Below are 55277 nucleotides of genomic sequence, written 5' to 3'. Positions count from 1 at the left end.
CGCTGCCGCTCGGCTCGGCGCTCCTGGTGGTCCGCCGCGGCCCGAACTCGGGCAGCCGCTTCCTGCTGGACGGGGACCTGACCACGGCCGGCCGTCATCCGCAGAGCGACATCTTCCTGGACGACGTGACGGTCTCGCGTCGTCACGTGGAGTTCAGGCGCTCTCCCGACGGCTCGTTCGCGGTGGCCGACGTGGGCAGCCTGAACGGCACCTACGTCAACCGTGAGCGAATCGACCAGGTCGCTCTGTCGAACGGCGACGAGGTGCAGATCGGCAAGTACCGGCTGGTCTTCTACGCGAGCCGGCACGGCATCTGACCAGCCCCCCGGACGCCGTCCGGGGGGACTCCAGGGAAGGTCCATGCTTCAAACACCGCGCGGCGGTGCCGGGCACGGTACTGCCGCCAGTGACAGCGGGCTGATGAGCATCGGCGCTGTGCTGAACATGCTGCGCGAGGAGTTCCCCGAGGTCACCGTCTCCAAAATCCGGTTCCTGGAGTCGGAGGGCCTCGTCGAGCCGCAGCGTACCCCCTCGGGGTACCGCAAGTTCAGCGCCGGAGACGTCGAGCGACTGGGCCACGTCCTGCGGATGCAGCGGGATCACTATCTGCCGCTCAAGGTGATTCGGGAGCACCTCGACGCCGTGGAACGGGGCGAGGCGGTACCGCTGCCGGTCATGGGGCGGCAGCGGGACGACGAGGACGCCCTGGAACCCGTCGAGGGGCGCACGGCGGCCCGGATCGGGCGGGCGGAGCTGCTCGCGGCCGCCGAGATCGACGAGAGCGACCTCCAGGAGTGGGAGTCGTACGGGCTTCTCGCGCCCGTGGAGGACGGGGTGTACGAGGCGGAGGCGGTGACCGTGGCTTCCCTTGTGGCCGAGTTGGGGCGGTTCGGGATCGAACCGCGCCATCTTCGGGTGATGAAGGCCGCCGCCGACCGCGAGGCGGGCCTCGTCGACCAGGTGGTGGCACCGCTCAGGCGTCACCGGAACCCGCAGACCAGGGCCCATGCGGAGGCCCGGGCGAAGGAACTGGCGGCGCTCACCGTGAGGCTGCATGCGGCGCTGGTGAAGACCGCGCTGGGCGTGCGGCCGCCGTGAGCGGCGCCGGTGCTCCGTCGGCCGGATCGCGCACCCGTTCCCTGCCCGACTACCCAAACGTCCCGGGCACGGCCTAGGGTTGCTGTGTGAACGAGCTCGATGTCGTAGGTGTCCGGGTCGAGATGCCCTCCAACCAACCGATCGTGCTCCTGCGTGAAGTGGGCGGCGACCGGTACCTCCCCATCTGGATCGGGCCGGGGGAGGCGACCGCGATCGCCTTCGCCCAGCAGGGGATGGCTCCCGCACGACCGCTGACCCACGACCTGTTCAAGGACGTGCTGGAAGCCGTCGGCCAGGAGCTCACCGAAGTACGCATCACGGATCTGCGTGAGGGCGTCTTCTACGCGGAGCTGGTGTTCGCCAGCGGGGTCGAGGTCAGCGCCCGTCCGTCCGATGCCATAGCGCTGGCACTGCGCACCGGCACGCCGATCTACGGCAGTGACACGGTGCTCGACGACGCCGGCATCGCCATTCCGGACGAGCAGGAGGACGAGGTGGAGAAGTTCCGCGAGTTCCTCGACCAGATCTCGCCCGAGGACTTCGGCACCAGCAGCCAGTGAGTCCGGCGGCCCGGCCTGGTGGACCGAGGGTCCGCGCCGGGCTGGTACTGGTGGACGGCCCCGTGAGGGGGCCTGGGCCGGGCAAATGCCGGCGGCCTTTGAGAGCGTCCTGCGGCTCCCCGCGAGCGCATTCGGCTAGCCTTTCCCCGCGGTGGGGCACGGGAAACCACTCTTAGGGTGATTATCACTCGGCGTGGCGAGTGTGGCGATCGTTGACGCACTCCTGGTGACTGCCTACCGTCGTGGAGGCAGGTCAAGGACGGAGGTCGGCGTGAGAAGCAGCGGCGACGGTACGGCTGGGGGTGCCCCCGGACGCGGTTTCGGGGAGAGCGGTCCGTACCCTTCCTCAAGCGCTCGGCTCCGCCCCAGCGGGGGGTATCCCCATTCCGGCAGCGGCGCGGCCGAGCACGCCTCGCAACGGCCCACGGCCGTACCCGGCGGCGGAGGGGCGGTGTCCATGACGTCCGAGCAGATCGGTTACCGGGGGCCTACGGCCTGCGCGGCGGCCGGCATCACCTATCGGCAACTGGACTACTGGGCCCGCACGGGCCTGGTCGAGCCCAGTGTGCGGCCCGCCTACGGGTCGGGGACGCAGCGGCTGTACAGCTTCCGGGACGTCGTCATCCTCAAGATCGTCAAGCGGTTCCTTGACACCGGCGTGTCGCTGCAGAACATCCGGAGCGCCGTCCAGCACCTGAGGGAACGCGGTTTCCGCGACCTGGAGCGCATGACGCTGATGAGCGACGGCGCCACGGTATACGAGTGCACCTCGCCCGACGAGGTCCACGCGCTGCTCCAGGGCGGGCAGGGCATCTTCGGCATCGCCGTGGGAGTGGTCTGGCGGGACGTGGAAAGCGCCCTCTCCCAGTTGCACGGTGAGCGCATCGACACCGGGGAGACGCTGGTCGGTCACAACCCCGCGGACGAGCTGGCACGACGGCGCAACCGGGCGGTCTGAGCGACGCGTCTGGGTCCCTGTCGGCTGAGCGGCGCGTCTTGGGGTCTCTGCCGGTCTGAGCGGCGGATTTGGGGGCCCGTCGGTATGGCTGACGGGTGCGGTTAGGGATCACTGCTGGTCTGAGGCGCGTTTGGGGCTCCTGTCTGTCTGAGCGGCGCGCCTGTGGCCCCCTGCCCGTCCGGACCGGCGCGCCTGTGGCCTCCGGGTCGTCCGGGCCGGCCCCGGGCTTGGTCCTGGGCCGTGTCGCCGTCCGGCGACGGGGCATTGTCAGTGGCGTGGTGCAGCATCGGAGATGTGAGGAACACGCCCACGATCCTGCATCTCGACATGGATGCCTTCTTCGCCTCGGTGGAGCAGGCGTCCAAGCCGAGTCTGCGCGGGAAGGCCGTCATCGTGGGCGGGCTCGGGCCGCGTGGGGTGGTCGCCACCGCCTCGTACGAGGCTCGGGTCTTCGGGGTCCACTCGGCGATGCCCATGGCGCAGGCGCGCCGGCTGGCCCCCAATGCGGCCTATCTCGTGCCGCGCTTCGGGCTGTACCGCTCGATCAGCTTGCAGGTGATGCAGCTGCTGGGAGAGCTGTCTCCGCTGGTGGAGCCGCTGAGCCTGGACGAGGCGTTCGTGGACCTGGAGGCCGGCGGGACGGCCTGGGACGAGGGGTCGGCGCGGCTGGCCGGGGCGAAGCTGCGCGCGGACATACGGGCCGTCACCGGGCTCACCGGCTCGGTCGGGCTCGCCGCCTCCAAGATGCTCGCGAAGATCGCCTCCGAGCAGGCCAAGCCGGACGGCCTGGTACTGATCGAACCGGGTACGGAACGCGCCCTGCTCGGCCCCATGTCGGTGCGGACCCTGCCGGGGGTGGGGCCGGCGACCGGCGATCATCTGCGGCGGGCCGGGATCGCCACGGTCGAGGAGATCGCCGAGGCGGGCGAGGCCGAGTTGGTGCGGCTGCTGGGCAAGGCCCACGGACACTCGTTGTACGCGATGGCGCTGGCGCACGACGAGCGGCCCGTGGTGGCCGAGCGGGAGACCAAGTCGGTGTCCGTCGAGGACACGTACGACGTGGACATCCACGATCGGGTCCGGGTCGGTCTGGAGGTGCAGCGGCTGGCCGACCGGTGTGTGCGGCGGCTGCGCGGGGCGGGACTGTCCGGGCGGACCATCGTGCTGAAGGTGCGGCGGTTCGATTTCTCCACGCTGACCCGGTCGGAGACGCTACGGGGACCCACGGACGATCCCGCGGTGGTGCGGGAGGCGGCGGCCCGGCTGCTGGACTCCGTGGACACGACGGGCGGGGTGCGGCTGCTCGGGGTCGGCGTCTCCGGCCTCGCCGACTACACACAGGAGGACCTGTTCGCGCAGGCGGCGGAGGAACTGGCCGAGGCGGTGCCGGAGGAGAGCGTGGCCGAGTCCGTCGAGGAGCGGCCGTCGCCCGCCGAGCGGCACTGGCCCGCGGGGCACGACGTGCGGCACGCCGACCACGGGCACGGTTGGGTGCAGGGCAGCGGCCTGGGGCGGGTCACGGTGCGCTTCGAGACACCCGGGTCCGAGCCGGGGCGGGTGCGGACGTTCCGGGTCGACGATCCCGGCCTGGAGCCGGCGGATCCGCTGCCGCTGGTGCCCGGGGGAGCGCAGGGGAGTGGGGGCGGACCTGTGGTGGGGCCGGGTGGTGGTGGGCCGGCGGTGGTGCGAGGCAGCGGCTGAAGCGGGGGCCCCGGGCGGGCTGAGCGCGGGGTGAGTTTCGCCGTTGGCGCCGTTGGGGCCAGGTGGGTTGTGCGGCTGGCGCCGCGGGGATGCTCGGCTGGAGGTTGTGTGGGGGCTGAGGGGCCGCGGTGGGGGCGGGCCGGGGGTGCTGCGGTGGGCCGGGGTGCTGGTGTCGGGAGGTGGCTGGCGGGGGCAGGGCGGGGTGGGCGTCGGGTGGTTGAGGTGTTGGGCGGCGCAGGGGTGGGGGCGGATGCTGGCGGGGCGGCAGGCGTGCGGGTGTCGTCGCGGGGGTGCTCGCGGTCGTGTGGGGGCTGAGGTGGGCCGGGGTGCAGGTGTCGGAGGAGGTTGGTGGAGGCAGGGCGGGGTGGGCGTCGGGTGGTTGAGGTGTTGGGCGGCGCAGGTGTGGAGGGCCGATGCTGGCGGGGCGGCGCGGGCATGGGGCGGATGCTGGCTGCGGCGGTGGCCGTGTGGGGCATGTGTGCGGCTGGCGTCGCGAGGGCGGTCGGCTGGTGTGTGGGGATGAGGTGCCCTGTGGTGGGTGCAGGGTTCGGGTGTCGGAGGAGGTTGGTGGAGGCAGGGCGGGGTGGGCGTCGGGCCGTTGAGGTGTTGGGTGGCGCAGGTGTGGGGGTGGATGTTGGCGGGGCGGCGCGGCATGGGGCGGATGCCGGTGGGGTGTGGGGGCTGTGTGAGGGGAGGTGTGGGCTCGTCGGCCGGGACCACGGGGTGTGGGGAGGGGTTCTCGGCGGGTTGGCCGGCGGTGGGTGCGGATGTGCGGGCAGTGTTTGCGGGGCCGCCGGGGGGAAGTGGCGGGGAGTGGTCTGCGGTGTGGTGGGCCTTGGGTGGTTCGGCGGGGCGGGGTGTGTGGGGGGAGTGAGCCTCGGTGGTATGGGAGTTGTTGGGTGGGCTGAGCCCGGTGGGCATTGGTTGGGGGTGTTGGGCCGTACCGGGGGTGTCAGGGTTCGTCGTGGCCTGCGAGGTTGCCGAAGTCGTGGTCCGGGTGCGGGGGCGGTGGTGCGGCCACGTCCAGGCCGTAGTGGTGGTAGAGCTGGAGTTCCTGCTCGGGGGAGAGGTGGCGGCCGACGCCGAAGTCGGGGGCGTCCTTGATGAGGGCGCGGTCGAAGGGGACGCGCAGGGTGCCCTCGACCAGCTCACTGGGCTCAAGGGGGACGAAGGCGTCCCTGGAGAACAGGCCCGTCCGTATGGCCGCCCACTCCGGCACGCCCGTGGCATCGTCGAGGTAGACCTCGTCAATGGTGCCGATCTTGGTGCCGTTGCGGTCGAACGCCTTGCGGCCGATCAGGTTGCGCGGATCGATGTCGGTCTGCACGGGCCCTCCTCATGGCGCAAATCATTCGTAAGCACTACAAAAGAGCAGATTTGAGGAGGCGGCCACTCGAAGCCCTGGCGTTGACCTCGCTGGTAGGCTGGCAAGCGGCTGCTGATCCCGTGCGGGAGAGTCCTCCGGACAACGTCGGAGGCGCCGAAGGAGCAAATCCTCCCCGGAATCTCTCAGGCTCACGTACCGCATGGACGAGGTCACTCTGGAAAGCAGGGCGGGTGTCGACGGCTCCCGCTCTCACCGACGGGGAAAGCCGCCCACCCTCGGGTGACGTGGTGAAGCTCTCAGGTCGAGATGACAGAGGGGGAGGCCGTCGGGGTGCCCGCGCCGGGGCGCCCCTCGAAGGTCGCGTCAGACCAGGAGGCCTCCGCAATGACCGCCCATCGCACTCCGCTCTCCGAGCTCGAACAGGGCACCCCCTTCGAGCAGCGGCACATCGGGCCCGACCAGGAGGCGCGGGCCAAGATGCTCGCGCAGGTCGGCTACGGCTCGCTCGACGAGCTGACCGCCGCCGCCGTACCGGATGTGATCAAGAACGCCGACGGGCTCGACCTGCCGGGCGCGCGCACCGAGCCGGAGGTGCTCGCCGAGCTGCGCTCCCTCGCCGACCGCAACCAGGTCCTCGGGTCGATGATCGGGCTCGGCTACTACGGCACCTTCACGCCGCCCGTCATCCTGCGCAACGTCATGGAGAACCCGGCCTGGTACACGGCCTACACGCCCTACCAGCCGGAGATCTCGCAGGGGCGGCTCGAAGCCCTGCTGAACTTCCAGACCATGGTCGCCGACCTCACCGGACTGCCCACCTCCGGTGCCTCACTGCTCGACGAGGGCACGGCCGCGGCCGAGGCGATGGCCCTGTCCCGGCGTATGGGCAAGAACAAGAAGGGCCTCTTCCTGGTCGACGCGGACACGCTGCCGCAGACCATCGCCGTGATCCGGACCCGCGCCGAACCCACCGGCGTGGAGGTCGTCGTCGCCGACCTCAGCGAGGGCATCCCGGCCGGGATCGCCGAGCGGGAGATCAACGGCGTACTGCTCCAGTACCCCGGTGCCTCGGGAGCCGTCCGCGACATCGCGCCGGTCGTCAAGCGGGCCCATGAACTCGGTGCGCTCGTCACCGTCGCCGCCGACCTGCTCGCCCTCACGCTGCTGAAGTCGCCGGGCGAGCTGGGCGCGGACATCACCGTCGGTACGACCCAGCGCTTCGGTGTGCCGATGGGCTTCGGCGGGCCGCACGCGGGCTACATGGCCGTGCGCGAGAAGTTCGCGCGCAGCCTGCCGGGCCGTCTCGTCGGCGTATCCGTCGACGCCGACGGGCACAAGGCGTACCGGCTCGCCCTGCAGACCCGTGAGCAGCACATCCGGCGCGAGAAGGCCACCAGCAACATCTGCACCGCGCAGGTGCTGCTCGCGGTGATGGCCGGCCTGTACGCCGTCCACCACGGTCCCGAGGGGCTGCGGGTCATCGCCCGGCGCACTCACCGGTACGCCGCGCTGCTCGCGGCGGGTCTGGCCGGCGGTGGGTTCCAGGCCGTCCACGGCGCCTACTTCGACACGGTGACGGTCAGGGCGCGGGGCCGCGCCGAACGGATCGTCGCCGCCGCGCGTGACAACGGCGTCAATCTGCGCCTGGTCGACGCCGACCACGTCTCGATCGCCTGCGACGAGACGACCGACCGGGACCGGCTCGACGCCGTATGGGCAGCCTTCGGCGTGCGGGGCGACATCGAGGCGCTGGACGCGGCAACCGAGGACGCGCTTCCCGAGGCGCTGCTGCGGACCGACGCGTACCTCACTCATCCCGTCTTCCAGCAGCACCGTTCCGAGACCGCGATGCTGCGCTACCTGCGCAGGCTGGCCGACCGTGACTACGCGCTGGACCGCGGCATGATCCCGCTGGGCTCCTGCACGATGAAGCTCAACGCGACCACCGAGATGGAGCCGGTGACCTGGCCCGAGTTCGGTCAGCTGCACCCGTTCGCGCCCGCCGAGCAGGCGCAGGGCTACCTCACGCTGATCCGCGAGCTGGAGGAGCGGCTCGCCGAGGTCACCGGGTACGACAGGGTCTCCCTTCAGCCCAACGCGGGCTCGCAGGGCGAGTTGGCGGGTCTGCTGGCCGTGCGGGGCTACCACCGTGCCAACGGTGACGAGGGGCGCGTCGTGTGCCTGATCCCGTCCTCCGCGCACGGCACCAACGCCGCGAGCGCCGTGATGGCCGGGATGCGGGTCGTCGTCGTCAAGACCGCCGAGGACGGTGAGATCGACGTCGCGGACCTGCGGGCGAAGATCGAGCAGCACCGCGACGAGCTGGCCGTGCTGATGATCACCTACCCGTCCACGCACGGCGTGTTCGAGGAGCACGTCGCCGACATCTGCGCCCAGGTCCACGAGGCGGGCGGCCAGGTGTACGTGGACGGCGCCAACCTCAACGCCCTGGTGGGGCTCGCCAAGCCGGGCCACTTCGGCGGTGATGTCTCGCACCTCAACCTGCACAAGACGTTCTGCATCCCGCACGGCGGCGGTGGCCCCGGCGTGGGCCCGGTGGGCGTGCGCTCGCACCTGGCGCCGTATCTGCCGAACCATCCGCTGCAGCCCGCCGCCGGTCCGGACACGGGCGTCGGCCCCATCTCGGCCGCCCCGTGGGGCTCCGCGGGGATCCTGCCCATCTCGTGGGCGTACGTCCGGCTGATGGGCGGCGAAGGGCTGAGGCGGGCCACACAGGTGGCCGTGCTGTCCGCCAACTACATCGCCAAGCGCCTGGAGCCCCACTACCCGGTCCTCTACACCGGCCCCGGCGGGCTGGTCGCGCACGAGTGCATCATCGATCTGCGCCCGTTGACCAAGGCGACCGGCGTGAGCGTGGACGACGTGGCCAAGCGGCTGATCGACTACGGCTTCCACGCGCCGACGATGTCGTTCCCGGTGGCCGGCACGCTGATGATCGAGCCGACCGAGTCGGAGGACCTGACCGAGCTTGACCGGTTCTGCGAGGCGATGATCGCGATCCGTGCGGAGATCGAGAAGGTCGGCTCGGGCGCGTGGCCCGCCGACGACAACCCGCTGCGGGGCGCCCCGCACACCGCGGCCGCGCTCGGCGGGCCGTGGGCGCACCCCTACAGCCGTGAGGAGGCGGTCTTCCCGGCGGGTGTCTCGGCCGCCGACAAGTACTGGCCGCCGGTCCGCCGTATCGACCAGGCCTTCGGCGACCGGAACCTGGTCTGCTCCTGCCCGCCGCTGGACGCGTACGAGGACTGAGCCGAACGAACGCGTGAGGGTGCCCGCCCGGTCCTGCGGTGGGCGCCCTCGTGCGTGTCCGTCGCAGGCCGGAGGTGCCGTCTTCGGAGCATGGCGTGCTCAGTCCGTCGCCAGCGACACCTCGGTCGACTTGATCAGAGCGAAGACGGCGGAGCCCGCCGACAGACCCAGGTCGGTGACGGACTCGCTGGTGATGGCCGAGGTCAGCTCGGCGCCCTCGACCGCGATCTTCACGGAGGCCATCGCGCCGCCGGCGGCGATGCCGGTGACCGTGCCGGGCAGCTGGTTGCGGATCGAGACGCGTTCGACCGGAGCGGTGGCCAGGGCGACCTCCGTCGACTTCACCAGGGCGCGCACGGCGGAGCCCGTGGCGAGACCGAGGTCCTCGGCGGCCTCCAGGGTGATCGCGGCGGTCAGGTCCTGCCCGCCGGTGAGACGGACCTTCACCGTGGCCATCGCCTCGCCCGGGGTGACGGCGGTGACGGTGCCGAGGAGCTGGTTGCGGATGCTCAGGCTCATGGGAACGCCTCGCAGGATGTGGGGGATTCGGGGGCATGGGCCCCTGGCGGTCCCCACCGTAGCCGCAGCCGCTGCCTCAGGCCGGGTAGGCGTGGGTCTGCGTCGCCTTGACCGTCGCCCACACCGGGGCACCCGGGCGCAGATCGAGTTCCGCGGCGGCGACCGTGGTGAGGTCGGCGGCGAGCGGCAGTTCGCCGGTCAGGTCGGCGCGGATCTGGTCGCCGTGGGTCTCCAAGCCGGCCACCTCGCAGCGCCACAGGTTGCGGGCGCTGGAACCGGTGGGGCGGTCCCGGTGGAGGGTGACGGCGCTAGGCGGGAAGGCCACGAAGACCGGGCCCGACAGGTCCTCGGTCGTGGTGACGGCGGGCCCGCCGTCCAGCCGTACCGTGTGGCCCTCGGCGCGGCCCCGGTAGAGATTGAGGCCGACCAGTTGCGCGATGTAGTCCGTGCGCGGATGACGGGCGATGTCGGTGGGGGAGCCTTCCTGGACCACGCGGCCGTGCTCGACCACGACGAGGCGGTCGGCGAGCACCATGGCGTCCAGCGGGTCATGGGTCACCAGGACGGCGACCGCCTCGAACTCGGCGAGGTGGCGGCGGAGTTGGGCGCGTACCTGGAGCCGGGTGCGGGCGTCCAGGGCGGCCAGCGGCTCGTCGAGGAGCAGCAGGCGGGGCCCGGTGGCCAGGGCCCGGGCCAGGGCGACCCGCTGGGCCTGGCCGCCGGACAGACGGCGCGGCTTGGCGCCCGCGTGCTCGGCCAGGCCCATGCGGTCCAGCCAGGCGGCGGCCAGGCTGCGGGCCTCGGCCTTGGTCGCGCCCCGGCAGCGGGGGCCGAAGGCCACGTTGTCGAGGGCGGACAGATGCGGGAAGAGCAGATAGTCCTGGAAGACGACGCCGACGGGACGTGATTCCGGGGCCATGTGGTCGAGGGCGGTGCCGTCCAGGCGCAGATGGCCGCCGGTGAGCGGGGCGAGTCCGGCGAGGGCGCGCAGGGCCGTGGTCTTTCCGGCGCCGTTGGGCCCGAGCAGGGCCACGACGTCTCCGGGCGCGGCCCGCAGGGCGATGTCGAGGCGGAAGGAACCGCGGTCGACGACGAGCCGGGCGTCCAGCCCGTCACCGCGGGTGCCTTCGGCGACGCGGCCGGCGGTGGTGTCGTCGATGTCCGTCATGGGGTGCACATCCAGGGATCGGGCGGGCGGGTCAGGACCGAAGGGCCGGTGGGCGCGGCGGTCCTCCGGTGGGGCGGTGCGGCGGGGACGGGGTGGGCCGGGGCGTGGACGGTACGGATGCGGCTGCGCGCACCGGCGATCGTACGGCCGTACGCCGCGGGACCGCTCCGGGATCGCGCCCGCGACCTTTCGGCGCGCCGGTACGGCCGCGGCGCGCGGGGACGGCGGGGCCAGGGGCGTGGACGGTGGGGGAAGGCGGGCGTCACGGCGTGGTCAGCCAGCGGTCCCGCAGCCCTGCCAGTACCGCGATCGAGACCGCGAGCAGGACCAGGCTGAGCGCGATGGCCGCCTCGGGATCGTTCTGGAGCGCCAGATAGACCGCGAGGGGCATGGTCTGGGTACGGCCGGGGAAGTTGCCGGCGAACGTGATGGTCGCGCCGAACTCACCGAGCGCGCGGGCCCAGGCCAGGACCGCGCCCGCCGCGATGCCCGGGGCGATCAGCGGCAGCGTGACCCGGCGGAACGCCGTGAACCGGGAGGCACCGAGGGTGGTGGCCGCCTCCTCGAAGCGCGGGTCGGCGGCGCGCAGCGTGCCCTCCACGCTGATGACGAGGAACGGCATCGCGACGAACGCCTCGGCGATCACGACGCCCGTCGTGGTGAACGGCAGCGTGATGCCGAACCAGGAGTCCAGCCACTGCCCGACGACTCCGTTGCGGCCCAGGGCGAGGAGCAGGGCCACACCCCCGACCACCGGGGGAAGGACGAGCGGCAGGGTGACCAGGGCGCGTACGACACCGCGGCCGGGGAAGTCGGTGCGGGCCAGCAGCCAGGCCAACGGCACGCCCAGGACCAGGCTCACCCCGGTCGCCGCGGTCGCCGTGATCAGCGACAGCTGGAGCGCCTGCCACACCTCGGTGCTGCTCACGAGGTCCGGCAGGCTGCTCCACGGGGCCCGGACGAGCAGGGCGAGCAGGGGCAGCAGCAGGAACGCCAGGGCGACGACACCGGGCAGCAGGAGCGGCAGCGGCACGCCGCGCCGGCCCGGCACGCGGGCGTCCCGGCACCGCCGCCCGCCCTTCGCGGTGCGGGGCGCGGCGCCGGACGCGTCGAGCCGGGTCACGGCTTGAGGAATCCGGCCTCGCCCAGCACCCGCCGGCCCTCGGTGGAGCGTACGAGCGCGATGAACGCGCCGGCCGCCTCGGCGTTGGGCGCGTTCTTGAGCAGGGTGATCGGATAGTCGTTGACGGCCTCGGCCGACTCGGGGAAGTCCACGCCCTCCACCTTGCCACCGGCGGCCTTCACATCGGTCTTGTAGACGATCGCCGCGTCGGCCTCCTTCAGCTCCACCTTCGTCAGGGCGCTCTTGACGTCCTGTTCGTAGGAGACCGGGGTGAGCTTGAGCTTGCCGGCCTCCAGGGCCTTCTGGGCGGCGGCGCCGCACGGCACGGTCTTGTCGCACAGGACGACCTTCAGACCGGACTTGGTGAGGTCCTTCAGGGAGGAGACCTTGTCGGGGTTGCCGGGCAGGGTGGCGATCTCCAACTGGTTGCGGACGAAGGTGACCGGGGTTCCGGCCGCGTCGCCCTTGTCCGTCACGATCGCCATCGTCTTCGGGCTGGCGGCGGCGAAGACATCGGCCGGTGCGCCGCCCGTGATGCTCGCCGCGAGTGTGTCGCTGCCGCCGAAGTTGAAGGTGACCTTGGTGCCCGGGTGCTGTTTCTCGAATGCGGCGCCCAGTTCGGTGAAGCTCTCCTGCAGCGAGGCCGCGGCGAACACGGTCACCGTGCCGGACAGCTTCGGCGAGGCAGAGGAGGAGCCGGACGCGGAGTCCTTTGCGGACGACGAGTCGTCCGCTGAGGAGCAGGCGCTCAGCGCCATCAGGGCGGCGGCTCCCGCACCGGCCATCTGCAGCATCCGCCGGGACCGGCGCTCGGAACGGGTCATTACGGTTCTACTCCTTCGAGCCTCGGACAAACGGTCGCGCTCCGGCACGGCCGCACCGGGCCGTGCCGCGAGGAGATGATACTGCCGCATCTGCGAGGTGTGAGCCGCTAATGGCCTCGCATAAGCTGGGGTAATGACGGATCAAGCCAGGCATGTGCGTTTGCTTGGGTCCGTGCCGCGGGTAGCGTCATCCGGGAGGTGGCCGTCCATGACATTCGCCGAACTCGCCCTGACCGGCGACCTGGCCCGGCCGGCCCGGCTCACGGTGCCGGATCTGCTCGCCTGGCCACAGCACCGGGTACGGGTCAGCTTCGAGTGCGCCACCAGCGGAACGCAGCACCACCGGTTCGCCGGACCGCTGCTGTACGACGTCCTGTCCGCCGCGGGTCCCGGCTTCGATCCCGTGCGGCGCAAGGACCGACTGCGCTTCCTCATCGCCGTCGACGGCACGGACGGGCATCGCGCGCTGCTGTCCTGGGCCGAGATCGACCCCGACTTCGCCCATGCGCCCGTGCTGCTCGCCGTGAGCATCGACGACACCCCGCTCGACCGGCACGGGCCCCAGCTGGTGCTCCCTCAGGACCGGTGTGGGGGACGGCACATCAGCGGTATCAACGGGATACGGCTGGACGGCCGCTACCGGTGCGCCACGGAGACCTCAGCGGTGTAGACCCGCCGCGGAGGCCGTGCGCAGAACGGGGTTCGGACGAGTGCTTCGCGGCCGAGCGCGGCGCCTGCCTCGGCGCGGGATGTGGTTCCCGCGGCTCGTGCGGGGCGCACTCCCGCTCGGCGGCGCCCGGCTGAACCGGGCGGGGGCCGCCCTCAGACGCGGTCGATGTGCACGTTCGTCGACTTCACCCGCGCGGTGGCCTCCATGCCGACCTCCAGGCCCAGTTCCTCCACGGCCTCCCGGGTCAACAGCGAGACCAGCCGGTGCGGGCCCGCCTGGATCTCGACCTGGGCCGCGACGTCGCCGAGCTTGATCGCGGTCACGATCCCCGGGAAGGCGTTGCGCACCGAGGTGTACGACGTGTCCTCGTCGCCCCCGCCCGCCCTGGCCAGTTCGACCGAGAACGCCGCCAGGTCCCTGCCGTCGATGAGCCGCCGTCCGGCCTCGTCGCGATGGGTCGTCATCCGGCCCGCGTCGGCCCAGCGGCGTGCGGTGTCCGGGCTCACGCCGAGCAGCCGTGCCGCCTGGCCGATCGTGTAGGACTGCATGGCGGTCACGATAGGGCCACGGGCCGGGAACGGCGCAGTTGGGGCGGGTGGCGGCGGGTCCGGCGGACCGGGGTCAGGACATCCCGGATTCCTTGAGCACCGCCCGGGCCCCTTCGTCGTCGATGGCCCGTTCCAGTCTGCGCAGCACCTCCACGCCCTGGCACAGGGTGCCGCTCTGCAGTGAGTGGCGCAGTCCCCTGTCGACCTCGTGCCACAGGAACGGGTTGGCGGCGAGCACCCGGGGGTCGAGTTCGAGGCGCCGGCCGTCGATGTCCCGGAACACCAGGTGCGAGGAGACGCCGTCGTACTGGCGGACGCCCACCAGCGCGTCCGTGCGGACCGCCCGCCGGCACAGCGGTCCGCGTACCGAGAGCCAGCCGCGGCCCGCGGCGACGCGCGGCGGCATCAGGAGCAGCCCGATGGCGGTGGCGAGCCCGAGCCACAGTGCCGCGCGTCCCGGGGTGAGCGTGCCCGCCTCCCAGTCGGTCAGCGCCGTCAGGGTGCCGAAGACGAGCGCGTAGGCCACCGCCAGCCGGGCGCTGCCGCGCCAGTGGCGGTCGCCGGCCGGGGTGGGTGCCGCGCCATGCTCCATACCACCGAGGCTAGGCCGCTCCGATGGCCGCCACACGTCCTGCTGACATGGCTCTGATGCCGTCTCGCCCTTTCCTTACGGTCCCTTGACGTGGGGGGTTCCTGATGTGGGGGCTACCTGACGCGGGGGTTCCTGATGTGGGGCTTTCTGACGTGGGGGTCCCTGATGTGCGGTTCCTGATGTGGGGGTTCCCGTCAGCCTGTGTGGACCCGCGGGCGCCGGCCGCGGTTCGGCTCCGCCTCGCGCAGCACCTCGCGGGTGACCGGGGCGACCTCGCCGTGGCCGAACAGGAAGAAGCGCAGGAAGTTGGCGAACGGGTTGCCCTCGGTCCACTCGAAGTAGATGTGCGGCGTGCACCCGGTGCTGTCCCGGACGTGCAGGAGGAGCGCGGCGAGGGCGTTGGGGATGGAGGCGGATTCCAGGGTCATGACACGGTAGCGGTTGTGCAGGACCTCGCCGTGCACCGTCAGGCCCGCCTCGAACTCGGACGGGTCGGTGACGGTCACCTCGACGAAGACGAAGTCCTCCTGCTCGGGGAGGTCGTTGTCCTGGCGGATCTGCTCGATCTTGTCGCGGTACTCGGCCTTGTCGCGCCGGTCGGGCTCGTTGGCGATGAAGCGGATCTTCCGGCTGGACATGTCCCTGACGAAGCGTTCCGCCATGCCATCCAGCGTCACACTGGTCACGCGCAGCTCGAAGGCCCGGGCCAGCCGGGACAGCAGCGAGACCAGGATGATGCCGGCGATGAAGCACGCGCCGATCTTCACGCCGTCGGGACGCTCGATGACGTTGGCGACCGTCGTGTACAGGAACACCGTCGCGATGACCCCGTACACGACCGTCCATCGGCGCTGCCGGGCCTTGCGCGAGGCGATGGTCACCGCGATCGCCGCGGAACTGATCAGGACCAGCACACCGGTGGCGTAGGCGCCGCCCTGCGCGTCGACGTTGGCATCGAAGATCCAGGTCACCAGGAAGGCGATGAGGGTGAAGACGATGACCATCGGGCGTACGGCGCGCGCCCAGTGCGGGGCCATGCCGTAGCGGGGCAGATAGCGCGGCATCAGATTGAGCAGGCCCGCCATCGCGGAGGCGCCCGCGAACCACAGGATCGCGATGGTCGCGATGTCGTAGACCGTGCCGAAGGTGTTGCCTAGGTACTCGTGCGCGAGGTACGCCAGCGCGCGGCCGTTGGCCCGGCCGCCGGCTCTGAACTCGTGCGCGGGGATGAGCAGCGTGGTGATGAAGCTGGTGGCGATCAGGAAACAGCTCATGATCACGGCCGCGGTGGTCAGCAGCTTCCTGGTGTCCCTGATCCGGCCGGTGGGACACTCCTCGGTGTCGGCCGGGTCGCCCCGGACGTGCGGCATGACGGCGACGCCGGTCTCGAAGCCGGACAGGCCGAGCGCGAGTTTCGGAAAGACGATCAGGGCCAGCCCGATCATGACGAAGACATTGCCGTGCTCGGTGGTCAGGGCGCTGGTCCAGTCCGCGACGACATGGCTCGCGGTGACGATGTGCCACAGGCCGGTGATCACGACGACGAGGTTCAGCGCGAGGTAGACGCCGACCAGCGCGACGGCGACGCCGATCGCCTCCAGGAAGCCCTTGAGGAAGACCGCGCCGAGCAGGGCCACGAGGAGCAGGGTGATCAGCATCTGCCGGCCGTGCAGCGCGCTGTTCAGATGCGGGTTCTCGATCAGGTGGGTGGAGGCGTCGGCGGCGGACAGGGTGATGGTGATCAGGAAGTCGGTGGCCGCGAAGCCCAGCAGGGTCAGGACGAACAGCTTGCCCTTCCAGAAGGTCAGCAGCCGTTCCAGCATCGCGATCGAGCCCTGGCCGTGCGGGCTCTCCTCGGCCACGCGCCGGTAGACGGGCAGGGCGCCCGCCAGCGTGACGATCACCAGCACGATCGTGGCGAGGGGGGAGAGCAGACCGGCCGCCAGGGCGGCGATGCCCGGCTGGTAGCCGAGGGTCGAGAAGTAGTCCACACCGGTCAGGCACATCACCCGCCACCAGCGCTGCCCCTGGTGGGCCGGCTCCGGCTCGGCGTGGGGTCCCGGCAGGCCGCCCTTCCTGCCCATGTCGGCCAGGCCCTCCAGCATCCAGGCGCGCAGCCGGCCGGGGGGCGGGTGCTCGATCGTGGCCATCGGGGGTGCTCCTGACGTACGGCTCAGCCCTGTTTTCGGCCATCCTGCGGCGGCGGATCCAGCGTAAGCAGTCAGTGACGTGCCGGCCTGTGGGCCGTAGGGCCGAAGGGCGTCAATCTTGCGTTAAGAAAGCCCGGCCGCACCGGCGTCCACCCGCCGGCCCGCCCACGGCGCGCGCTGGGCCATACGACGGACGACCACCGCCGCGCGCACGGCGGACAACCGCCGCCGCGCATGTGGCGGCCCAGGACCGGCGGCGCCACGAGCGGTGCGGCGACGCGGGATGCAGGGCGACGGGGCGCACGGCGGCTCGCAGCCGGGTCAGGGCCGCGCGCTGAGGCGTACGGCGGGCAATCGCCGTCCCGCGTACGGCGTACAACCGCCGCGCCCCACGTACGGCGGGTAACCACCGGTCCGCAGGTGGCGGCCCAAAGCCGGTGACGCCACGAGGCGTGCGGCGACGCGGGACGGAGAACGGGGGCGCACGGGCGGCCCCGCAGTCCGTCAGGAACGCGCAGGCACGGATGCCGTGGACGTCGAGGCGGACGGGGAGACCCGCAAGGGCGGGGCCCGCTCGGTCACCGCCCGGGGCGGGCGCTCCGGGTGCCGGGCGTCGGCAGGGTGTCCGGCGGGGCTGATCCGACAGGGCATGGTTCGTCGGCCGGCGGCAGCAGCATCCAAACTGCCGTGCGGCGGCCCTGGTGGATCCCGGGACGGCCGGGCGGGACTGTCCGTGCGCGGGGACGAGACCCATCATCACGGCATCGAGGTGGGCGGCGGAACGGTCGGGGCGGTCCCGGTGCCCACCTCGACGGCCGCCGGGCAGGAGGCGCCAGGGATCAGGGCGGGTGGGTCGGGTACCGGGGCGTTTTTGTCGTGGGGGGCGAGGGCGTCGTACCGCTGGCCGAACTCGACGGGCGGTATCTGGCCAGTGAGGTGGCGGGCGGTTTCACCGGACGTGTCATCGGGATGCATGTCACCGAGGGCCGGGCCCATGTCGACTGGTTCGACTGCCGGCCCACCGTCCGACGCGCCGCGGTCACGGACATGTGCCGCGGTCACGGACACGCGTCGGGGCCGGTGCGCACCGGGTGTGTGCGAGCCGGCCCCTTATGTCACCGGGCGTGGTGGCGCCCGGGTGGTACGTCATCAGGCGGCGGTCATCACCTGGTCGGCGCCCAGCGGGCGGTGCGGGGCGATGATCTGGCCGTCGGGCAGCAGTTCACCGGTGTCCTCGAAGAGCAGAACGCCGTTGCACAGCAGGCTCCAGCCCTGCTCAGGGTGGTGCGCCACGAGGCGGGCGGACTCTCGGTCGGCGGATTGGGCGGTCGGACACGGTGGCTGGTGCTGGCACATGGCTGGGATCTCTCGCTGTGTCGTGGTCATGTTGGTCCCCCGTGGTGATGAGCCGGTGTGGTGATGAGCCGGTCTGAACCCAGTGTTGCCGTCCGGGCGTCGATCCGCAGGCATTTCGCGGCACCGCTTCTCACCGGGTGATGACGCATCGCGCACACGTATGGTTCAGCCCAACTCGGGGACCGCCTCTGGCCGTTCGCGACGAGAGGAGCGAGGGCCCGGGTCGTGGGAGTGCCGCCTGCCCCGCGACGCCGTGCCCGCAGCCGGACGTACCCCGCCTCCGGGTGCCGGAGACGGGGTACGGCAGGGGTGCGGGGTGGTTCAGGCGGGCGAGCCGAGCAGCGGCACGGGCGTCACCCGGTGGGTCAGGACCGGCAGCAACTCGGCCACCCGGTGCGGGGTGTGGGCGGCGATGCCGGGTGGCGCGGGGGCCAGCGGGACCAGCAGGTCGGTGGCGGCAGGATGGTCCTCGGCGCCGTCCGCCGCACGGTCCCCGTGCAGCCACAGCGTGAGCATGTACAGGCCAGGTACGGACAGCAGACGCGGCTGGTACGGCTGGGTGAGTGTCTCGGCCTGGTGCAGGGCGCGTTCGGTGGAAGCGATGTAGGGCCCCTCGAAGAAGCGGGAGAAAGCCCAGCCGTCCGCGGTCAGCACGGTCTCGGCCGCGGCCACCGAGCGGCCGCCACAGCGGATCATGAACCGCCAGCCGGTCAGTCTTGTGACGGCCCCGGACTCCGCCGTGATCCGGTCCAGCACATGGACGGGCAGCGGGAGTTCGGCGGTGACGGGTCCCTCCGCGTTGCGCAGGGAGGGGGTCGGGGCCTCGCGGACCGCGGTGGGGGAACCGAGGGCCGTGAGGACGGAGCGCAGTGCGGGCGTGGGAGCAGGGGGGACTTGCAGCGGCATGGTGGGTCGCCTCTCTCGTTCGACAGGCGCGCTGGCGCGAGGGCGTGGGCGGACGGCGCTGTCAGCTCGATGCGGGCAGTGAGGGCGGGACCCGGGTCGGTGAGCGAGGTGCGGGCGAGGCCTGCCGCACGTCACCTTGACGGCAGGAATCAGGACCGTGGGTGCCAGCCGTCTGCCTTGGAGCGGAGTTTATACGACCAATGTTCAGCTGCTGTTTCAGCTAACCGTCGCCGGTGAATAGTGCAAGGCGTTATTCGGCCGCCGATTTGCGGTATTCATGCCGATTCAAGGTCCGATCCGGCCCGCTGACCTCGGAATACGCTCTTCGAGCGGTCGGCCGAATGCCGTCAGTGTTTTTCACGAGATCGACGGGGCACCCGAAGATGCGGACGACTTCATGCCCGGTGAATGTGCCACAGGACACATTCCGACAGCGTAGCGGTCGCGGGGGTCGCGCGGGACGTTATCGATCGCCTCGGCGGGGCATCATCCAACCTGACCGGTACCACCGGCGGCCGGAGGCTCGGCCCGCCCATCCGAGGAGGGACGCTTCGATGGGGGAGAAGGTCGTGGCGGGGTCGTTCGACCTGTCCGAACGCCGGCGCTACCGAGACAAGCTCGTCCGGTGTCTCACGGGACTGGAGCGTCTGCTGGACGAGAAGCGGTTCGACCGCCCGAAGAACCTCATGGGCGTGGAGATCGAATTGAATCTCGCCGGCCCGGACGGCATGCCCAGAATGCTGAATGGACAAGTACTTGAGCGCATCGCGAGCCGCGATTTCCAAACAGAACTCGCCATGTTCAACCTGGAAGTCAACATAGCTCCACATCGATTGGGCGGCCGGGTATTCGACCGGCTCGCGGAGGAACTTCGCACCGCACTCGCCTACGCCGACCGGAAGGCCCAGGAGGTGGACGCCGGGATCGTGATGATCGGTATTCTGCCCACCCTCGACCGCGACGACCTGGTCTCCTCCAACCTCTCCGAGGCCGATCGCTACACGCTGCTCAACGATCAGATCGTGGCCGCGCGCGGCGAGGAGTTCATGCTGGACATCGCGGGCGTGGAGCACCTCACCTGCACCTCCAAGTCGATCGCGCCCGAGGCGGCGTGCACCTCCGTCCAACTGCATCTCCAGGTCACCCCGGCACGCTTCGCCGACGTGTGGAACGCGGCGCAGGCGGCCTGCGCGGCCCAGATCGCGGTCGGCGCCAACTCGCCCTTCCTCTTCGGCCACGAGCTGTGGCGCGAGTCCCGGCCGCCGCTGTTCCAGCAGTCCACGGACACCCGCCCGCCCGAACTCCAGGCGCAGGGGGTGCGCCCGCGCACCTGGTTCGGCGAGCGCTGGATCTCCTCGGCGTACGACCTGTTCGAGGAGAACCTGCGGTTCTTCCCGGCGCTGCTGCCGATGTGCGACGACGAGGACCCGCTGGAGGTGCTCGACGCCGGTGGCGTGCCCCGGCTCGCCGAACTCGTCCTGCACAACGGCACGGTGTACCGCTGGAACCGCCCGGTCTACGGCATCGCGGACGGCGTACCGCATCTGCGGGTGGAGAACCGTGTGCTGCCCGCGGGACCGACCATCACCGACGTCATCGCCAACGCCGCCTTCTACTACGGTCTGGTGCGCGCCCTCGCCGAGGAGCCGCGGCCCGTGCGGGCCCGGTTGCCCTTCGTCGCGGCCGAGGCCAACTTCGACGCCGCCTGCCGGTACGGCATCGACGCCCGCTTCGTGTGGCCGCGCCGTGGCCGCTACGGCGGCCTCGGCGAGGTCGACGCGGTCACCCTCGTACGCGATGAGCTGCTGCCGCTGGCCGCGGCCGGGCTGGACGCGTGGGGCGTCGAGCCCGCCGACCGGGACCTGTATCTGGGCGTCATCGAGGAACGCTGCCGACGCCGGGTCAACGGCGCGGCCTGGCAGTCGGCGACCTTCCACCGGGCCCTGGAACAGGGGCTGTCCCGCGGTGCGGCGCTGGCCGCCACCACCCGCCGCTATGCCCAGCTGATGCACCTCGGCGAGCCCGTCCACGCCTGGCCGGTGGGGCTGCCGCAGCCGGCGCCCCTCGGCTGAACGCACGGACACCGGTGCGGCGATGCGGCGGTGCGGCCCGCCGGCCGCGCCGCCGTCGCGGGTTCAGCCCGCGGTGTCGCCCGCGCCCGCAGCGCCCGCAGCGCCCGCCGCACCCGCCGCCACGATCGCCTTCAGGATCACCGAGTGGATCTGCGCGGGGTCGTCGACCATCTCGGCGATGCCGCCCGTGGCCTCGGCCAGCCGCGCGGCCTCGTCCCGGGACGCCTCCGGGCCCACGGCGATGACGACCAACGGGACGGGCCGCTCCGGGTCGCTGAGCTTCTCCAGTTCGGCGACGAGCGCGGAGCGGGAGATGCTGCCCGGGTCCTCGTTCACCCCGTCCGTCAGCACCACCAGCGCGTTGAACCTGCCCTTCGCGTACGACGCCGTCGCCGCCCGGTACGCGGCCAGCGTCGTGTCGTACAGGCCCGTGGCGCCGCCCGGCACCGGTTCGAGGCCGCCGAACGCCGCCGTCAGCCGGGACCGCTGGGTGCCGTCGCCCGCGCCCTTGCGGTCGCCGAGCCGCTCGGTCGGCACCAGGACGCGGTAGTCCGTGTCGCCGTCCAGCCGGGTGGCGAAGTCCCACAGCCCGATCTCGTCCTCGGCCGTGAAGGTGTCGAGGGCCTGGAGCAGCGCCGCCCGGGTGACGTCCATGCGCGTGCGACCCGTACCGGGCACGGGCTCCGCCATCGACGCGGAGGCGTCCACGACCGTGGTGATCCGGGCGCTCTGCACCGTGATCGTCCATGTGCCCAGCGCCTGCTGGAGGTCCGTGCCGGTCGGCGGTTCGGCCGACGGCTCCGCGTACGGCTGCGGGGTGCTGCCCCCGGCCCGGTCGACCACCGTTCGGGAGACGTCGTCGTCCGTGCGGAAGCCGTACTTCTCCAGCAGCCGGTGCTGTGCGGGCTGCCGCAGATACGTCATGAACCGGACCGCGGCCCGGCTCTCGTCCGTGGTCAGTTCCGCCTCGTCGACCAGCGCGTAGGGATGGTCGAGCGACGGGGACCCGTCCGTGGGATAGAAGAGGTCGAGCCGCCGGCCGGGGTCGGCCGTCGTGTTGTGGGCGAACGCGGCCTGTTCGCTGAGGATCAGTGCCGTGTTGCGCTCGGGGTCGTCCCGCTCGGTGCCGGAGGAGCCACGCGGCAGGGTGCGCAGCACCTGCTCGTCGGTGGCGGAGACGCGCTGCGCGAGCGCCTTCATCATGGCCGCCGCCTGGGTCTGCCCGCTCTTCGTCCCGGCGGCGGCGTTCAGCCGGGTGAGCGCGAGCAGCCCGGTCGCGCTGCGCGCCGGATCGGCCGCGCCGAGCCGCAGGGAGTCGCCGCGCAGGGCGGCGCCCGCCAGTTCGGTCCAGGTGTACGTCTTCTTCGGCCAGCCCAGCGAACGGGCGGCGGCCGGCAGCATCGCCACCCCCACCGGGCTGGTGGCGACTTGGCCCAGCTGGTTGACCTGCGTCGCCCTCGCGTCCGCCGCGACCCGCTCGACCCACACCTCCGAGTCGGGCACCCACACCTGCGCGTCGGGCTTGCCGCCCCGGCGCAGCGTGTCCGCGACATGGACGGAGTCCTGCGCGCTCACCGTGAGGGCGATGCAGCGGCCGTCGGAGGTGACGTCCTCCGTGCGCGCCCGCTCGGCCGCCGCCCGCAGCGCCGGGGCCAGGTCCGGGGCGACGGCCAGGGTCAGCCGTACCGGGTCGTCCTGGCAGGAGGAGCCGAAGGAGAGCAGCCCGCCGCGGACGGCCGCCGCCGTGCCGCCCGCGACGGTCAGGACGAGCACCGTCGCGATGGCGACACTGCGGCGACGGGCGCGCGGACGGGGGTCGGCCGCGCCCGCCCGGGACCGATCGGGCAAGCTGTGACGTCCCATGGCGGTGGTGCCCCTCCCTGGTGAGCCGTGCGGCGCAATCCGGCCGCACGGCAGGCCACGGGGAGGTACGCCCCGTGCGGCTTCCGTCCCCCGGGCGGCCTGTCGCGCACGTCCTTCGTAACTTCTTTCGAGACCCTAGCGGGGCGAGGGCGAGCATGGGGCGGGATCAGTCAACTGGAGGCAGGTGTGCAGGTGGAGGCGGACCCGGTGACCGGTTCTGAGCCGCGGGAGCGGCCCTCGCGGCGGATTCTCCGGGACGAGACGCTGCTCGTTCTGGGGCTTTCGCTCGGCGCGAGCGGGGTGTCCGCTCTGATCAGCTTCATCGGCTCGGTCACCGAACCGGGGGGTCTCAAGGACCAGGCCACGACCCTCAACGCCTCCGCCGCGCCGGGCCGGCCCTGGCTGGATCTCGCCTGGCAGCTGTTCGGCATCGCGACGGCGCTCGTCCCCGTCGCGCTGGTGGCGCATCTCCTGATGCGCGAGCAGAAGAGCCTGCGCACCCTCGGCTTCGACCGCACCCGTCCCTGGCCCGACCTGGGCCGCGGAGCCGGTGTCGCGGCCGTGATCGGCAGCGCCGGGATCGCCTTCTATCTGGCCGCCCGCGGCCTCGGGTTCAACCTCACGGTGGTGCCCGAGGCACTGCCCGACGTGTGGTGGAAGTACCCCGTGCTGATCCTGTCCGCGCTGCAGAACGCGATCCTCGAAGAGGTGATCGTCGTCGGCTATCTGCTGCGCAGGCTCGGCCAGTTGGGCTGGGGCCCGGGCGCCGCGCTGGCGGCCAGCTCCGTGCTGCGCGGCTCCTACCACCTGTACCAGGGCATCGGCGGCTTCCTCGGCAACCTGGTCATGGGCGTCGTCTTCGTCCATCTGTACCGGCGCTGGGGCCGGGTCGGTCCGTTGGTGGTCGCGCATTCCCTGCTCGACATCGGCGCGTTCGTGGGCTACGCGCTGCTCGCCGGCAAGGTGGGGTGGCTGCCGACGGCGTGAACCGGTCCGCGTGGGGGCGTACGGCCGGCTCGTACGCCCCCTGGGCGGGTCTCAGACGAGCAGTTCTCCGTCTGGGCGGGTCTCAGGCGAGCAGTTCTCCGTCGATGACGGTGACCGCGCGGCCGGTGAGCAGCGTGCGCTCGCCGCGCAGCACGGCACGGACCACGCCGGAGCGCGCGGAGGCTTGCAGGCCGGTGAGTGCGGAGCGGCCGAGGCGCGCCGACCAGTGCGGCGCGAGGGCCGTGTGCGCGCTGCCGGTGACCGGGTCCTCGTCGATGCCGACGTTCGGGAAGAAGCACCGGGAGACGAAGTCGTGGCCGCGGTCCGGGTGCGCGGCCCGCGCGGTGGCGATGATGCCGCGCGTCGAGTACGCGGCGAGCGCCCTGTGGTCGGGCGCGAGGTCGAGGACGGTCTTCTCGTCGGCGAGTTCCAGCAGCAGATCGCCGACCTGCGGGCCGGTGTCGAACGCGGCGACCGGCTCGGCGCCCAGGGCTTCGGCGACGCCGGCCGGGACCTCGACGGGGGTGAGCGGGGCGGTCGGGAAGTCCAGGGTGATCGAGCCGTCCGCGTCGGGGGTCGCGATGAGTACGCCGCTGCGGGTGGCGAAGCGCAGCGGCCCCTCGTGCGCGCCGGTGGTGTGCAGGACGTGGGCGGCGGCGAGTGTGGCGTGCCCGCACATCGCCACCTCCGTGACCGGCGTGAACCACCGCAGGGCCCAGTCCGCGGAGCCGCCCTCGGGCAGGCGGTGCGCGAACGCCGTTTCGGCGTGGTTGACCTCCATGGCGATGTCCTGGAGCCGGTCGTCCTCCGGGAAGGCGTCCAGAAGCAGGACCCCTGCGGGGTTGCCGGCGAAGGGGCGGTCGGTGAAGGCGTCGACGATTCGGATGCGCATGCCGACGACGCTAGAGGCAACGGCGCGGGCCGCACCAAGGCCAATCCACGAACCCTGGCCCGATCGCATACCCGGCCCACGAGTCCCCGACCCGGTCCGGTCCCCGTCCCCGACTCCGGTTTCCGGTTCCCGACTCCGGTCCCCGGTCCCGGTTCCCGACTCCGGTCCCCGCCCCCGGTTCCCGACTCCGCCCCCGGTTCCCGACTCCGGTCCCGGTCCCCCGTCCCTGGATCCAGTCCCCGGTTCCTGACCCTGGTCCCGGTCCCCGTCCCCGACTCCGGTCCCCGTCCCCGACTCCGGTCCCCGCCCCCGCCCCCCGACCCCGGTCGCGGCCCCCGGTCCCGGTTTCCGTCCCTGCTTCCTGTTCCGGGGACGACTCATGTGGCCCGTCTCAACGGAGTTTGACCAGTCTCAACGAAGTTTGACCGGTGCCCGAGGGGCCGGTTCGAGGGCCGAGGAAGTCATCGGAGTCACTTTTTGGGGCCCGTGGGGCGGGTGGCCCCGGCCCGCGCGGCGGCTGCCGCCTCCAGAAGGGACCAGCCGTCGATCTCCACCACCCGCCGCCCCTCCGGCCGCCACCCGCGGGTCGACGCCGCGTCGAGCAGGGCTCGGACGGCACCGGGTTCGTGCAGGTTCAGGGAGGCGCCCCGGACGTACCCCACGTCTCCGGAGCCCAAAGGAGCCCCGCCCGGGACGTATCGGCCCGGGCCCTCGGTGAAGACGATGCGCAGTGGTCCGCCGGTGCCAGCCGGCTGCGGGTACAGCGTGAGGGTCTCGCAGCATGACCGGCCGCTGTCCGCCACGCTGTGGCTGTGGCTGTGGCTGTGACGGAGCGTCCACAGGTACGCGCGCCCGTCGGCAATCAGCCGACGGGGTTTTTTCGAACGGCGGGGCACGGAACCGAGGGTACGTGGCCCGATCCACAAGCCCCTGGCGGTGACCGGACTTCGAGGAGACGAACAGGACGGTCGTCAAGCTTCGGTGAGACCGGTCAAGGCCCGATGAGACAGGACAGACGACTCATGACCCGTCTCAGTGAAGGTTGATTCGATCTCAGGCAACCTGGACTGACCGGTCTCCGTCTCAGCGAAGACTGGCGACCTGCTCGTTTGTCTCAACGAAGATTGATCGGCCCGACGGGCCATGCCCCGTTGCCCGTGTCTCGCTTTGGGGTGGTTCTTACCTCGTTACGGACGACTGGACAACGTCCCGGCGCCCGGGCATGAGGCCGATCCGCCGAGCGGCAGGGAGGGGTGTGCGGGTCGATTCCGAGGTGGCCTGGGTCCAGGAGGATGTCGAGGGACGCAGGCCGCTGGGTGACGCGACAGCGGTTGCCTTCGAAGCGATCGCTCCGGTGCGGGAGTTCGGGAAAAGCTCATTGTCTGACGGGTGGTCTTCGGGAGGCGATACTGACCTTCATGACTCCAGCGATCCACGCGGACACGGTCCCCTTACGGGCATTCGCCGAGGGCGACCTCGCGTTCCTCGATCGCCTCTGCACGGATCCCGATGCGCTCGGCGAGTTCGAGTGGCCCGGATTCGGTGATCCGAGGGCACGGCGCAAGCGGTGGGAGACCGACGGGTACATCTCCGCCGAGTCCGCGGCGGTTGCGATCGTGCGGGCCGACGACGCGGTTATCGGCATCGCCACGTGGAAGCCCCGCGGTTTCCCGTCGGGTGTCACCTACGAGATCGGCGTTGGAGTGCTACCCGAGCATCGTGGATAGGGGGTGGGTACGGTGGCACAGAAGCTGCTTGTGGACTACTTGTTGGACCACACGACTGCGAACCGAATCGAAGCCCTCACCAATGGCGGCAACCTCGCCGAGCAGAAGGCCCTCGAACGCTTGGGGTTCAGTCGGGAAGGGGTCATGCGCGGTAGGTCCTTCCAGCACGGCAAGTACGTCGATGTGCTTGTCTACGGCCTGCTGCGTTCAGAGAACCGTCCCGGAACCCCATGAGGACACCAGACACTCGCATCCAGCCGCCGCGCGGTCTAACTCGCTTAACAGCCAGCAGTGTTCACGCGCGTGCAAGGATGGAGCCATGAGGTCAGGACTGCCTTTCGGGGAGGAGCTGCGGGCCAAGCTTGGCGCGCCTCGTCGTGGTCGCCGACTGGGCAGCAGCCCGCGGTCACGGGTATGGCGGACCGAGCTGTCCGGCACAGCAGTGGTGGTCAAGCAGCTGGTCGACGGTCCGGAGGCCGCCGAGAGGTATGCACGCGAGGTGGCCGCGCTGAAGCTCGCGTCCCGGGTCGATCCGCCAGTGGTGCCGATGCTCCTTGGTACTGATCCGGGGGAACGGGTCCTGGTTCTTGAACACCTGGAGCACCAGCAGCCTCGCGAGGACTGGGTAGTCGACTACGCCTCGGCGCTGGCCCGACTCCACGCGGCCACCGGCACCGACGATACAGGCGTACTCCCCGCCTGGTCCGGCCCGACCCAAGACGACGTCGCCTCCTTCCTCGGGCTCGCCAAGACGCTCGGCGTCGCGGTGCCGTCCGGCACCCGAACCGAGCTGGACGGCCTCGTGAACCGCCTGCTCGGCACACCGGGCCATGCTCTGCTGCATGGCGACCCCTGTCCCGGCAACGACATGCACACCAGCAGTGGCGTCCGGTTCATCGACTTCGAACAGGCCGCGCTGGGCAACGGGCTCGTGGAGCTTGCCTACCTGCGCATCGGCTTTCCGACCTGCTGGTGCGTCACCGCCCCGGCCCAGCCGCTGCTGCATGCAGCGGAGACCGCCTACCGGACGACGTGGCGCAACGTGACGGGCACCGAGGTACATGACGATCTCACTGATGCATGCGCCGGCTGGCTGCTACGAGGCGACGCGCTGGTCCAGCGGGCCTACCGCGGAACCGCCGACCACTTGGCCAAGATCCCGAACCGCGACTGGAAGTGGGGCACGGCAACGGCTCGGCAGCGACTCGTGCACCGTCTCGGAATCGTCAGCCAGCTGACTGCGGACAGCGGTGAGCTCAAGGGCGTGGGGCAACTCGCCGCGGCCATCAGGCACGGCATGCTCACCCGATGGCCCACACTCCAACCACTACCCCTACAACGGCCGTAGGGGAACCCTTCACCCTACAATCCGGTCGGTGACGACCTCGGACCACAACTCTTGACAATTTCTCAACGGTCGCGGCCTCAGCAGTATCAACGGCTGACTCACCGAGGAGACTGACAGCGGCAATTGGTATCTGATGCCCGGCGAATCGGTCTGAAATGACCTCCGAACTCAACGCGCGTTCCGCTGCCGTTCGCACCCCAGCTCAGAGTGCACTGGGCTCGTCATGATCGATGAGACGCGCACACAGGTCACGCAAGACAGGCAGTCTGTGACCGTTCCGTTTACTGGTGTGTCTTCGGTGTGGCAGGCCAGCCCCGGGATAGCCGATAGCACTTGCGTGAGCACCACCGCCGGTCCCTGCCGCTCGCGGGGCGCTGGAATGACTTATGGCATTGTTCGCAGGTCAGCGGGTTGAAGAAGGTTGCTGGGTCATGGCCGCGGGATGCCCGTGTGCGGCATCGGCGGCTGCACCACCGGCGATGGGGATCGGACGGGAATGTGACCTCTATCGGGGTTCCGCAGAACGCGCATGTCCGTGAAGGCAGGGGAAGTCCGTGCTGCTCGATCATCCAGTCCCAGCGGGAGACCTGTCGGGTGCATTTTTCTGAGCAGGTGTGCTCGGAGGCCGGGGTGTCCGGTGGCAGGGGGTGCTCACAGGCGGTACATGTGCGGGGTTCGTGCTGCTCGACGGTGTCGTTGTTGCGATGTTGGCGTTCGATGTAGGCCACTCTGCGGCAGGCGGTGGAACAGAGCCGGTAACGTTGGCCGAACTGGATCTTCATGGGTTGCCGGCAGATTCGGCAGGGCTCTGTGACCTCGAGTTTGAGGGATGGGCGGGCTCGGCATCGGGCGGAGCAGTAGCGGGGCAGGTTACCGAACGTGCGGTCGAGCAGGAATACGGAGCCGCACTCCTTGCACTTGGCGGTGTCGAGAGTCTTCCGCAACTGTCCGGCGTCACGGCCGGTGACGGCCGAGAGCCGTTCCCAGGACGGGCTGCCGCGATAGCCGGGCGGTCCCGCGAGGAAACGCCGCAGGTAGGTGGGTGGGAGGCAGTTGGCATGGGCGAGGCGGGCGATGAACGGATAGCAGCCTTCACCAGCGATCGGCCGGACCTGAAAGGGGAGCTTGGCGATCGCCTCACCGTTCGTACTGGGCTGTTTCACGCGCTCGCTGTCCTCCCTGACATCACATCTGGGCCGATTGCCACCGAAGTTGGATCGGTGATCAGGCGGGATCGGCGTGGGTGGGGTCGGCTCCCGGTTTCTCGCGGCGTCGGCGGCCGCGGGCTGCGCAGGCGTTCGAGCAGTTCCAGCGGATCCTTCGTCGGCCTGGTTGTATGGGGATGCCGCATTCAACACAGTTGGACGGTTGATCCGGACGCGGTCCTCCGGGGAAGAGGGTGCGCGTGTGCCCTTTGCTCTTGACGTAACCCCAGTCGCAGCAACGCTTTGAGCACCAGCGTCTGTTGGAGAACCTGCCGAGGGGCTTCCCGCATGCTTCACAGGCCTTGATCGGGAGCTCCTCCAACGCGCGTTTGCGCTGCTCGCGGGCCAGTTGGCGGCACGTTCGTGAACAGTAACGGCGGCTGTGCTGTTCTGCGGGGACTTCGGCGTTCTGACCGCAGCCTGCGCAGACGATCAAGCGATGCGTGGGGGGCTCGTCGGCTGGGCGTTGGAGTCGTCGGCGGTAGCTCTTCGTTCGGCAGGCAGCAGAGCATGTCCGGCGTTCAGTCGCCGTGTTGTCGAGACGCAGCACGGTGCCGCATCCCCTGCAGCGGGAGTGGCCCAGGATGTTGCTGAGTTCGACGGGGTCACGGTCACTGACGGTTCCAAGGCGCTGCCATAGGACGGGGCCGTGATAGCCGGGCGGCTCTCGCAGAGCCCTCCGCAGGTAGTACGTCTTGAGGAAGTTGGCCTTGGCGAGGCGTTCGATGAATTTGTCGCGGCCCTCGTCGGCAACGGGTCTGACCTGGAAGGGCAGGGGGACGAGTGCAGGGCCGGCCCACGGCCCGGTGCTGGTCAGCTCCCGTCCTGTGGCGTGCGTGTCCGGGTGGTTGCGGCGACGTCGAGGGGGACGTTCACCAGGTCCTTCTTCGTGATCTTCTCGGTGCCGCTGAGGATCGCGTCGATCGCGGATCCGCGGATCTGGTGCGAGAGCGCACCGATCATCCCGCCGGTGCGGTCGTGGAGGAACCGGTCCAGACGGGCAAGCGTGCCCGGCGTGTGACGACGCAGGAGCAACGTCTGCTCCAAGGTTCTGACCAGTGCCTTCCATTCGGCGTTGTAGGGGAAGAAGTGGGAGGGGATCAGCGTGAAGCGTCCGGCGATCTGGGCCCCGCGGGTACCGGAGAGCAGGGTGCTGTGCTCGACGTCGATGCCCGCGTAGACAAATGTGGCCGGGATGCGTTCGGAGAAGTATTTGAGGGTGTCGGCGACCTCGGCGCCGGTGCGGCTGGTGAGCGAGATGTTGTGGATCTCGTCGACCAGGACCAGGCCGGTGCGGCCCTTGGTGCAGACACCGACGACGGCCTCGATGATGTCGGTGATGTTGAAGCGGCCGGGCGTGGGCAGTCCGAGGAAGCGCGCGAACTCGGCAGCGATCATGCGGGCTGTCGCGGCCGGCGGGACGGTGATGTAGAGGACCGGGATGCGGTCGGGTGAGTTCGGGTGGCGGTCGCGGTCCTGGATCTCGTGGGCGAGGCCGAGCTGGGTGATCGCGATGGTCTTTCCGGTGCCCGCGGGCCCGGAGACGATCAGGCCGCGGCGGGCGCTGACGGCGTGCCGGTTCAGCAGGATCAGGCGTCGGCCGGTGGTGACGGTGTGACGGACCGTGGAGGTGGCCACCACCTGAAGGCGGGTGTGGTGGTCCAGGCGGTCCTCGGTGTCGCGCGCGAGGTCAGCGTCGTTCAGCACCGCGTACTCGTGCTCGGTCAGCAGGGCCGGCGGAATCGGCGGCTCTTGGGCGAACTCGCGCCAGCCCGGGCGCGTACTCAGGTGTCCGCCCGACTCGGAGGGCAGGACGTGCGGCGTGGTCATGAACGTCTCCAGGGGTCCTCGCGCGGGTCGAACAGGCCGAGCGGGATCACGTCGGCCATCGGCTCTTCGTCTTCCGGCTGTTCTTCCTCGGCGAGCTCGTCCGCGGTGACCGGTGACGGGTCTGGCGGCGGAGTGAGCGCAGCTGGAGCCGTGGCTCTGGTTCGCGCGGTCACCTGACGGTCCCGCTTTGAGGGCTTGCTCCTCTTGGCCTTCTTGCCCTCGACGGCCTGGACAGGGCCGCCATGGGCGCGGGTCAGCAAGGCAGCCACGGCCTCGGCGAGTTCTTCCTCGGTGGCCTTGGGCAGCTGGTGGCTGACGTGATCCCAGGCAAGGTCACCGAAGGGGATAGGGGCCCGGTTCAGGTATTTCCAGGTCGCCTGGACCCATTCACCGTCTCCGCGGTGGTTGCGTACCCAGACTCGGGAGACGTCGTAGGGGTCGCGGTGGACCTCCCAGAGCCCTCGCTTGGCGGCGACACCGGAGTGCCGCCGTCGCATCGGCCCGAGTTCCGGAGCGTCGTAGGTGCGGTTGTTGATCCGGATGCCGTAGGCGTTGACGGCACGCCAGGCCGCGGGCAGCAGCTCGATGTAGTCCTGGCCGCCGAGCGCGACCGGGACGTAGCCGCAGGACTCGACCAGTGCGGCGTACTTCTGGTTCGGCGTGAACAGCCGGCCCGGATGGTCGGGGTCACGCAGCCCTTCGTGGGGACGGTTCTGCCACTTGGCGACAACCCACTCGTCGAGCAGTTCCTGCAACTCGGGCAGCGACCACAGGTTCTCCTTCTCCGGGTGCCGACCGCGGCGGTCGGTGTTCCGGCCGGTGTAGCCGGGGAGGAACTGCACGAACATCGTGGCGACGGAGCCCAGCATCTTCTCGATGTGGCCCTTCTCGAAGGGCGAGCCCTTGTGCGTCGGCTGGAAATCGATCTCCAGGAACCGGCAGGAGGCCCGGAAGTTGTGCGAGACGAACACCTTCCCGTGATCGCAGACGATCATTTCCGGGACGATCACCGGCCTGGCGGCCGCGTGCTCGAGACGCTCGTCCAACGTAAGCAGCCGGCGATGCGGCAGCACGGAGCGGGACATCTTCAGCGCATCCACCCAGCCCGGCCGCATCAACTCCGGCGTCACGGTCCTGGCCAGCAGCACGCTGGCATCGACCGACTTCGTCGACGGCCGCAGCACGAGCGCTGTCGGAGTCCGTGTAGCGACGTCGATCATGCCGGTGAGCTCGACCTTGCCGACGACTCCGTCGTCGAGGCGCACCATCACGTCGAGGGGGGTGGAGTCGATCTGCATGACCTCGCCCGGAGCGGTCACCGTCAGTTCCCCGAAGGGGGCGCCCGCCGTGTGGGCCTTCGACCGGCGTGTCACCGCCGAGCCCGTCGAGTGGGTGCCGGCCGTCAGTTTCTCCACCAGCCGGTAGAGAGTGGCCCTGGACGGCCACGGAGCCGCCTCCTGTCCGTCCTCAACCTCGGACTCGGTCTCGGCCTGGGTAAGGATCTCCTTTGCCCTCCAGATGAGATAGGACGCGGTCCGGGTGGAGGTGTCGACGCCTTCCTTGATGGCCTGTCGCATCGCGTCCACCACCCGGGGATCCACCGCCCCGAACTCCGGCCGTTTGCGGGCCGCTCGGCCATCGGCCAGCCCGGCAACCCCGTCCTTGAGATAGTGGCGACGCAACCGGGCGACCGTGCTGGCCGTCACCGGACGACCGGACCGGGACAGCTCAGCAGCCTTGGCCCTCTCCCTCGAGGTCACCGACGTGCCGGCCCCGTACTCCCCACGCGGTTTCGTGCCGGGCTCCGCGTCCGGCGGCAGCCCGTGCACCACTTCCAGGATGTGGCCCTCCCACCACAGGGCCTGCTGGACCGCTACTGCCGGGAGCGTCTCCAGAACGGACGAGGGCGGCAACGGCATCCGCTCCGGGCGGAACAAGACCTCGAAGTCCTCCGCCTCGAACAGCTCGATCAAAGCCACCACTCGGTGCGGAGCCTCGGCGTCCTCCAAGACCGCGGCCTGCGCGGTCACCTCGAACACTCCCCGGACCTGCCCGTCGAACCGGACTCTCTCGCCGACCGCCAGAGCCGGCGGACGCCTCAGCCGGCCCACCCGTGTCGTCCCTCCGCCCAGACCAGGCTCCCGGTCTCCAACAGTCCTTCCGACAGATCCGCCTTCAACTTCCCCGACCACAGCAGGTGGAACAGCACCGGCAGAACCTGGATCCGGTCGCCCGCAAGGACGGCCCCCTCCCATAGGCCCTTCGGCTCGCTGAACACCTCCAAGAGAAGGTCGGCCACCGCCACCGGCCGACCAGAGCGTGCCCGGCGATACCGTGCCAGCCAGCGGACGTTGGCCATGAGCACCGGATCCGGACGGCGGGCCCACTCGAAGTCCCAGCCCACCGCCCCGCAGGCCCGCTCGGCGGCAGCGAAGGCCTCCCGCGTGCGCTGATCCATGTCCTCCTCAGCGCGGACGTCCACGACGCGGGCATGCCCCGTAGCCAGCCGGACGAAGTAATCGGGAGCGTGGCGTCGTTGCCGTCGGCCGTCGTGCCAGTGCAGCCAGAAAGGCTGCGACGATATCGCCGTGACCTGCGGATCTCGGTCGAGCAGGATCAACCGGTCCCGTTCCAGCCACGACTCATAGCCCACGTGATCTCGCGCGGTCACCGAGTAGTACCAGCCGGCGAAGCCCGGCGTGCCCTTGTCCCAACGGAACAACCGGACAGGCTCGACCGCCTCGAACGGGACCTGCCAACTCGCTCCCAGCGGGAGCCTGCGACGCTCTCCGTGGCTGAGAAAGTCCAGCTCAAACGCTGATAACGCCTCATCGCCGTACACACGCGACAGCGCTTCCACCGCACCCCCAGCCCGACGGCCGAGCCGGTGCTCAACCTTCGGTGAGACTAACGATCATCCGTTTACCTTCGCTGAGATTCACGGAATCTTCGTTGAGACAGGTCAACTCATACCGACGGGGTTGTCGTTCGTGGGTTTCCGATATATCGTTGAGGTATCGCGACTGATCAACGATGAATGGAGTGATGGCGATGCGTACCCACGGATTCGAGCGTGGACATCGACAGGACGGCCCTCGCCGGTACGACCGGGGCGGTTTTGACGGGCGGCGGGCCGCCTTCGGGCCGTTCGGCCCCGGCGGCCCCGGCTTCGGGCACGGCGGGCACGGGGGGCCCGGCTTCGGCCCCGGGCCCTGGGGGCCGCGAGGGCGCGGCGGGCCGCGCGGCAGGGCGCGGCGCGGTGATGTACGGGCCTCGATCCTGGCCCTGCTCAAGGACCGGCCGATGCACGGCTACGAGATGATCCAGGAGATCGCCGAGCGCAGCGGCGGGGCGTGGAAGCCCAGCCCCGGATCGGTCTACCCCACCCTCCAGTTGCTGGAGGACGAGGGGCTGATCGCCAGTGAGAGCGAGGGTGGCAAGAAGCTGTTCTCGCTCACCGAGAGCGGCCGTGCCGCGGCCGACCAGGGGCCCGACGCCCCCTGGGAGGAGGCCTCGCGCGGGGTGGACTGGGAGGCGTTCGGCGAGATCCGCCAGGCCGGCTTCGGTCTGATGGAGGCCTTCGGGCAGGTCTGGCGGACGGGCTCGAAGGAACAGCGCGAGAAGGCGCTGGCCGTCATCAACGAGTCCCGCAAGAAGCTGTACCTGATCCTCGCCGACGAGGACTGACAGGACCGACAGGACTGACGCCCGCAGGCCGGAAGGCCACGCCCGCGCGCCGCGGCCGGAAGGCCTGAGGCCGCGGTCGAAAGGAGCGGCGCGTGCGATCGGAGGGCGCCCCGTGGAGCGGTCCGCGGGGCGCCTTCGCTCGGGCGCGCGGCCGACGGCTCAGGTCACCAGCCCGTCCAGCTTGCGCAGCGACTCGTTCAGGGCGGCGGTCGCCGAGTCCTTGAGCCTGCCCGCCATCAGGGAGACCGCGGCACCGGTGAACTCGCCGTCGATCCGCACCGTCGTGGCCTCGCCCTCGGGCGTGAGCGTGTAGCGGGTGGCGACGGTCACCGCCATCGGCCCCTTGCCGCGGATCGCGAGCACCCGGGCGGGCTCCAGTTCCTCGACGGTCCACTCGACCTCCGCCGGGAAGCCCATCAGCTTCATGTTCTCCTGGAAGGTCCCGCCCACCGCCAGCGTCTTGGGGCCGCCCTCGGGGAAATTGGTGTGGGTCGCGTTCCACTCTCCGTACGCCGGCCAGTCCGTGAGCCGGGCCCACACCTTCTCGGCCGGTGCCTGGATGCGTGCCTCCGCGCTGACTTCGGCCATGCGACCACCCCTTCGTGTCGGGCTACGGTGTCGCGGAACGTAGCCGCAGGGTCCCGAACATTCAATACTGATGAACCGTCAGGAATTGTGCGTGCGCGTCCCGGGCCCGGGACGCGCCCCCCGCCGTATCGCCGCCGCGTCGGACCGGTCCCAGGCGCGCGGGAGCCTGCTCTCGGCATGGCAGTGCCGCGCTTCCCAGAACAGGTCGCCGGGCAGCGGGTCCGCCGGGGCGTACGTCCGGTACACGTACTGCCTGCCGTCGACCGCGGGCAGGGCCACCAGCCCGTACCCGCTCTCCACGCTCGTGTGGACGTGCCCCTGCGCGCGGCGGTTTTCTTCGGTGGTGCGGGGCAAGGCGGCGCGCGCCGGCGTGGGGAAAACGGCCTGATCTCCTCCGTAAGGAGGAGATTGCGGGCTGCGGCGTCCACTTTGTGTGGGACGCCGAAATGCTCCCCGTCGGGGATGACTCCGGCTCACGGGGCTGATGGGGTAGGGGATGTGCAACCCCGTATTCCCCGCCAGACCGCCCATGACCAGGGCACGGACCGTGCGGGCGGCGATGCCGGACTCAGTGCCGAGCTGGCGGCGGTGGTCGCCGGTGCCCGCCGGAGGGCCGTCCGGGACGGGGACCGGCAGATCGACACCGCCCATCTGCTGCACTCGCTGCTGGAGTCCGATCCGGACGTGCGCGCCGTCATCGGCGACGCCCCGCAGATCGCCCGCCTGCTCGGCTATCTCGTGCAGCGCAGCATCGGGTACGGCCTGCGCTGGCAGAACTCCGTGGAGGACTCGGGTCCGATCGCCGTGCTGCGCGATGCCGGACCGGCCGGCACGCAGCCGAAGGAGCCGCAGCAGGAGCCAGAGCCGCAGGAGCCAGAGCCGCAGGAACCGCAGCCGCAGGAGCCGGAGCCGAACGGGCCGGCGCCCAAGGGAGCGGACTCGCGCGAGACGGAGGGCTGGTCACCGCTGGCCGCGGCCGCCATGCGGTACGCCACGACCCGCGCCGCCCTCCGTGGCGCCGACCGCGCCGTCGGCGCCGACCTGCTCGCGGCCATCGTCGGCGACCGGCAGTCCCGGGCCGTCGAAGTGCTCGGCCGCGCCGGGATCGACATGCCCGGCCTGCTCACGCGGATCGACAACCGCGCGGGGGAGTACGCGGCGGACGGCGAGGTGTCCTGAGACACGCGGCGGACGGCGAGGTGTCCTGAGACGGGGACGGCCGCCGAGCCGAGCCCGCCCCCCGTCCAGTCGGTGAGACAGGTGTCAACGGGGATGACGGTCATGACGTCGCCTGTCATCATGAGCCGGTGCCTACGTCTGAGAGCAGTCCGGGCAGCCACGGGAAGGGCGTCGGCCTCGGCCTCGCGCTCGGTTCCGCGCTCGCCTTCGGAGGATCCGGTGTCGCGGCCAAGCCGCTGATCGAGGCGGGACTCGATCCGCTGCACGTGGTGTGGCTACGGGTGACCGGTGCCGCCCTGGTGATGCTGCCGCTCGCCGTGCGCCACCGCGCCCTGCTGCGCCGCCGCCCCGGCCTCCTCGCCGGCTTCGGCCTGCTCGCCGTGGCCGGCGTGCAGGCATGCTACTTCGCCGCGCTCTCCCGCATCCCGGTCGGCGTCGCGCTGCTCGTGGAGTACCTCGCACCCGCCCTGGTGCTCGGCTGGGTGCGGTTCGTGCAACGGCGGCCGGTGACCCGCGCCGCCGCGCTCGGCGTGGTCCTCGCGGCCGGCGGCCTCGCCTGCGTGGTCGAGGTGTGGTCCGGACTGAGCTTCGACGCCCTCGGACTGCTGCTGGCCCTCGGCGCCGCCTGCTGCCAGGTCGGCTACTTCGTCCTGTCCGACCAGGGCAGCGACGCGGGCGAGGAGGCACCGGACCCGCTCGGTGTCATCGCGTACGGCCTGCTCGTCGGCGCCGCCGTGCTGACCGCCCTGGCCCGCCCCTGGACGATGGACTGGTCCGTGCTCTCCGGGACCGCGCGGATGCACGGCGACGCGGTGCCTGCCGTGGCGCTGCTCGCCTGGATCGTCCTGGTCGCCACGGTCGCCGCGTACATCACGGGAGTGCTGTCCGTGCGCCGGCTCTCCCCGCCGGTCGCGGGGGTCGTGGCCTGTCTCGAAGCGGTCATCGCGACCGTGCTCGCCTGGGTGCTGCTCGGCGAGCACCTGTCGCCTCCGCAGCTGGCCGGCGGCGTGATCGTGCTGGCCGGCGCCTTCATCGCGCAGTCCTCGACGCCCGCCAGGGGCTCCGCCGAGCCGGTGGCGGGCGGCGGCGCGGAACGCGAGTTGTCCGTACGGGGGACAGCCACCTAGGGTGCTGGGCATGCCGTCGAACGCACTCGTCCTTCCGCCCCCGGCTGCCTGAGGCGGGCCTCGGGAAACCACGCCCGGCACCTCGCCGCCGGGCCGGACGGTGTTGCCCGCAGATGAAGTCCGCGCGCCCCGCCTGAGCGGGTCGCCCCCGTACTTCTGCACATCTGCGGAGAAGATTCGTGTCGAACCCCGCCTTCGGCCTGCCGTCGGGCGTGGCCTGCTCTGTCTGACCGTCGCCGGTGCCGCCTGGGGCCACCGCCGGAGCCGCCGCCTCCCTGGTCTACCGGGCCAGTGACATGGGCGCCACCACCCTGTCCTTCTGGCGCTGTGCCGCCGGGCTCGCGCTGCTGCTCGCCGGCCGGCCGCTGCACCGGGGCGCCCCGCGTCCGGCCGTCCCGGAACCGCTCGGCCGCAAGGCCGTGAAGGCGGTCGCCACCGGCCTCGGCCTCGCCGTCTTCCAGACCGCCTACTTCTCGGCCGTCTTTGCCACCGGGCTCGCCGTCGCGACCGTAGTGACCCTGGGCGCCGGACCCGTCCTGATCGCGCTCGGCGCCCGGCTCGCGCTGGGCGAGCGGCTGGGCCGCGGCGGCGGGGCCGCCGCCGTCGTCGGGGCGCTCGCCGGGCTCGCCGTGCTCACGCTCGGCAGCGCGGGCGCGTCCGCACGCCCCTCGGGAGTGCTGCTCGCGCTGGCCTCGGCGGGCGGCTACTCCGCCATGACGCTGCTCACCCGCTGGTGGGGCCGGCACGGCGACGCGGACGCCTCCGGCACGACCGTGTGGGCGTTCGCGGTCACCAGTGCGTGCCTGCTGCCGTTCGCGCCGGCGGACGGTCTGGTCCCGCACACCGCGCATCCCGCGCGGTTCCTGTGGCTGGTGGTCTATATCGCGGCGATCCCCACGGCGCTCGCCTACGCCCTCTACTTCGCGGGCGCCGCCGTCGTGCGGTCGGCGACCGTCTCGGTGATCATGCTGCTGGAGCCGGTGAGCGCGGCGGTCCTCGCCGTCACGCTGCTCGGCGAGCACCTGACGGCGTCGACGGTCGCGGGCACCCTCCTGATGCCGGCCTCGGTCGGCGGCCTGGCGGCGACGGAGGCGAGAGACGCCCGCCGAACGGAGGCCGACCAGGCCCTGGCCTGACCCCACCACACCTGTGACCGACCGACGTCCCGCACCCGGCCGGCCTCTTGCCCCCGACCGCCACCCAGGCGCCCCGACCGCCCTCTTGCGACACCCGGTCGGCCCCTTACCCCGACCGGTCCGTCGACCCGGCCCCCGCGGGCGAACCGCACCGCCGCCCGGCCGGTCCACAAGCGCGCGGCAGATCCTTTGACGCCCGGCGGTTCCCCGAGGTGTCCGGGGGCGTCCTCGGGCGTCTGGTCGGTCTCCCGAGATGTCCGTCGGGTTTCCCGTGTGTCCGGGGTGCGCGGGTGTCCAGCGGTGTCCCGGCGGGTTCCCCGGTGTCCGGGTGGCATCGGTGTGCGGCCGGGCGGGAGTTCAGGGGTTGCGGCGGTGCAGTAGGTGTTCGCGGGCCGCGCTGTCGTGGGGGCCGTGGCGGCGTGCCAGCGCCGCGGCGATCCGGTCCTGGATCTCCTCGGGCTTCTGGCCCGCGTACTTGAACTTGGCCCGTACGTCGGTCACTTCGAGGCGCAGCCCGCGGATGCCGGGCAGCATCCTGCCGTACGGCGGTCCGTCCGGTGTCGCGGGTGCCGAGCCGCCCGCGGGCTGGAAGTGGCCGAGCTGGCGGTTGAGGAGGTCGGCCTTCTCGGCGGGGTCGTCCACCACGTGGGCCGTGCAGCGGAGCTGGACGGCCGCGTAGAAGCTGGTCGGGACGCCGTGCTCGGCCGGGGTGCCGGGGGCGGCCTGCCAGGGGCCGGGGACGTACACGTAGTCGTCGACCACGCTGAGCAGCACCTGCGGATCGGCCTGGAGCGCGGCCCACAGGGGGTTCGGGCGGGCGAGGTGGGTGACGACCTCGGCGCGGTCGGCGTCGTAGGCGAAGTGGAGGGGCTGGACGCAGGGCGGCTCGCCGGGCAGGCCGTTGACCGCGAGCTGACCGAAGTCGTGCGCGGCCAGCCAGGTCTGCCATTCCGTGTCCTCGTGCGGCGCGTCCCAGGGGTGGATCAGCATCACAGGGCCTTGAGGTAGCCGGGGAGTTCGACGCCGGCGGCGAGGTCGGCGTTGGGGAGCGGGGCGTCGTAGCCCTTGCGCAGCGGGACGACGCCCGCCCAGTGCGGCAGGCCCAGGTCCTCGGGCTCGTCGTTCGCGCCGCCGGTGCGGAGCTTGGCGGAGACCTCGTCCAGGTCCACCCGGATCACCGCGGTGGCGGCCAGCTCCTTCTTGTCGGCGGGCCGGGAGTCCGCCGCGCGGCCCGGGACGACGTGGTCGACCAGCGCGTTGAGGGCCAGCCGCCGCTCCTCGGGGTCCGTGACCTCGTGGGCAATGCCGTGTACCACGACGGAGCGGTAGTTGAGGGAGTGGTGGAAGGCGGACCGGGCCAGGACCAGGCCGTCGACATGGGTCACCGTCACACAGACCGGGAGCCCGGGGCCGGCCTGCCCCGTCATCCGCAGCGGGCGCGATCCGGTGGAGCCGTGGACGTACAGCCGCTCGCCGACCCGGGCGTACAGCGTCGGCAGCACCACGGGCGCGCCGTCGCGGACGAAGCCGAGGTGGCAGACGTAGCCCTCGTCGAGTATCGCGTGCACCACGTCGCGGTCGTACGACGCCCGGTCCGCGGAGCGGGTGGGGACGGTGCGGTCGGTCGGGGTGTAGGCGGCGGACTGTGGCGGTGTCTGCTGGGGCCCCTGCATGGCGCCTCTCCATTGCACTAGTGCATAATGTGGTTTGTGCTAGGAGAGTATCCGATCGAAGGCCGTGGCGCAGCAGAGATCGCCGCCAGCGTCGAGCGCGCGGTGGGCGACGGCCGCCTGGAGCCGGGCCGACTGCTGCCGCCCATGAGGGAGTTGGCGGCCACGTTGGGCGTCAACCCGAACACCGTGGCCGCCGCCTACCGCACCCTGCGTGAGCGCGGGGTCATCGAGACCGCCGGCCGCCGGGGCAGCCGGATCCGGCCCAAGCCGGCCACGACCGGTCGTGAGCAACTGGAGGTGGCCGTGCCGCCCGGGGTGCGCGACCTGTCCGACGGCAACCCGGACCCCGCGCTGCTGCCACCGCTCGCGCCCGCCCTCGCGGCGGTCGCGGCGGCGGGGGACAGGGAGCCGGTCCTGTACGGCGCCGGGCCGGTGGAGCCGGAACTGGCCCGGATCGCACGGGCCGAACTCGACGCCGACGGTGTGCCGGACGGGCCCCTCGCGGTGACGTCCGGATCGCTGGACGCCGTGGAACGGGTACTCGTCGCCCACCTCAAACCGGGCGACACGGTCGCCGTCGAGGACCCCGGCTGGGGTCGCACCCTGGACCTGGTGCCCGCGCTCGGGCTGCGCACGGCTCCCGTGGGTGTCGACGACGACGGGCCGCTCGTGGACGGGCTGCGGCGCGCCCTGGAGTCCGGCGCGCGTGCGCTGATCGTCACGGACCGTGCGCAGAACCCCACCGGCGCCTCGGTGAGCGCCGCACGCGCGCGTGCCCTGCGATCCGTGCTGCGCGCGCACCCGCAGACCCTGCTGATCGAGGACGACCACGGCCACGGCATCGTCGATCTGCCGCTGCACCCCCTGGCCGGCGGCACGCACCACTGGGCCTTCGTCCGCTCGGTGGCCAAGGCGTACGGCCCCGATCTGCGCCTCGCCGTCCTCACCGGCGACCCCGTCACGGTCGACCGGGTGACGGGCAGACAGCGGCTGGGGCCGGGCTGGGTCAGCCGGCTGGTGCAGCGGGCCGTGGTCCGGCTGTGGACGGACGGCACGGTGGACGGACCGGCGGTGGCCGCGGCCTACCGGGCCCGTCGGGACCCGCTCGTCGACGCGCTCGCGGAACGCGGGATCCGCGCCCACGGGCGCAGCGGCATGAACGTCTGGATCCCCGTACCGGACGAGACCGGCGCGGTCGCCCGCCTTCTGCACGCCGGCTGGGCCGTCGCCCCCGGCGCCCGGTTCCGTCTCGCGGCCCCGCCCGCCATCCGTATCACCGTCTCCACGCTCACCGAGCAGGAAACCGTCCCGCTGGCGGACGCCGTCGCCGCGGCCCTGGCGCCCGGCCCCTCGCGAAGCTACGTCTGAGCAGGCCCCTCGCGAAGCTACGTCTGAGCAGGCCCCCGGCGAAGTTCATTGCGGGGACGACAACGCCGCGAAAGGGCCGCGGGGCTGTATCGATATGCGGCTCCGCCGCGCGGGCGCGATCAGCCGCAACGGCGCCGCAGCCGACCGACGGCCCAGCGCGGCACACCCAGCGGCGCGCTCAGTGCGCGGGGCGCGCCTGGGTGAGGGCGGCGCCCGCCAGGACGATCAGCGCGCCCGCCGGTGTCGTCCAGGTCAGTGACTCGTCCAGGATCGCGACGCCGGCGGCGGTGGCGATGACCGGGATGAAATAGGTGACCATCTGGGCCGTGGTGGGCCCGACCTCGGCGACCAGGCCGTACTGGATCAGCACGGCCAGCCCGGTGCCGAGCGCACCGAGGGCGGCGACGGCGAGCAGCGGGACCAGCGAAAAGCGGCTCGGGAAGGATGTGAACAGGGGCGTGACGACGGCCAGTTGGAGCGTGGCCAGGAGCAGTTGCGCACCGGTCATCGACAGGTGCGAGTCGCCCGTCCCGGCCAGCGTGCGGCGGACGTGGATCCAGCCGACGGGATAGCTGAGCGACGCCAGCAGCGCCATCGCCGTACCCGTGGCGTCCAGACCGTGGAAGCCCTGCCAGGCGCCGAGGACGGTCAGGACCCCGAGGAAGCCGAGGCCGAGCCCCGCGACCCGCAGCCGTGTCGGGCGGTCCTCGGACAGGGCGACCAGGGACAGGGCCATGCCCCACAGGGGCGAGGTGGCGTTGCAGATGCCGGCCAGCGTGGAGGGGACCGTCAGCTCCGCGTACGCGAACAGGGAGAACGGCAGGGCGTTCAGCAGGAACGCGGCAACCGTCAGATGGAGCCAGGTGCGCGGGCCGCGCGGCAGCCGCTCCCGCTTCACGGCCATCGCCACGACGAGCACCGCCGCACCGAACACCAGCCGGCCCAGCGTGACCTGGAACGGTGCGTAGCCCTTGGTGCCCACCTTGATCAACAGGAAGCTGAAGCCCCAGATCAGCGACAGCGCGCCGAACCGGAGGCGCCAGTCGAGGCGGGCGCGGGGAACGGCGGCGGGGCGGGCCCCGGTCCGGGCGGGGGTGACGGTGGTCATGGACGCAACGATGCTGGAGCCCACCTCTTAGCACAATCGAGAATGCTCACCCAATACCTCTTAGTATTGCTTACATGTTGAACCTGGAGCGCCTGCGCACCCTCGACGCCCTCGCCCGGCACGGCTCGGTCAGCGGGGCGGCCGAGGCGCTGCACGTCACCACCTCCGCCGTCTCGCAGCAACTGGGCAAGCTGGAGCGGGAGGTCGGGCAGCGACTCCTCGCCAAGAACGGGCGGGGCGTGCGCCTCACGGACGCGGGCCGGCTGCTCTCCGAGCACGCGGCACGCATCCTCTCCCAGGTCGAGCTGGCCCAGTCCGACCTGGAGGCGCACCGCGGGCAGGTCGTCGGCGAGCTACGGCTCTCCGCGTTCCCGACCGCCGCCCGCGGGCTGTTCCCCACCGCGCTCGCGGCCCTGCGCGCCCGGCATCCGGCCCTGCGGGTGCGCTCGTGCGAGCTGGAACCGGAAAGCGGCATCGCCGGAGTGGTGCGCGGCGACCTCGACCTCGCCGTCGTACTGGACTGGTACAACAAGCCGATGCCGGTCCCGGACGGGCTGGTGAAGGCGCCCCTGCTGGACGATCCCGCCGATGTCGCCATGCCCGCGGGCCACCGGCACGCGCAGCGCGCGGAGGTGGACCTCGGGGAGTTCGCCGACGACGAGTGGATCACCTGGGGCGAGGGCGAGTTCTGCCACGAGTGGCTGATCTTCACGCTGCGCTCGCGCGGCGTCGAACCGGTCGTCGGCCACCGCGCCGCCGAGACGCACACCCAACTGGGCCTGGTCGCCTCCGGGTTGGGCGTGTGCATCGCCCCGCGGCTGGGCCGCCACCCGGTACCGCCCGGCGTCGTCATGGTCCCGCTCACCCAGCGGGTGCGCCGCCATGTGTACGTCGTCTGGCGGGCCGACGCCGACCGCCGCCCGTCGATCCGAGCGGCGGTCCAGGCGCTGCGCATGGCGGCCGAAACGGTGGGCTGAACCCGGCGAACCGCCCCAGGGCGTGTTTCGAAAGTAGCGTCGCGGGCCAGACGGGACTTTCGGAACACGCCCTAGGGCAGGCCCAGTTTGCGGAAGTCCCAGGAGACGATCTTTTCCGGGGTCAGCCGCGCCCAGGCGTGCCGGCCGTCGTGCGGCAGCTCGTCGAGGCCGAAGTTCTTGCGGGCGAACAGGGTTTCCGGGGTGTCGAGTTCGGCGCACAGCTCGCCGGTGCGCGGCACCTCGCCGACGAACTCCACGGTCCCGGACAGCTCCACGCCGCGCAGTTGGTCGTACTCCTCGCCCGAGTCCACCACGACGGCCACCCGCGGATCGCGGCGCAGCTCCGACCAGCGTTTGCTGCGCACCACCGAGTACAGCCACAACGAGGTGCCGTCCCAGGCGAACCAGAGCGCGCTGACGTGCGGCGCGCCGTCCGCGGAGACGGTGGCGACCCGGCAGGTGCGCTGGCCGGTGAGGAACTCGTCCAGTTCACCGGGCGTCATCATGATCTTCCGGCCCCGGCGTTGAGCGACGGTCATACGGCCCCCTTCTTCCCCTCTCGGGCAATGCTCGTTAGTCTCGCCCGCCCCGCACCTCGGCGAAAGGGGGCATCGTGCCGTCCTGCGAACGGCTCAGTGAACTCCTCGATCCCACGGTCACCGTGCTGCTCACCGTGGAGTGCCAGCAGGGTGTCGTGGGCCCCGACGGGGCGCTGCCCGAACTCGCCAGGGCGGCCCGCTCGTCGGGCGCCCTCGGCCATGTCGCCCGGCTCGTCGCCGCCGCGCACGACGGCGACGTCCAGGTGATCCACGCCATCGCCGAGCGCCGCCCGGACGGCCGGGGCGCCGGCCGCAACGCGCGGCTGTTCCGCGCGGCCGAACGGCTTCCCGTGCGGCAGCTGTCCGGCACCACCGCGGTGCGCGTCGCACCCCCGATCGAGGTGGCCGAGCAGGACATCGTCGTACGACGCCTGCACGGCCTGTCACCCATCCAGGGCACCGAAGTCGACGCGCTGCTGCGCAATCTGGGCTGCCGCACGCTGATCGTCACCGGTGTCTCGGCCAACGTGGCGATCCCCAACGCGGTCTTCGACGCCGTGAACCTCGGCTACACCGCCGTCGTGCCCGCCGACGCCATCGCGGGGGTGCCCGCCGACTACATCCCCGCGATGATCCGTCACACCCTCGCGCTGGTCGCCACGGTCGCGACCACCGACGAGGTACTGGGCTGCCTCAGACGGCCACGCCGCGGGGCCTGAGCCTCACGCGAGCGTGATCTGGTCACCGGACACCGTGATGTTCTTGGCGGGCAGCGGCCGGGTGGCCGGGCCGCCCTGCACCTCACCGTCGGCGACGGAGAACCTGCTGTTGTGGCACGGGCAGACGATCGCGCCGTCGGAGACGCTGCCCACCGCGCACCCCTGGTGGGTGCACGTCGACGAGAACGCTTTGAACTGGCCCGCCGTCGGCTGCGTGACCACCACGCCCTGGCCCTTGAAGATCTTGCCGCCGCCCTCCGGGATCTCGGAGGTCTTGGCGAGCACGGTGCCGCCGGCCGCGGCGTTCTCGCCGCCTCCCGAACCGCCACCGGTGGACGCGCCGTCGCCTTGCACGTCGGTGCCACCTGCCGAGTCGGACGAGCCGGAGTCGCTGTCCGATCCGCAGGCGGCCATAACGAGGGTGAGCCCCGTCGCTCCGGCCGCCGCGACGACGGTACGGCGGGCCGGCCCCGCCCCGGATTCGAGCGATGCGCTGGTCATGAGGGGATTCCCTTCCGCGGAGCTGTCTCGTGATCCGTCAAGGGGTACGGCCCGCAGGGGCCGCCCGTTCAGACTCGGCAGAGATCCCCGCGGGGGAGGTGTGAGGGACCCGGGAGTTCCTGGAAGCGGTTCGTCCAGTACGCGGTGCGGTCCAGGCAGGCGGTCTCGGCCGCCTGGCCGGCCGCCCCGTACGCGCCGTCGTACGTCCGGTGGCCGTGACCCGCGGGCGGGGCGGCGCCTTCTGGCCGCGGCAGCGCCGAGCGTCGCCGTGGCGAGTGACCGGTTCGAGCGAACCGCCCTCGTCGATGCGCCCGTCACACGACTTCGGCCGCCCCGGAACCGGGGCGGCCGAAGACAGGGGCGGAGTCGGGTGTCGTCCGGGGCCCGTGCGGTCCTGGGCGGTCCGGTGCTCCCGAGCGAGCGTGTCACACGCGGCCGTTGGTCACACGGGTGAGGAGGCCACCCTTGGCGGCCGGATGCGCGGTGGCCCTGCCCGCCGCGAACGTCGCACCCAGCACGGTGACGAGTCCCGCGCCGACGCCCATCGCGGCCATCTTGCGGTGCTTCACCACCGTCCAGGCGGTCGTGGCACCCGAGGCGACACCGGAAGCGGCGGCGGCCGTGGTCCGTCGGGTCGACTCGACGCCCGCGGCGGCGGCCCGTCCCGCCTGCGAGGCCGCCGCGCCCCACGCCGTGGTGCCGGACTCGGCGGCCTTCTTCGCCGCGGTCGCGGACTCCTTGGACTGCCGCGCCGAATCGGCGCCGCTCCTCTTGGCCTGCCCCACGGCGGCCTGCGCCTTCTTGCGGGCGGTGCCGGCGCTGCCCGCAGTGCGCGCACGCGCGGCCTGCGGGCCCTTGCTCGAATCCTTGTTCTTTTCGGTAGCCATGATGTGCGTCTTGCCGCTGAACGGCCCGTAAAACCGGCGGGGACGGCGGGCCGGGGCCATGGCGTCAGCCGCCCTGGCCGTGCGGCAGCAGCGACCCGAGCGGACCGAGGTCCAGGTTCAGGTCGTCCATCGTCAGCCCGTAGCGCTCGCAGAGTTCGGCCATGCGGTCCTCCAGGATCATCAGCGTCATGCCGACGCGCTCCTCCTGGAACTCGTCCAGGTCGCCCTGGTCCACCCGGTGCAGGGCCGTGCGTTCCATGAGCTGGCGCAGCAGCTCGACGATGGTGAGGACCAACTTGATCAGGTCGCGTTCCACCGTCTCCGGGTCCGTGCGCAGCCGCTGGGCGATGTCCCCGCCGCGCGAGCCGGGTTCCGTGCCCCCGCCTGCCTCCTGAGGGGGCGCGGGCACGAGGCCGAAGGCGCGGGCCGCCGACCGCGCGACCGCGGCGAAGTCGTCGTGCTCCGCCGTCATGGCTCACGCACCCAGGGCGACGGCTCCTCGCCGGTGATCGACCTGATGACCGCGCGCAGGTTGATGTGGACGAGATCGACGTCCGCGACGGACAGCACGAGATCCCCGGTCAGAACGGCACCGCCGGACAGGAGCCGGTCCAGCAGGTCGATCAGGGCCACTTCACGACCCGACAGCGATTCCTCCTCGAAGCCGTCGAGCCGCGCGCCGGCCGCCGGGATGTCCCAAGGCAGGGTGGTCATCGGACTTCCGCCTCTCCCCGGTCGACGTCTGTCGTGAACGAGTACGGAGCCCAGGGGCCCGTCACCTCGACCCGCACCCCCGGCACTCCCTGAGCCAGCGAGGAGACGGCGGCACGGAATGCCGCGCGGTCCGAACGCGCCACGAGATACGCCTCGTTGGCGATGTTCTCGCCCGGCCGTGGAGCCAGGCCGGCCTGCTGCGGGCGGTGCGCCGCACGTGCCCGCGCAAGCCCGGACACCGTCTGCGGCAGCAGTGCCGCCACCTCGCCCGCGGCACGGTAGGCCTCGCGGTGGCCGCGCCGCTGCGCCTGGCGGCGACGGAGATACGCACGCCCCGGAGTGTCGGCGCCGGCCCCCGCGTGCGGCGGCTGCGAGGCAGCGCCGGCGGCCGCGGGCCGCTGCGGAGGCACCGGGGTCGCGTACACCTTCACACCGAGTTCCTCATGGCCGTCCAGCCAGTCGAGGAGCCGCCGGAACCGATCGGCGTCGGAACGCAGAACGCCGGCCACGCGCGCGTCGTCGAGATACACCGTCGCGAGCCGCATCGGCAGCACGGTGGCACGGCTGTGCACGGCGTCCACCACCGCGTTGTGCGCGCGGGCCAGAGCCTCCAGCCGCTCCAGATCGTTCAGGCGGGCTTCCAGGCCCTCGGCGCCGAACTCCTCGGCGGGCACGGAGGCCACCACGGCCGCGAGCCCGTTGTGCCGGACCAGCCGCAGACCGGTCCCGCCCGCCGGCGCCGGGGGCGCGTCGGGCACGAACGGCGGGTCGGGGGCGTTCGCGCGGCACACCGCGTACAGGTAGGAGACGGTGCCGGCTTTACGGTCCGTCGTCATCGCTCCTCGCTCCCTTCGGGCCTGTACGGCTCCCGCTCGCCGTCGGTGGTCTCGGCCCCGGGGAGGGCCGTGGCCGCGCGCAGCTCCGCGACCTCGGCGCGCAGCCGGGCGATCTCCGCGGCCTGACCGTCGGTGCTCCCGGCCGGCGCGGCCGTCCGGGCACGGCCGCCCGCGTGGCCCGCCGTCATCTGCCGGTCCGGCGCGTCGTCACCGGCGCGGGAGGAGAGCGAAGGATCGTGTTCCCACCAGTCGATGCCCATCTCCTTCGCCTTGTCCACGGAGGCGACGAGCAGCCGCAGTTTGATGGTCAGCAACTCGATGTCGAGCAGGTTGATCTGAATGTCCCCCGCGATGACCACGCCCTTGTCGAGGACGCGTTCCAGGATGTCCGCGAGGTTGGCGGAGCCACCCTGCGCCGGCGGCCCGTAGGGGGCTGCGGCAGGGGACCCACCCGTACGGCCGGCCAGTGAGTCGCGCATGTCAGTTCACCCTCGTACTGATCGTCGTGGCGTCCTCGGACTCCTCGCCGTCGCGGATCTCGCCGCGCCAGGCGTCGGTGGCCGCTCCTCGCATCATGACGAACCTGCGGTACGCCTTGAGGTCGAGCCGCGCCCGCCTGCCCTGCGCACGCCAGATGGTGCCGGTCTTCTCGAACAGCCCCTTGGGGACGTACTCAAGCACCATCAGCACCCGGGTCAGGTTGTCGGTCAGCGCGTGGAAGGTGACGACACCCTTCACGGCGCCCTTGGCGCCTTGCGTCGACCACGCGATGCGCTCGCCGGGCACCTGCTCCGTGATGTGCGCGGTCCAACTCCGGGTCGGCTTTGCGGCCTTGACCGTCCGGTCGCCGGAGGTGTCGTCGGCCTCATCGGCACTCACGACACCTTTGGCGAAGGCGGAGAACTCCTGGAACCGCGGCCACTGGTCGTACGCCTCCCGCACCGGCACGCCGACGTCGATGTCCTCGCTGATGGTGACGGCCTTGGCCGTGCCTTGGCCGCTCCCCGGGCTCTTCCCGAGCGCCCCCTTCGCCTTGTCCTTCAGGGAGTTCTTGAGATGACGCCGGCCCAGGGTGTTCTTGAGACGACGCCGGCCCAGAGCGGTCACCGTGTGCGCGGCGCGGGCCAGCAGATAGTTCCGCAGCTCTTCCTTGAGCCGGTCGGCGGCGGGGCTGGCCATGATCTCCTCGCGCAGCGCGCGGAACGCCGGGTCAGCCATGGCCGCCACCTCCGCGGCTGGTCCTGCGGGCGGTACCGGAGACCGCCTTGCGTGCGGACGAGGCGGACTTCCGCGCGCCGGACGATGCCTTGCCGGTGCCGCTGGACGACGCCTTGCGGGTGCCGCCGGACGCCGTCTTCTTCGCGGCGCCGGAGGTAGGAGCACCTGTGCTCGACGGGCTTCTGCGCGGCGCCGCCTTGGCCTTCGCGGAGCCCTTCGCCGGACCCTTCGCGGCGCCGCCCGCGGATTCGTCACGCGCGTCGGCGTCTTCACGCGCGTCGGCGTCCTCGTCGCGTGCGTCGGCGTCCTCGCGCGGGAAGTCGGGCTTCGCCGCCTCCCCATGGCCGCCACCGTTCTCAAGCCGCAGCGTGCGCTCGTGCAACGAGTCGGCAAAGCCGCCGATCCGCCGAGTGAGCGCGGAAGTGGCGGCGGACTTGGTGGCGTCGAGGAACTCCCGGCGGACCTGGTCGTCCAAGCCCTCCAGCAGCGGGGAGTTGCTGAGCGCGGACCCCAACCGCCTGGGATCGAGGTTGAGTTTCCTGCCGGCCAGTACCATCCCCAGTCCGATGGCCACCTTGGCTTTCTTCGTACGTCCGAGAACGTAGCCTCCTACCAGGGCCGCGCCTATCTGGACGTTGTGGGGCATCATCTGGTGCGCACCTCGTTCTCCGGTATGAGAGGGCCGTTCACCCGTTCACTCGTTTCCCCGTGGATCCGTGGGCCGTGCGATGTCATCGATCGAGGCCGAGTCGCCATCGCTCGTACTGGATGGACTCCAACGTGTCGAGCAGTTCGTCCTCGCGCCGGTCGAATTCCTCGGCGGAGATTCGCCCCGCGACGAACTCCCTTTCGAGTTCCGCCAGTTGCCCGCGTACCGGGCCGGGGTCGTAATATTCCTGCTCGGCGACCGTCAGCACCTGTCCGAGCACCCAGGTGAATCCGCGGACCGGGGCCACCGGCAGGGTGAGGAGCTGAGTGATGAGCCCCATCAGACGAAGCTGTACGGCGGGAGCGGGCCGTTCAGCCGGATCGTGTACGCATCGCCGTGCAGCGCGGCCTCCTCGTGCACGGCCTGCGAAAAGGCGGCGGCCTTGTCGCGCTTCACCAGGAACGACACATTCAGCAAGGCGTCCTGCGGTGCCTCACCCACCACGGTGTCGAGCGCGGCGGGGGAGAGCCGCTCGGTGATCTCCTTCGCTTCCCGTTCCTGGCGGGCCTCGACCTCTTCGGCGATGAGTTCACCGAGGCGCATCTTCTCGTTCTGCGCGTCCGGGTTCTCCCGGGTGAACTCGTTCAGCCGGCGGATCTCGTCCGATGCGCGAACGATCTCCTTCAGCAGATCGTCCGCGTCCCGCGAGACCTTCACATTGAACTCAAGACAGCCGTCCAGCTGCGCAAGCAGTTCCTTGTAGCTTTCCCGGCGGTCGTCGAGGACCGCCGCCACCTGCGCGTCATCCGGTCCCACGAGCCCGAACCGCATGGGCAGCGCGGCGCCGTCGGCCATCAGGCTCTCCAACACGGCCTGGTGCGCGGCCACATCCCTGCGCTTGGCCCGGAGGCCGTCGGGCGCGTCACTGACGACCGCGGTCAGTTCCCCGGCCCGCACCGTACGCACCGTGGCGGCGGGCTCGCCCACCCCGTTCAAGGCGTCGACGCGGAGCGGATGGTCGGACGCGGTGATCGCGTAGACGTAGGTGGGCATGGACTACTCCTCCCGGCGGCGGGTCGTACGGCGGCTCGACGACGTCGACTTGCCGGCGCGCTCGCCCTCTCCCTCACCGTCGGAGTGGCTCTGGAGGGAATCGGTGATCGCCTCGACCGCTCCGGTCAGCGCTCCCTTGCTCTTGCCCCTCGCGCCGCGCTCCATGGAGTCGCCGACGAGATCGGTGAGGCCGGAGGGCTTGTTGCGGCCCGACTCCAGGTCGAGCCTGTTGCACGCCTCGGCGAAGCGCAGATAGGTGTCCACACTGGCTACGACGACGCGAACGTCGATCTTGAGTATTTCGATCCCGACCAGGGAAACCCGGACGAAGGCGTCTATGACGAGACCGCGGTCGAGTATCAGTTCCAGGACGTCGTAGAGATTCCCCGAACCACTACCGCTCGTCGGAACACTGGACTGCTGAACTATGCTCACGGTGCTACTCCCTTTCTTTCTCGTGCCTCATCGGTCGACCCGGCCCCGCGCGTAGCGTTGCGCGCGCTCGTAGCCGGTCAGTTCGCCCCGGTCGTCCATGTCGACGCGATACGACGCCATGACACTGGACGTGTCCGGAACGCGTTCGATCTCCACGACCTCCACGGAGGCGGTCCAACCGTCGTCGGTCCTCTTGATCGCGGACACCGAGTCCGGTTCCCTGCCGAGCAGTTCGGCGAGTTGGGCAGCGGCGCGGCGCATCGCTTCGGCAGCGCCGATGCGTTCGCGTTCGCTTCCGCTGTCGCCTGCGTCGTTCCTCTCGGTTCTCGTCATCGTCCGTCCGTAGCCTCGTGGAAGAAGAAGGGGTGGCCGGAGCCGCGGCGCGGTACGGGACGTCGTAGCCGTACGCACTCGGCGGGTCGGCGGCGTCCTCGCGCAGCGGCGTCGAGACCTGTCCGGCCGTTTCCGGGGCTTGCTCTTTGTGTAGGGATCGCGTGCCCGTCACTACCGGATCCATGCCCGAAGCACGTCAGCGCGGGCACTGAGGACGCGACTTGAGCCACCGTGACCGCCACAGAGACGTGGGCGAGCACCTGCACGACTGCCCACCGGAAGCCGCGTCGGCGGCCTCGGCCCAGGTTGACTCGCCCCACGTCCCGTAGGGCGAGCCTGTGAGCTTGAGTGGACGGTCGGGGGCCGCCCGAGCCTTGTGCGGGTGCCGGGCCGCGGTGACCTCGTCGACGGGGATGATCAGGCGGACAAGCGCTACGGCGGACGTCAGGCATCCCCGGCCTGGGATGAGGGATACCCAGTTCGACAGCTGGACGCTGCGCTCCCCGCTGGGTCTCCTGCTGCTTTGAGCGCAGAAAGCTGCTGAGGACGAGGCGAGTCCGCAGGGTTTCCTTGTCGACTTGGCCGCGGGGGCTTCGGCCCAGGAAGCCGGCGTTTTGGACTCGACCCAAGGCACGGATCAGGCCGCGTGCCCTTTCCCGGTCGTAGCGGCCGACGCGGGGCTGAGCGTGTGAGCGCTTTTCATGACGGGTGTTCAGTCGGTTGCTCCTGCGCAGTTGTGTCCGGATGGCGGGGCGTCCTCTCGCGGTGAGTGGTCGTGTCCCGCCGGGTGGTGTAAGCGATCATGCGCCTCGCCCTCCGGAACCTGGCTCGCGAGGATCTCTCCGTTGGGCTCGGCACGCGAAGCGGCCCGGTCAGGCGCCGGGAGCGCCCCGGTCGTTCGAAGTTCCCGCTGTGGCCTGCGAGTTCTGGTCCCTTGATCGGCTACACCACTCGGCGGGACGCCATCCGGTGAGTGCAGCCGAGTCCGTGTTCAGAGGGTGCGGCGATGGCGCGGTCCCCTTGGCAAGCCCGGGCGTGCGGCGGGGACGGGCAGCGGATCGGGGCGGCGGTGGGGACGCGGGGAGGCTGGTCCCGCGGGATAGGTGAGTCCGATGTGTGTGCTGGTCGCGGCCACGGCGAATGCCGTCCGTCGGCCCGATCTGCCGCCAGGTGGGCAGCAGGCCGCCGCCGCAAAGCTCCGGGTCCCTGCGCGAAGACGTTCGCGACCGCCGGATGCGGAACAGCACCGCAGCATCGCCAGGGACGTCCCCGGAGAAGAGTCGGCCTCCCTGCGCCTCCCGTAAAAGAACGATCGTTCTTGACTGGTCGTTCTTTAATCGCATACGGTCATGGGCATGGGACGACCACGCGCCTTCGACACCGATCAGGCCATCAGTACCGCGGCCGCCCTCTTCGCCGCCCACGGCTACGAGGGCACCTCGGTGGACGACCTGGTCACAGCCACCGGCGTCCACCGAGGCAGTCTCTACAAAGTCTTCGGCTCCAAACGGGGCCTGCATCTGACCGCCCTGCGCAACCACCTCGACCACGAGATCCACCCGACCACCGCCGCCATCGCCACCCTCATCGACCCCACGCAGGCACTGACAGCAGCCATCGCCTCGTACGACAACGGCCCGGCCGCCGGACTTCTCCTCCTTGCCGCCGCCGAACGCGCCCCCCACGACCCAGAGGTTGCCGCGCTGGTCGCGGAAGGCGTCACCGCTCTGGAGGACGCCCTGCGCCCCTCCCACGGTGACGCCGCCCCTCAACTCGCCTGCACCGTCCTCGGTACCCGCCTGCGCCTGCGCGCCCAGCCGACCGCCCCCAAGGAGCACTGACATGGCCCTGATCTCCATCGACCGCGAACGCGGCCTGCTGACCGCCGAATTCCAGGGCCTCGACAAGCTCTGGACTCTCAAGAGCCGCCTGGAAATCCCCCTCGCCCATGTGCGTGGCGCCACCCACGACCCCGGTATCGCCCGCGAACCGAAGGGCATCCGCGTCGGCGGCACCTACTTCCCCGGTGTGATCACCGCCGGCCGCTTCCGCCGCGACGGTGAACGCCTCTTCTGGGACGTGAAGAACCCGGACAAGGCGGTCGTCATCGAACTCGCCGACGCCGAAAGCTACGACCGCCTCGTCATCGAGGTCGACGACCCCCGCGCCACGGTGGCCCTCATCGAACGGTCCATCGCCCGCGGCTGAACCGTGACTTCAGGCTTGGACGCCCTTCTGGCGGCCCTGTACGTGTTCATCGACGACCACGTGCCGCCTCGTCGCCGGATCGGGCGACCGCCGAAGCCGTCGGACGCGGAACTGCTGTGCCTGGCCGTGACGCAAGCGCTGCTGGGCTTCAACTCTGATCGACTCCACCCCGCTGCCGTGCGCGGTCTCCCACGAGACGGTCAAACCTTCCGAGCCTGCCGGGCACGCCGGCTACGGACACTGCCGCAGCCACTTGCGTTCTCCTGGGGCTTCCGGCTGTACCTGCCGACCACCGCCGAGGGCATGTCAGCCACCTGGGGCCTGGCCGGCCCCAAGCCCGGCGAGCGAGAGGCGACGACGGCGTTACCGGAACGCGATCACCACCTGATCCGGGCCGGGCAGCCGCTTCCCGCCGACACAATCAGCTGACACGGCCGACACTCCGGACAGGTGGAACCGCCTCCGCCAGGGCATTCATCAGGTGTGTATCGGTGGATGGTGCACTCCTGCCTTGCCCTCATCAAGGGGCAGGAGGCAAACGGTTCGGGGACTCGCACGACGGGGAGGGACGCGAGATGCTGATCGAAAGGGTGTTCCGCAGCGAGGACTTGCCCCCGGCCGACCGGTTCGACTCCTGGCGCGAACTGGTCGGCCAGACCCATGCTCCACTGGAGCTGCGCAGTGACCACTGGGCGGATTTCCGGGCTTCCCAGCGCCTGCTCGACCTCGGTGCCGTATCCGTGTGGCCGACAGCCTTCCAGCCACTGTGCTTTCGGCGGACGCCGAAACTGATCCGGCAGTCCGATCCCGAGGGGCTGCATATCTCCCTGCCTCTGGGCGGGGCGCTGCGCGCCGTCCGGGGCGAGGAAGAGGCCGTGTACGGGCCGGACAGTCTCTGTGTCGTCGACACCTCGCGGCCCGTCGACATCCACGGGGGCGACGACGTCGGCCTGCACACGGGAGTTGGGCTGGAAGTCCCCAAAGCACTGCTGCCACTGCCCCGCAACCAGTCCGACCAGGCGGCCCGGCTGCGGCTGTCAGCGCAGGACGGGTTCGGCTTCCTGCTGGCACAGCTGCTCACCCAGCTGGCGAGAGGCACGAATTCGTACCAACCCTCCGATGGACCCCGGCTCGGGACCGTCGTGGTCGATCTGGTGTCCGCACTGATCGCCCATGCCTTGGACTCGGGCAACTCGCTCCCACCGGAAACCCGTCGGCAGGCGCTCGTCCTACGCATCCGCGCCTTCGTCCAGCAGCACCTGCACGACCCGCATCTGACCCCGCGTGCCATCGCCGCCGCGCACCACATCTCCATCAGCTACCTGCACCGCCTCTTCCAAGAGGAAGACGACACGGTGACCGCCTGGATCCGCAGCCAGCGCCTGGAACGCGTGCGCCGCGACCTCGCCGATCCCGCGATGCGCGCCATTCCCATTTACGCCGTCGCCGCCCGCTGGGGCTTCCCCAGGGCAGCCGACTTCACTCGCACGTTCCGCACCGCTTATGGCATCCCGCCAAGGGACTACCGCAACCAAGCGCACGGTGTCGCCGAGTGAGGTTTTCTCAGCGAAATGATCTTCGCGAAACGTTGTGAACCGCTCATCCCTGGGCGGATCGGATGAACCCACCCTGGTCGTGGGCAGACGTA

General features: G+C 71.3%; 55 protein-coding genes, 3 pseudogenes and 1 riboswitch (1 of these 59 running past the window's edge). Of the genes and pseudogenes, 24 read left to right on the top strand and 34 right to left on the bottom strand.

The genetic code is table 11. From position 1 onward, the window contains the following. From ABT245_RS35720 to ABT245_RS35700, 5 genes are all read left to right on the top strand, one after another. On the top strand, window positions 1–317 hold the 3' portion of the coding sequence (locus tag ABT245_RS35720; protein ID WP_351742107.1) for a zinc-ribbon and FHA domain-containing protein. Its footprint begins 574 nt before the window's first position; 317 of the gene's 891 nt are visible here — the last part of the coding sequence; the start codon falls outside the window, past its left edge; it ends in the stop codon at window positions 315–317. Window positions 318–360: 43 nt separating this feature from the next. Beyond that, window positions 361–1098, top strand: a complete 738-nt coding sequence (gene ftsR, locus ABT245_RS35715) for a transcriptional regulator FtsR (protein ID WP_351742105.1) — start codon at window positions 361–363, stop codon at window positions 1096–1098. 86 nt (window positions 1099–1184) lie between these two features. Further along, window positions 1185–1658 (top strand): bifunctional nuclease family protein, encoded by a 474-nt coding sequence (locus ABT245_RS35710; protein WP_026253112.1) that lies wholly within the window; start codon window positions 1185–1187, stop codon window positions 1656–1658. 271 nt (window positions 1659–1929) lie between these two features. Next, on the top strand, window positions 1930–2616 hold the full coding sequence (locus tag ABT245_RS35705) for a MerR family transcriptional regulator (RefSeq protein ID WP_351742102.1): 687 nt from the start codon (window positions 1930–1932) through the stop codon (window positions 2614–2616). Between the two features lie 294 nt (window positions 2617–2910). Then, entirely contained in the window at window positions 2911–4317 is a 1407-nt protein-coding gene (locus ABT245_RS35700; protein WP_351742099.1) for a DNA polymerase IV, read from the top strand. Between the two features lie 952 nt (window positions 4318–5269). On the opposite strand, the gene ABT245_RS35695 is transcribed toward ABT245_RS35700, so the two are convergent. After that, window positions 5270–5644: a PRC-barrel domain-containing protein gene (locus ABT245_RS35695; RefSeq protein WP_351742096.1), complete on the bottom strand. Its 375-nt coding sequence runs from the start codon at window positions 5642–5644 to the stop codon at window positions 5270–5272. Window positions 5645–5756: 112 nt separating this feature from the next. Further along, window positions 5757–5852: riboswitch (glycine riboswitch) on the top strand. 176 nt (window positions 5853–6028) lie between these two features. Here ABT245_RS35695 and gcvP point away from each other — a divergent pair. After that, entirely contained in the window at window positions 6029–8914 is a 2886-nt protein-coding gene (gene gcvP, locus ABT245_RS35690) for an aminomethyl-transferring glycine dehydrogenase (protein ID WP_351742094.1), read from the top strand. A gap of 99 nt (window positions 8915–9013) precedes the next feature. Here gcvP and ABT245_RS35685 read toward each other — a convergent pair whose 3' ends face one another. The 4 genes from ABT245_RS35685 to modA form a co-directional block, all read right to left on the bottom strand. After that, window positions 9014–9433 carry a TOBE domain-containing protein gene (locus tag ABT245_RS35685; RefSeq protein ID WP_351742091.1) on the bottom strand — a complete coding sequence of 140 codons (420 nt, stop codon included), beginning with the start codon at window positions 9431–9433 and terminating at the stop codon, window positions 9014–9016. Window positions 9434–9509: 76 nt separating this feature from the next. Next, window positions 9510–10601 carry an ABC transporter ATP-binding protein gene (locus tag ABT245_RS35680; protein WP_351742088.1) on the bottom strand — a complete coding sequence of 364 codons (1092 nt, stop codon included), beginning with the start codon at window positions 10599–10601 and terminating at the stop codon, window positions 9510–9512. A gap of 262 nt (window positions 10602–10863) precedes the next feature. Continuing rightward, the gene (gene modB, locus ABT245_RS35675; RefSeq protein WP_351742086.1) at window positions 10864–11724 is read right to left on the bottom strand and encodes a molybdate ABC transporter permease subunit; all 861 of its coding nucleotides are present in this window, start codon (window positions 11722–11724) and stop codon (window positions 10864–10866) included. Further along, a complete protein-coding gene (modA, locus tag ABT245_RS35670) occupies window positions 11721–12548 on the bottom strand; it encodes a molybdate ABC transporter substrate-binding protein (protein WP_351742084.1) in 828 nt (275 codons plus the stop codon). The genes modB and modA overlap by 4 nt, the downstream gene beginning before the upstream one ends. A gap of 208 nt (window positions 12549–12756) precedes the next feature. Between modA and ABT245_RS35665 the strand changes: the two genes are divergently transcribed. Beyond that, complete coding sequence (locus tag ABT245_RS35665) at window positions 12757–13218, top strand: molybdopterin-dependent oxidoreductase (RefSeq protein ID WP_351742082.1); 462 nt, start codon at window positions 12757–12759, stop codon at window positions 13216–13218. A gap of 152 nt (window positions 13219–13370) precedes the next feature. On the opposite strand, the gene ABT245_RS35660 is transcribed toward ABT245_RS35665, so the two are convergent. From ABT245_RS35660 to ABT245_RS35650, 3 genes are all read right to left on the bottom strand, one after another. Further along, window positions 13371–13766 (bottom strand): TOBE domain-containing protein, encoded by a 396-nt coding sequence (locus ABT245_RS35660; RefSeq protein WP_351742080.1) that lies wholly within the window; start codon window positions 13764–13766, stop codon window positions 13371–13373. 73 nt (window positions 13767–13839) lie between these two features. Further along, on the bottom strand, window positions 13840–14358 hold the full coding sequence (locus ABT245_RS35655; RefSeq protein WP_351742077.1) for a hypothetical protein: 519 nt from the start codon (window positions 14356–14358) through the stop codon (window positions 13840–13842). 194 nt (window positions 14359–14552) lie between these two features. Next, a complete protein-coding gene (locus tag ABT245_RS35650) occupies window positions 14553–16508 on the bottom strand; it encodes an APC family permease (protein ID WP_351742075.1) in 1956 nt (651 codons plus the stop codon). A gap of 653 nt (window positions 16509–17161) precedes the next feature. On the opposite strand from ABT245_RS35650, the pseudogene ABT245_RS46305 reads away from it, so the two are divergent. After that, window positions 17162–17537: pseudogene (locus ABT245_RS46305) on the top strand (beta-xylosidase family glycoside hydrolase); the annotation flags it as partial. Between the two features lie 120 nt (window positions 17538–17657). Here ABT245_RS46305 and ABT245_RS35640 read toward each other — a convergent pair. Beyond that, window positions 17658–17864 carry a DUF5999 family protein gene (locus ABT245_RS35640; protein WP_351742124.1) on the bottom strand — a complete coding sequence of 69 codons (207 nt, stop codon included), beginning with the start codon at window positions 17862–17864 and terminating at the stop codon, window positions 17658–17660. Between the two features lie 321 nt (window positions 17865–18185). Further along, complete coding sequence (locus ABT245_RS35635; RefSeq protein ID WP_351742070.1) at window positions 18186–18770, bottom strand: hypothetical protein; 585 nt, start codon at window positions 18768–18770, stop codon at window positions 18186–18188. Window positions 18771–19324: 554 nt separating this feature from the next. Between ABT245_RS35635 and ABT245_RS35630 the strand changes: the two genes are divergently transcribed. Further along, window positions 19325–20842 carry a glutamate-cysteine ligase family protein gene (locus ABT245_RS35630; RefSeq protein WP_351742068.1) on the top strand — a complete coding sequence of 506 codons (1518 nt, stop codon included), beginning with the start codon at window positions 19325–19327 and terminating at the stop codon, window positions 20840–20842. Window positions 20843–20905: 63 nt separating this feature from the next. Here ABT245_RS35630 and ABT245_RS35625 read toward each other — a convergent pair whose 3' ends face one another. Continuing rightward, window positions 20906–22705, bottom strand: coding sequence for a substrate-binding and VWA domain-containing protein (locus ABT245_RS35625; RefSeq protein WP_351742066.1), 1800 nt, complete (start codon window positions 22703–22705; stop codon window positions 20906–20908). Window positions 22706–22891: 186 nt separating this feature from the next. On the opposite strand from ABT245_RS35625, the gene ABT245_RS35620 reads away from it, so the two are divergent. Then, a complete protein-coding gene (locus ABT245_RS35620) occupies window positions 22892–23692 on the top strand; it encodes a CPBP family intramembrane glutamic endopeptidase (protein ID WP_351742064.1) in 801 nt (266 codons plus the stop codon). Window positions 23693–23774: 82 nt separating this feature from the next. Here the strand turns inward: ABT245_RS35620 and ABT245_RS35615 are convergent, their stop codons facing one another. Both ABT245_RS35615 and ABT245_RS35610 read right to left on the bottom strand, forming a co-directional pair. Next, window positions 23775–24584 (bottom strand): PhzF family phenazine biosynthesis protein, encoded by an 810-nt coding sequence (locus tag ABT245_RS35615; protein WP_351742061.1) that lies wholly within the window; start codon window positions 24582–24584, stop codon window positions 23775–23777. Between the two features lie 470 nt (window positions 24585–25054). Further along, a complete protein-coding gene (locus ABT245_RS35610) occupies window positions 25055–25480 on the bottom strand; it encodes a hypothetical protein (RefSeq protein ID WP_351742059.1) in 426 nt (141 codons plus the stop codon). A 522-nt stretch (window positions 25481–26002) separates the two neighbouring features. Between ABT245_RS35610 and ABT245_RS35605 the strand changes: the two genes are divergently transcribed. The 3 genes from ABT245_RS35605 to ABT245_RS35595 all read left to right on the top strand — a co-directional run bounded on the left by ABT245_RS35605 (window position 26003) and on the right by ABT245_RS35595 (window position 27659). Next, window positions 26003–26311, top strand: coding sequence for a GNAT family N-acetyltransferase (locus ABT245_RS35605; RefSeq protein ID WP_351742057.1), 309 nt, complete (start codon window positions 26003–26005; stop codon window positions 26309–26311). A 12-nt stretch (window positions 26312–26323) separates the two neighbouring features. Next, on the top strand, window positions 26324–26545 hold the full coding sequence (locus tag ABT245_RS35600; protein ID WP_351742054.1) for a GNAT family N-acetyltransferase: 222 nt from the start codon (window positions 26324–26326) through the stop codon (window positions 26543–26545). Window positions 26546–26630: 85 nt separating this feature from the next. Next, window positions 26631–27659: an aminoglycoside phosphotransferase family protein gene (locus ABT245_RS35595; RefSeq protein ID WP_351742052.1), complete on the top strand. Its 1029-nt coding sequence runs from the start codon at window positions 26631–26633 to the stop codon at window positions 27657–27659. A 2018-nt stretch (window positions 27660–29677) separates the two neighbouring features. Here the strand turns inward: ABT245_RS35595 and ABT245_RS35590 are convergent. Genes ABT245_RS35590 through ABT245_RS35580 form a run of 3 tightly spaced genes read right to left on the bottom strand, consistent with a single transcriptional unit; the run spans window position 29678 to window position 33554 of the window. Then, window positions 29678–30694 carry an AAA family ATPase gene (locus ABT245_RS35590; protein ID WP_351742049.1) on the bottom strand — a complete coding sequence of 339 codons (1017 nt, stop codon included), beginning with the start codon at window positions 30692–30694 and terminating at the stop codon, window positions 29678–29680. After that, window positions 30691–32805, bottom strand: coding sequence for a TnsB C-terminal domain-containing protein (locus ABT245_RS35585; RefSeq protein WP_351742046.1), 2115 nt, complete (start codon window positions 32803–32805; stop codon window positions 30691–30693). Before ABT245_RS35585 ends, ABT245_RS35590 begins: the two co-directional genes overlap by 4 nt. Further along, window positions 32793–33554 (bottom strand): TnsA-like heteromeric transposase endonuclease subunit, encoded by a 762-nt coding sequence (locus tag ABT245_RS35580; RefSeq protein WP_351742043.1) that lies wholly within the window; start codon window positions 33552–33554, stop codon window positions 32793–32795. The genes ABT245_RS35585 and ABT245_RS35580 overlap by 13 nt, the downstream gene beginning before the upstream one ends. Before the next feature lie 191 nt (window positions 33555–33745). On the opposite strand from ABT245_RS35580, the gene ABT245_RS35575 reads away from it, so the two are divergent. Continuing rightward, entirely contained in the window at window positions 33746–34381 is a 636-nt protein-coding gene (locus ABT245_RS35575) for a PadR family transcriptional regulator (protein WP_351742040.1), read from the top strand. Between the two features lie 159 nt (window positions 34382–34540). Here the strand turns inward: ABT245_RS35575 and ABT245_RS35570 are convergent, their stop codons facing one another. Both ABT245_RS35570 and ABT245_RS35565 read right to left on the bottom strand, forming a co-directional pair. After that, on the bottom strand, window positions 34541–34969 hold the full coding sequence (locus ABT245_RS35570) for a type II toxin-antitoxin system Rv0910 family toxin (RefSeq protein ID WP_351742038.1): 429 nt from the start codon (window positions 34967–34969) through the stop codon (window positions 34541–34543). A 78-nt stretch (window positions 34970–35047) separates the two neighbouring features. Continuing rightward, window positions 35048–35248, bottom strand: a complete 201-nt coding sequence (locus ABT245_RS35565; RefSeq protein WP_351742121.1) for a hypothetical protein — start codon at window positions 35246–35248, stop codon at window positions 35048–35050. A 219-nt stretch (window positions 35249–35467) separates the two neighbouring features. On the opposite strand from ABT245_RS35565, the gene ABT245_RS35560 reads away from it, so the two are divergent. The 3 genes and pseudogenes from ABT245_RS35560 to ABT245_RS35550 all read left to right on the top strand — a co-directional run bounded on the left by ABT245_RS35560 (window position 35468) and on the right by ABT245_RS35550 (window position 38411). Then, entirely contained in the window at window positions 35468–36148 is a 681-nt protein-coding gene (locus tag ABT245_RS35560) for a Clp protease N-terminal domain-containing protein (RefSeq protein WP_351742036.1), read from the top strand. 128 nt (window positions 36149–36276) lie between these two features. Next, window positions 36277–37275: an EamA family transporter gene (locus ABT245_RS35555; RefSeq protein WP_351742033.1), complete on the top strand. Its 999-nt coding sequence runs from the start codon at window positions 36277–36279 to the stop codon at window positions 37273–37275. Between the two features lie 179 nt (window positions 37276–37454). After that, window positions 37455–38411: pseudogene (locus ABT245_RS35550) on the top strand (DMT family transporter). 357 nt (window positions 38412–38768) lie between these two features. On the opposite strand, the gene ABT245_RS35545 reads toward ABT245_RS35550, so the two are convergent. After that, complete coding sequence (locus ABT245_RS35545) at window positions 38769–39401, bottom strand: FMN-binding negative transcriptional regulator (protein ID WP_351742030.1); 633 nt, start codon at window positions 39399–39401, stop codon at window positions 38769–38771. Further along, window positions 39401–40084 (bottom strand): pyridoxamine 5'-phosphate oxidase family protein, encoded by a 684-nt coding sequence (locus tag ABT245_RS35540; RefSeq protein ID WP_351742028.1) that lies wholly within the window; start codon window positions 40082–40084, stop codon window positions 39401–39403. The genes ABT245_RS35545 and ABT245_RS35540 overlap by 1 nt, the downstream gene beginning before the upstream one ends. A gap of 36 nt (window positions 40085–40120) precedes the next feature. Between ABT245_RS35540 and ABT245_RS35535 the strand changes: the two genes are divergently transcribed. Then, window positions 40121–41452, top strand: coding sequence for an aminotransferase class I/II-fold pyridoxal phosphate-dependent enzyme (locus tag ABT245_RS35535; protein ID WP_351742026.1), 1332 nt, complete (start codon window positions 40121–40123; stop codon window positions 41450–41452). 178 nt (window positions 41453–41630) lie between these two features. On the opposite strand, the gene ABT245_RS35530 is transcribed toward ABT245_RS35535, so the two are convergent. Beyond that, window positions 41631–42560, bottom strand: coding sequence for a DMT family transporter (locus ABT245_RS35530; protein ID WP_351742024.1), 930 nt, complete (start codon window positions 42558–42560; stop codon window positions 41631–41633). Between the two features lie 74 nt (window positions 42561–42634). On the opposite strand from ABT245_RS35530, the gene ABT245_RS35525 reads away from it, so the two are divergent. After that, window positions 42635–43537 carry a LysR family transcriptional regulator gene (locus tag ABT245_RS35525; RefSeq protein WP_351742021.1) on the top strand — a complete coding sequence of 301 codons (903 nt, stop codon included), beginning with the start codon at window positions 42635–42637 and terminating at the stop codon, window positions 43535–43537. 71 nt (window positions 43538–43608) lie between these two features. Here ABT245_RS35525 and ABT245_RS35520 read toward each other — a convergent pair whose 3' ends face one another. Further along, a complete protein-coding gene (locus ABT245_RS35520; protein ID WP_351742019.1) occupies window positions 43609–44076 on the bottom strand; it encodes a pyridoxamine 5'-phosphate oxidase family protein in 468 nt (155 codons plus the stop codon). 74 nt (window positions 44077–44150) lie between these two features. Between ABT245_RS35520 and ABT245_RS35515 the strand changes: the two genes are divergently transcribed. Beyond that, window positions 44151–44795, top strand: coding sequence for a cysteine hydrolase family protein (locus ABT245_RS35515; RefSeq protein WP_351742017.1), 645 nt, complete (start codon window positions 44151–44153; stop codon window positions 44793–44795). 3 nt (window positions 44796–44798) lie between these two features. Here ABT245_RS35515 and ABT245_RS35510 read toward each other — a convergent pair whose 3' ends face one another. The 12 genes from ABT245_RS35510 to ABT245_RS35455 all read right to left on the bottom strand — a co-directional run bounded on the left by ABT245_RS35510 (window position 44799) and on the right by ABT245_RS35455 (window position 51421). Next, a complete protein-coding gene (locus tag ABT245_RS35510; RefSeq protein ID WP_351742014.1) occupies window positions 44799–45296 on the bottom strand; it encodes a Rieske (2Fe-2S) protein in 498 nt (165 codons plus the stop codon). Window positions 45297–45721: 425 nt separating this feature from the next. Continuing rightward, entirely contained in the window at window positions 45722–46183 is a 462-nt protein-coding gene (locus tag ABT245_RS35505) for a hypothetical protein (protein WP_351742012.1), read from the bottom strand. A gap of 64 nt (window positions 46184–46247) precedes the next feature. Continuing rightward, window positions 46248–46655, bottom strand: a complete 408-nt coding sequence (locus ABT245_RS35500) for a gas vesicle protein K (protein ID WP_351742009.1) — start codon at window positions 46653–46655, stop codon at window positions 46248–46250. Next, window positions 46652–46897 carry a gas vesicle protein gene (locus ABT245_RS35495; protein WP_351742007.1) on the bottom strand — a complete coding sequence of 82 codons (246 nt, stop codon included), beginning with the start codon at window positions 46895–46897 and terminating at the stop codon, window positions 46652–46654. Before ABT245_RS35495 ends, ABT245_RS35500 begins: the two co-directional genes overlap by 4 nt. Further along, window positions 46894–47733, bottom strand: a complete 840-nt coding sequence (locus tag ABT245_RS35490; protein WP_351742005.1) for a GvpL/GvpF family gas vesicle protein — start codon at window positions 47731–47733, stop codon at window positions 46894–46896. Before ABT245_RS35490 ends, ABT245_RS35495 begins: the two co-directional genes overlap by 4 nt. Beyond that, the gene (locus ABT245_RS35485; RefSeq protein ID WP_351742003.1) at window positions 47730–48212 is read right to left on the bottom strand and encodes a gas vesicle protein; all 483 of its coding nucleotides are present in this window, start codon (window positions 48210–48212) and stop codon (window positions 47730–47732) included. Before ABT245_RS35485 ends, ABT245_RS35490 begins: the two co-directional genes overlap by 4 nt. Before the next feature lies 1 nt (window position 48213). Then, window positions 48214–48951, bottom strand: a complete 738-nt coding sequence (locus ABT245_RS35480) for an SRPBCC family protein (RefSeq protein ID WP_351742001.1) — start codon at window positions 48949–48951, stop codon at window positions 48214–48216. Next, the gene (locus tag ABT245_RS35475; protein ID WP_351741998.1) at window positions 48944–49600 is read right to left on the bottom strand and encodes a hypothetical protein; all 657 of its coding nucleotides are present in this window, start codon (window positions 49598–49600) and stop codon (window positions 48944–48946) included. The genes ABT245_RS35480 and ABT245_RS35475 overlap by 8 nt, the downstream gene beginning before the upstream one ends. An 82-nt stretch (window positions 49601–49682) precedes the next feature. After that, window positions 49683–49940: a gas vesicle protein GvpG gene (locus ABT245_RS35470; RefSeq protein ID WP_351741996.1), complete on the bottom strand. Its 258-nt coding sequence runs from the start codon at window positions 49938–49940 to the stop codon at window positions 49683–49685. Beyond that, entirely contained in the window at window positions 49940–50653 is a 714-nt protein-coding gene (locus ABT245_RS35465) for a GvpL/GvpF family gas vesicle protein (protein WP_351741994.1), read from the bottom strand. Before ABT245_RS35465 ends, ABT245_RS35470 begins: the two co-directional genes overlap by 1 nt. Before the next feature lie 3 nt (window positions 50654–50656). Then, window positions 50657–51088 (bottom strand): gas vesicle structural protein GvpA, encoded by a 432-nt coding sequence (locus ABT245_RS35460; protein WP_351741991.1) that lies wholly within the window; start codon window positions 51086–51088, stop codon window positions 50657–50659. A gap of 27 nt (window positions 51089–51115) precedes the next feature. Next, a complete protein-coding gene (locus ABT245_RS35455; RefSeq protein ID WP_351741988.1) occupies window positions 51116–51421 on the bottom strand; it encodes a gas vesicle protein GvpO in 306 nt (101 codons plus the stop codon). A 1355-nt stretch (window positions 51422–52776) separates the two neighbouring features. Here ABT245_RS35455 and ABT245_RS35450 point away from each other — a divergent pair. The 4 genes and pseudogenes from ABT245_RS35450 to ABT245_RS35435 all read left to right on the top strand — a co-directional run bounded on the left by ABT245_RS35450 (window position 52777) and on the right by ABT245_RS35435 (window position 55185). After that, a complete protein-coding gene (locus ABT245_RS35450) occupies window positions 52777–53262 on the top strand; it encodes a TetR/AcrR family transcriptional regulator (protein ID WP_351741985.1) in 486 nt (161 codons plus the stop codon). Between the two features lies 1 nt (window position 53263). After that, window positions 53264–53629, top strand: a complete 366-nt coding sequence (locus ABT245_RS35445) for a hypothetical protein (RefSeq protein ID WP_351741982.1) — start codon at window positions 53264–53266, stop codon at window positions 53627–53629. 3 nt (window positions 53630–53632) lie between these two features. Then, window positions 53633–54046: pseudogene (locus tag ABT245_RS35440) on the top strand (IS982 family transposase); the annotation flags it as partial. Between the two features lie 158 nt (window positions 54047–54204). Next, window positions 54205–55185: an AraC-like ligand-binding domain-containing protein gene (locus ABT245_RS35435; RefSeq protein WP_351741976.1), complete on the top strand. Its 981-nt coding sequence runs from the start codon at window positions 54205–54207 to the stop codon at window positions 55183–55185. Window positions 55186–55277: the final 92 nt, after the last annotated feature.

It is taken from the genome of Streptomyces sp. NPDC001508, assembly GCF_040298665.1.
Taxonomy (GTDB): Bacteria; Actinomycetota; Actinomycetes; order Streptomycetales; family Streptomycetaceae; genus Streptomyces.
The sequence above is the reverse complement of the archived record's forward strand: the minus strand, read 5'-3'. Positions and strand labels throughout refer to the sequence as shown.

Coding starts and splice junctions, on each gene's coding strand:
- ftsR (WP_351742105.1), top strand. CDS start 361: ATGCTTCAAACACCGCGCGGCGGTGCCGGGCACGGTACTGCCGCCAGT.
- gcvP (WP_351742094.1), top strand. CDS start 6,029: ATGACCGCCCATCGCACTCCGCTCTCCGAGCTCGAACAGGGCACCCCC.
- ABT245_RS35685 (WP_351742091.1), bottom strand. CDS start 9,433: ATGAGCCTGAGCATCCGCAACCAGCTCCTCGGCACCGTCACCGCCGTC.
- ABT245_RS35680 (WP_351742088.1), bottom strand. CDS start 10,601: ATGACGGACATCGACGACACCACCGCCGGCCGCGTCGCCGAAGGCACC.
- modA (WP_351742084.1), bottom strand. CDS start 12,548: ATGACCCGTTCCGAGCGCCGGTCCCGGCGGATGCTGCAGATGGCCGGT.
- ABT245_RS35665 (WP_351742082.1), top strand. CDS start 12,757: ATGACATTCGCCGAACTCGCCCTGACCGGCGACCTGGCCCGGCCGGCC.
- ABT245_RS35660 (WP_351742080.1), bottom strand. CDS start 13,766: ATGCAGTCCTACACGATCGGCCAGGCGGCACGGCTGCTCGGCGTGAGC.
- ABT245_RS35655 (WP_351742077.1), bottom strand. CDS start 14,358: ATGGAGCATGGCGCGGCACCCACCCCGGCCGGCGACCGCCACTGGCGC.
- ABT245_RS35650 (WP_351742075.1), bottom strand. CDS start 16,508: ATGGCCACGATCGAGCACCCGCCCCCCGGCCGGCTGCGCGCCTGGATG.
- ABT245_RS35640 (WP_351742124.1), bottom strand. CDS start 17,864: ATGTGCCAGCACCAGCCACCGTGTCCGACCGCCCAATCCGCCGACCGA.
- ABT245_RS35635 (WP_351742070.1), bottom strand. CDS start 18,770: ATGCCGCTGCAAGTCCCCCCTGCTCCCACGCCCGCACTGCGCTCCGTC.
- ABT245_RS35630 (WP_351742068.1), top strand. CDS start 19,325: ATGGGGGAGAAGGTCGTGGCGGGGTCGTTCGACCTGTCCGAACGCCGG.
- ABT245_RS35625 (WP_351742066.1), bottom strand. CDS start 22,705: ATGGGACGTCACAGCTTGCCCGATCGGTCCCGGGCGGGCGCGGCCGAC.
- ABT245_RS35615 (WP_351742061.1), bottom strand. CDS start 24,584: ATGCGCATCCGAATCGTCGACGCCTTCACCGACCGCCCCTTCGCCGGC.
- ABT245_RS35605 (WP_351742057.1), top strand. CDS start 26,003: ATGACTCCAGCGATCCACGCGGACACGGTCCCCTTACGGGCATTCGCC.
- ABT245_RS35595 (WP_351742052.1), top strand. CDS start 26,631: ATGAGGTCAGGACTGCCTTTCGGGGAGGAGCTGCGGGCCAAGCTTGGC.
- ABT245_RS35590 (WP_351742049.1), bottom strand. CDS start 30,694: ATGACCACGCCGCACGTCCTGCCCTCCGAGTCGGGCGGACACCTGAGT.
- ABT245_RS35575 (WP_351742040.1), top strand. CDS start 33,746: ATGCGTACCCACGGATTCGAGCGTGGACATCGACAGGACGGCCCTCGC.
- ABT245_RS35570 (WP_351742038.1), bottom strand. CDS start 34,969: ATGGCCGAAGTCAGCGCGGAGGCACGCATCCAGGCACCGGCCGAGAAG.
- ABT245_RS35545 (WP_351742030.1), bottom strand. CDS start 39,401: ATGCTGATCCACCCCTGGGACGCGCCGCACGAGGACACGGAATGGCAG.
- ABT245_RS35540 (WP_351742028.1), bottom strand. CDS start 40,084: ATGCAGGGGCCCCAGCAGACACCGCCACAGTCCGCCGCCTACACCCCG.
- ABT245_RS35530 (WP_351742024.1), bottom strand. CDS start 42,560: ATGACCACCGTCACCCCCGCCCGGACCGGGGCCCGCCCCGCCGCCGTT.
- ABT245_RS35525 (WP_351742021.1), top strand. CDS start 42,635: ATGTTGAACCTGGAGCGCCTGCGCACCCTCGACGCCCTCGCCCGGCAC.
- ABT245_RS35520 (WP_351742019.1), bottom strand. CDS start 44,076: ATGACCGTCGCTCAACGCCGGGGCCGGAAGATCATGATGACGCCCGGT.
- ABT245_RS35510 (WP_351742014.1), bottom strand. CDS start 45,296: ATGACCAGCGCATCGCTCGAATCCGGGGCGGGGCCGGCCCGCCGTACC.
- ABT245_RS35505 (WP_351742012.1), bottom strand. CDS start 46,183: ATGGCTACCGAAAAGAACAAGGATTCGAGCAAGGGCCCGCAGGCCGCG.
- ABT245_RS35500 (WP_351742009.1), bottom strand. CDS start 46,655: ATGACGGCGGAGCACGACGACTTCGCCGCGGTCGCGCGGTCGGCGGCC.
- ABT245_RS35495 (WP_351742007.1), bottom strand. CDS start 46,897: ATGACCACCCTGCCTTGGGACATCCCGGCGGCCGGCGCGCGGCTCGAC.
- ABT245_RS35490 (WP_351742005.1), bottom strand. CDS start 47,733: ATGACGACGGACCGTAAAGCCGGCACCGTCTCCTACCTGTACGCGGTG.
- ABT245_RS35485 (WP_351742003.1), bottom strand. CDS start 48,212: ATGCGCGACTCACTGGCCGGCCGTACGGGTGGGTCCCCTGCCGCAGCC.
- ABT245_RS35480 (WP_351742001.1), bottom strand. CDS start 48,951: ATGGCTGACCCGGCGTTCCGCGCGCTGCGCGAGGAGATCATGGCCAGC.
- ABT245_RS35475 (WP_351741998.1), bottom strand. CDS start 49,600: ATGATGCCCCACAACGTCCAGATAGGCGCGGCCCTGGTAGGAGGCTAC.
- ABT245_RS35470 (WP_351741996.1), bottom strand. CDS start 49,940: ATGGGGCTCATCACTCAGCTCCTCACCCTGCCGGTGGCCCCGGTCCGC.
- ABT245_RS35465 (WP_351741994.1), bottom strand. CDS start 50,653: ATGCCCACCTACGTCTACGCGATCACCGCGTCCGACCATCCGCTCCGC.
- ABT245_RS35455 (WP_351741988.1), bottom strand. CDS start 51,421: ATGACGAGAACCGAGAGGAACGACGCAGGCGACAGCGGAAGCGAACGC.
- ABT245_RS35450 (WP_351741985.1), top strand. CDS start 52,777: ATGGGACGACCACGCGCCTTCGACACCGATCAGGCCATCAGTACCGCG.
- ABT245_RS35445 (WP_351741982.1), top strand. CDS start 53,264: ATGGCCCTGATCTCCATCGACCGCGAACGCGGCCTGCTGACCGCCGAA.
- ABT245_RS35435 (WP_351741976.1), top strand. CDS start 54,205: ATGCTGATCGAAAGGGTGTTCCGCAGCGAGGACTTGCCCCCGGCCGAC.